This is a genomic window from Ruegeria spongiae (assembly GCF_023502395.1).
Classification (GTDB): Bacteria; Pseudomonadota; Alphaproteobacteria; order Rhodobacterales; family Rhodobacteraceae; genus Ruegeria_C; species Ruegeria_C spongiae.
Genome location: NZ_JAMFMB010000002.1, coordinates 168,378 through 224,727 on the forward strand (window position 1 = coordinate 168,378; position 56,350 = coordinate 224,727).

Genomic DNA, 56,350 nt, shown 5'->3' on the forward strand with positions numbered 1-56,350 from the left:
TCGCGCCATGTATCCCGGCCACCACGCGGCCCAGCGTGGACTTGCCGCAGCCCGATTCACCCACAAGCCCCAGCACCTCGCCCGGCGCGATGCTGAGATCGACGGCATCGACCGCATGCACGGTCTCTTCCCTGATCTTCGAGCCGAGGTGTTGGGCGATTTTGCCCGCCACGTCCAGCCGTTTGGTGAACCGTTTCGACACGCCCCGGATTTCAAGCAAGGGCGCGGTCACGGTGCGGCCCCCTGCACCTGCGGGTAATGGCAGCGCAGCCGCCGCCCATCGACCTCGGTGATCGGTGGCGCGGTTTGGCAGTCCGGCGTGGCAGCGCGGCAGCGGGGCGCAAAGGCGCATCCTTTCGGCATCGCCAACATGTTCGGCGTCATCCCTTCGATCTGATAGAGCCGCTGGCCACGCTTGTTGGCCGATGGGACCGAGCCCAGCAGGCCCACCGTGTAGGGGTGCAGCGGTCGGTCAATTACGTCATCGGTCGCGCCCTGTTCGACGATCCGCCCGGCATACATTACCGAGATATGATCAGCGAGCCCCGCGACCACAGCCAAATCATGGGTGATCCAGATCATCGCCGTGCCGGTCTGGCGGGTCAGCTTCTGCGCCTCGTGAATGATCTGCGCTTGAATTGTGACGTCCAGCGCGGTGGTCGGTTCATCCGCGATGATCAGATCGGGGCGGTTGAGGAAGGCCGTGGCGATCGCCACGCGTTGCCGCATGCCGCCGGAGAGCTGATGCGGGTAGGCCCGCAGCCGTTCCTCGGGCGAGGGGATGCCCACCAGCCCCAGCGCGTCGCGGCTGCGTTCCCAGGCGGTCTGGCGGGGGACGCTTTCATGCGCCTGGATCGCCTCGATCATCTGGGTATCAATGCGCAGGACCGGGTTCAGTGTCATCATTGGGTCCTGAAAGATCATCGCGATCCGGTTGCCGCGCAGTTTCTGCAACGCGGGTTCCGGGGCGTTGGCGATCTCGGCCCCGTTGAAGCGGATCGATCCGTCAACGATCCGTCCCGGCGGGTCGATCAGGCCCAGGATCGAAAACCCCGTGATCGACTTGCCCGAACCGGATTCGCCCACCAGCCCCATCACCTCGCCCTTGCGCACGGTGAAATCGACGCCATCGACGGCCTTGACCACCCCGGCATGGGTAAAGAAATGGGTGCGCAGCGCGCTGACCTGCAGCACGTCTCTCATTTCTTCAGCCTCGGGTTCAGCACATCGCGCAGCTGGTCGCCGACAAGGTTGATCGACACCACGGTCAGCAGCAGAGCCAGACCGGGAAAGACCGATATCCAATAGCGCCCCGACAGCATGTATTCGAACCCGTTGGCGATCAGCACGCCCAGCGACGGCTCTGTCTGCGGCAGGCCGACGCCGAGAAATGACAGCGTCGCCTCAAGCGAGATCGCATGGGCGGTCTGCACCGTGCCCACCACGATCAGCGGTGCCAGGCAATTGGGCAGGATATGGCGGAATACGACACGCAGGCGCGACAGGCCAAGGCATTGGGCGGCCTCGACATATTCCTTGTTGCGCTCGACCAGAGCGGTGCCGCGCACGGTGCGCGCGTAGTAGGCCCATTGTGCCACCACCAGCGCCAGAATGATCTTGTCGACCCCCTTGCCCATGATCGCCACCAGCATCAGCGCCACCAGGGCGGCCGGAAACGAGAGTTGCAGATCGACCACCCGCATGATGATGTTTTCTGTGCGCCCGCCCGCATAAGCCGCGAGCAGACCGATTGCCATGCCGATCGTCAGCGCGATGATGCCCGAGGCGACCCCCACCGATAGCGAGATACGCAACCCGTAGAGGATCGCCGAATAGAGATCGCGCCCCGACCCGTCCGATCCCAGCCACATTGTGTATCCGGCAAACGCCTCGGACCCCGGCGGCAGGCGACCGTCCATCACATCGACCTGCGCCAGATCATAGGGGTTCTGTGGCGTGATCCAGGGTGCCAGAACGGCAAGCACGATGATCAGGCCCAGCAGGCAGAGTGCCACAGTCGCGATACGGCTTTCAAAAAACTCCGAGGCGAAGCGGCGAAACGGGGTTTCGACCTTTGTGGCCGGGGTCGACGTCTCGGGCGCGATCGTATCACTCATGCGCCCTGATCCCGCAGACGCACCCTCGGGTCGAGGATGGAATAGAGGATGTCCACGATCAGGTTGATGAGGACAAAGAACAGCACGATGATCATCAGATAGGCCACCACAACAGGCCGGTCGAGCTGCAGGATCGCGTCAATCAGCAGCTTTCCCATGCCGGGCCAGGCAAAGATCGATTCCGTCACCACCGAAAAGCCGATCAGGCTGCCGAACTCCAGCCCCATCACTGTAACCACCGGGATCATGATGTTCTTGAGCACATGCACAAAGACGATGCGCCGGGTCGACAGCCCCTTGGCGCGGGCGTATTTGACGTAGTCCTGGCCCATCGCCTCGCGCACGCCGGCGCGGGTCAGTCGAATAGCAAGTGAGATTTTCAGCAGCGCCAGGTTCATCGCGGGCAGCAGCACATGCGACAGCCCGTCCCGGGTCGCCAGGCTGGTCTCGATCCCAAGGATATGCCCGGTATCACCGCGTCCGGTCGAGGGCAGCCAGCCCAGCTCGACCGCAAAGAGCATGATCAGCATCAGCCCGACCCAGAAGGTGGGCAACGAAAACCCCAGGATCGACCCCGCCATGATGCCCTTGGACAGCAGGCTGTCCGGGTAGAGCCCGGCATAGAGCCCCAGCGGCACGCCCACAGCCACCGCCAGAAACAGCGCGCTGAAGGCCAGTTCCAGTGTGGCAGGCATATGATGCAGGATCAGCTTGAGCGCCGGTTCCCCGAAGATGAAGGAATTGCCCAGATTGCCCTGCGCCGCGCCGCTGACAAACAGCAAGTACTGCTCCCAGATGGGCCGGTCCAGACCAAGGCGGCGGATCGTCGCCTCGATATCGGCCTGATCGGCGTCGGGGCTGACCAGCATATGTACCGGATCGCCAATGACGTTGACGCCGAAGAACACGATCACCGACATCAGAAACACCACAAGAAGGGCCTGCATCAGGCGTCTTATGATGAAAACTGTCATGGGATTTCGCCTTGGTGGTCAAGGGGCCGGGCCACAGGTCGCGGCCCGGCCCGTGTGGTCACTGTTTCACGACGCCGGTGGCGAAAGTGTATTCATCGGTGCGCGGGATATATTCCAGACCCTTCTTGGCGGCCCAGGTATTGACCTGGAAATGGGTCGGGATGATCGCCACATTCTCGATCGCCATCTCGGTGGCCTGCGCGAGCAGCTCCTGCCGCTTGGCGTCATCCACGGTGCGCAGCGCCTCTTCGATCACCGCGTCGATCTCGGCGCTGGAATGGCGGCCACGGTTGGACGAGCCGAACCCCTTGTCCTTGTCATAGCTGTGGATCAACGACTTCAGCGGGGACGAGGCCTCGCCCGAGCCCGCGCCCCAGCCAACCAAGATGAAGCTGAATTCCGGCAGACCCTCAGGGCTGCCTTTCGAGGCGCGTCCGAAATAGACCGAACGTGGCATCGTCTCGACCGAAGTTTTGATCCCGACCCGTGTCAGCATCTGCCCGATCGCCTCGGCGATCTTGGCGTCGTTGATATAGCGGTCGTTGGGGCCATGAATGGTCAGCTGGAACCCGTCCGGATAACCCGCCTCGGCCAGCAGTGCCTTGGCGCCCTCGGGGTCATAGGCCACCGGCTGCAGGTTCTCGGACACCCCAAAGAATCCATCGGGCAGCAATTGCCCGGCGGGCAGCGCGACCCCTTCCATCACCCGATCCACGATGGCGTCGCGGTTGATTGCCTTGGATATCGCGGTGCGCACTTTCGGGTCCATCAGCGGGTTCTTGATTTCTGCCCCGTCATTGCCCTTCACGAAAGGCGAGTTCTCGCGGAACTGATCCAGATGCAGATAGATCACCCGGTTCGATACTCCCTGGCTGAGCTGGATGTCTTCGTTGGCCTCGAGCGTGGCGATATCGGTGGTCGGCACCCCCGCGATCATGTCCACGTCGCCCGCCAGAAGCGCGGCAACCCGGCTGGGGCCGGATTTGATCGGGCGGAATTCCACTTCGGTCCAGGCCGGCGCGTCGCCCCAATAGGCGTCGTTGCGCAGCATTGTGATGCTCTCGCCGGGCTTGTAGTTGCCGAACTTGAACGGGCCAGTGCCCACGGCGGCGGTGCCTGCGTTGAACTCTTCGGTGGTGGCGGCGCATCCGGCGCTGTCCGAGACGATCGGGATCGTCGAGATGTCATTGGCCATCAGCGGATAAGGCTCGGCAGTCTTGATATGGACCGTATAGTCGTCGATCTTTTCGGCGGTCTTGCCCTTGAGATAAGCACCAAAACTGGAGGGCGAGTTCGGCACATCCGGCGCGCGGGCAATGGTGCAGAGCACGTCATCGGCGTTGAAGTCGCTGCCATCATGGAAGGTCACACCTTCGCGCAGCTTGAATTCCCATGTCAGATCGTCGATCGGTTGCCACGAAACGGCCAGTCCGGGGGTCAGGTTCTGCTTCTCGTCCTGCGCGACCAGCCGGTCATAGATGTGGAACGCCATGGCGTTGTTGGGGCCGAGATTGTGGAAATGCGGGTCCATCGCGGTTGGTTCCGAGGCCAGACCGATGGTCAGTTTCTCAGCAGATGCGGATGTCGCGGCAAGCGCAATTATGCTGGTTGCGACGGCGAGTGCCGTTGTCACTTTCGTCATGAATTCGTTCTCCCTGGGTGTGCGGTATGTGCTGTGCCGGTGGCCGACACGATCCCCGCTTCACTCAGGCGATGCTACCCGAGTGGTGACTCATTGCAATGGTGAAACCGGGATGCGTGTGTGCGCTGAGCTTTGCTAGCGGAGTACAGCCCGCGCCCGGACCCACGCTGGTGGAGTCAATCATGTGTAATCGGGGGCCGCACCGCTTATGGCGCCGGGTGCATGCAATCAGGGGTATGTGGGGGAAACGTTCCTCGGCGCTGCGTTCAGGGTGGGGGCTGTTACACGCGGCGCCGAGGGAAGCTTTATGCAGCTACAGGAATTGTATCGCCTGCGTTTGCGGCGGGACTGCGGAACGAATGGGACTTTATTGTGACACGCTGGCGTTGTGTTCGGGCAGGTCGAAGCGCAGGCTCAGGTGGTTGCAGCCAGCGCGTCTTTCATACGCGACTTGATCTGCAAGCGTTCGGATCAGGTGCCAGCCGAACCCGCCTTCGGGAAGGTCGTCGGGGTTGGGCGGCGGCAGGGTGCGGGCAGACAGGTTCCGCGTCGGTAGCGGTGTACCAAAGTCGGATAATTCAACCTCGACCGCCTCGGGTGTTGCGGTGACGCTGACCCGGATACGGCCCGGTGCGCGGGGGCTATAGGCATGCTCGACAATATTGTTGAGCACCTCTGCAAGCACAATGCGGATATCCTCCATCCGCGCGGGCGCCACGCCCGGTTTCGCGACATGGCTGCATATGTCGATCACCGCCTGACGCGCGGCCAGCGGTGTCGCGATCACGCTCAGGCGCAATCGATCAGAGGTGCGGTCCGGTTCCACCCGCCCGTCTCACCGTCTGTCCGCCGACAGCGCCGCGTCGAGGGTGGGAAACAGATCGAAGATCGTGTCCATCCGGGTCAGGCGAAAGACTTTCTCGACGATCGGGGTCAGCCCGGCCAGGTCTAGCTTTCGCCCCTCGCCAAGTTGCTTCATCGACGCCACGATTGCACCCAAGCCGCTGGAATCGATGAACTCGACCTCTGACAGGTCAAGAATGACGCGCCCGGTGGCGTCGGCGGTCTGGGTGCGCATGTCTTCCTTGAACTGGATCGCCATTGCGGCGTCGATCCGGTCGGTGCCGACCGTGATGATGCGCGCATCACCGGCCACGGTGCTGCTCAGGCTCATATCCGAAAAACTCCCGTTTTGAGTGCGATAGGTAGAAATACGCTAGACGCCAATTCTTACCATTCGGTATTCAAGTTACGACAAATTTGGAGGAATGCCATGAAAGAGGTGGTGATAGCAGGGGCGGCCCGTACGCCCATGGGCGGGTTTCAGGGTGCGTTCGAACCGATGACCGCCGCCGCGCTGGGCGGTGTCGCCATCCGCGCGGCCCTTGACGGCGCGGGGCTGGCCTCGGTTGACGAGGTGCTGATGGGTTGCGTTCTGCCCGCCGGTCAGGGCCAGGCCCCGGCGCGACAGGCGGGATTTGCCGCCGGTCTGGGCGAAGAGGTGCCCGCCACCACGCTCAACAAGATGTGCGGCTCGGGCATGAAGGCCGCGATGATGGCCTATGACCAGATTGCACTGGGCCATGCCGATACCATGATCGCGGGGGGGATGGAGAGCATGACCAACGCGCCATACCTGCTGCCCAAGATGCGGGGCGGCGCACGGATCGGCCACGGTCAGGTGATCGACCACATGTTCCTCGACGGGCTCGAGGACGCCTATGACAAAGGTCGACTGATGGGCACATTCGCCGAGGATTGTGCCGAGAAATATCAGTTCACCCGCGAAGCGCAGGACGACTATGCGCTGCAGTCGCTGTCCAACGCGCTGTCGGCGCAGGAAAGCGGGGCATTCGACGCCGAGATCGCGGCAGTGACCGTCAGAACCCGCAAGGGCGAGGCCGTCATCGCCGATGACGAACAGCCCAAAACCGCACGTCCCGACAAGATCCCGACCCTGAAACCGGCCTTCCGCCCCGAGGGGACGGTGACGGCGGCAAATGCCTCCTCGATCTCGGACGGGGCCGCAGCACTGGTGCTGACCTCTGCCGAAGCCGCTGTGGCAAACGGTCTGAAGCCCCGTGCGCGGGTGCTGGGCCATGCGAGCCATGCGCAGGCACCGGGCTGGTTCACAACCGCGCCTGTTCCGGCGGCGCAGACGCTGCTCGACCGTCTGGGCTGGAGCACGGAAGACGTCGATCTGTGGGAGGTAAACGAGGCTTTTGCCGTGGTGCCCATGGCCTTCATGCGCGAAATGGGGCTGTCTCGCGACAAGGTGAACGTGAATGGCGGCGCCTGTGCGCTGGGTCACCCGATCGGCGCCTCGGGGGCGCGAATCATCGTCACGCTGCTGAACGCGCTGGAAACACGCGGCCTGCAGCGCGGGATTGCCGCGATCTGCATCGGCGGTGGCGAAGGAACCGCCATCGCGATCGAGCGTATCTAGGCCCGCACGCATCGTGACGCCGCGTAGCACTTGTCGCTGGGTAGTCGATTGTCGCAGCCTGCCGCCGAGGCAGGGAGATTATGCGATATGCGTAAGGTGAGAATCTTGTTCGGGTTCATCAAACTGCTGATGCCCGAACCACTGGTGGCGCTGATCTATACCGGTCGGCGCGCGACGGTTGCAGGCCGCGTGATTGACGCCAAAGCGCAGGCGGTGGGTGATCTTGTGGCGCTGCTGCGCGACCCCGATGAACTGCCGCCGGTCGAGGAAAGCCGACGCCAACTTGCGGCGATGGCCGAAAAACTTGGCAAGCCCTGTCCCGTGGGTGTTGCGACATCCGACATCCTGCTGCCGGGTGCTGCGGGCGACCGGCCAGCGCGGGTTTATGTTCCCGCGGGAGGTGATGTGAATGCTTCGCAGCCCACACTGTTCTACCTGCATGGCGGTGGCTGGATACAGGGTGGGATCGACACCCATGACGGTCTGTGCGGCGCATTGGCACGTCAAGCGGGGGTGCGCGTGATCTCTTATGAGTATCGCCTCGCGCCCGAAGACCGCTTTCCGGCGGCCCCTGACGATGTTTTGGCCGCCTACCGCGCGCTGATTGCTGGCGATACGGACCTTAGCGTCGCACCCGAGCAGCTTGTGGTTGGCGGCGACAGTGCGGGTGGCAATCTGACTGCCAGCCTGATGCATGATCTGGTTACGGCCGGCATCGCACTGCCCCGCGCGCAGATGCTGATCTATCCCGGCCTGGATGCACGGTTGGAGACGCCCTCGATTCGGGATTTGCGGGACCAGCCGCTGCTGCCCGCCACGCGGATCGACTGGTACATTAACCTCTACCTGCCCGAGGAACAGGACCGGTTGGACCCGCGCGTTTCGCCGACCTTTTCCGAAACGCTTGCCAGCCAACCCGAGGCGTTGATCATCGCCGGTGGGCATGACCCGCTTTGGGATGACGCGCAGATCTATGCGGCCAAACTGACCGAAAACGGGGTCAAGGTTGAGTTGTTGAATTATCCCGGTCAGATCCATGCCTTTATGTCCTTGACCAAGGTGATCCCGCAGGGCAACGACGCGGTGGACAAAACCGCCGATTGGCTGCGGCGCGTGCTGAAAGGCTGAGCGCCGCGCGACAAGGGACACCGGATCATGCGCGTGGATTATGCAACCCTGGCCCAGACCATCGCCGCCCTGACCGAGGGCGAAAGCGACACGGTCGCGCTGATGGCGACAATTGCCTGCGAAGTGCATCATTCCGATGATCGGTTCGACTGGACCGGGTTCTACCGCGTGACCGAGCCCGAATTGCTCAAGATCGGCCCTTATCAGGGTGGGCATGGCTGTCTTGCCATCCCCTTCGCGCGCGGCGTCTGCGGCGCGGCAGCCCGGACTGGCGAGGTGCAGCTTGTCGCCGATGTCGACGCGTTCGACGGTCACATCGCCTGCGCCAGTTCGACCCGGTCGGAACTGGTTTTGCCGGTGCGCAACACGGCGGGCGAGATCATCGCGGTATTCGATATCGACAGCGATCAGCCCGAGGCCTTCAGCGAAACGGATGCAGAGGCGCTGTCGCAAATCCTGTCCGGGGTTTTTGGCCGTCCGTGACGGCTTCGCATGGTTAGATACGGTGTCCCGGCAGCAGGCCCGCCGTCTTCAATAGGGGCAGGTAACTGCGGCTGACCGGGATTTCGGTGCCATCGGTCAGCGTCACGATGGCCCGACCCTTGCTGTGGCGCACGGTTGCGATGCCGCTGCGCGATACCCAGTGCGAACGGTGAACCCGGTAGCCCTCGACCGGGGCGGCCTCTTTCACAGCGTCCGAAAAGCGTATCAGGATCAGTTCCTGCCCCTTGCTGGTGCGCACATTGGTGTAGTGATCTTCGGCGGAGAGGGCCAGCAGTCTGCCGCGCTTGTCAAAGGACAGGCGATCCAGGATCGCGGGTGCCCGGTCCGGTTCCGATCCAAGATGGTGAATGCGTTGCAGCGTCACCGTAATGACCATCGCGGCTCCGATCACGCTTAGCGCAAAAGACGCCAAGTTGCTTGATGGGACCGACCCAAAGGCCAACAGGTTGAGGCCAAGCACTGCGGCGAGAATGAAAACACCAGCGACCGCGCCCTGCACCAGCCAACCGGTGAGGCCCCTGATCCGGCTGTTCGAAAGCCGGGTGCCGATTGTCTGTGCCACAAGGAACCCGATCGCATAGGTCACCCAGACCATGACAAGCATGTAGATCAGACGCGGCGCGACGCTCATCACGTCCTTCAGTCCAAACGCGTCGATGATCGCCAGAACGAGTGCCACCCCGCACAGGATCGTTGCCGTGGTCGGGTGTTTCAGATGCTGCTGCAGCTCGCGCAGCGCGAATGCCGCTCGGGTAGAATTGGCGCAATTGTCTCGTATCTGGCGCATCTGACCTTGTCGCATGTGGCCGGGTATCGATCAGAGTAGTCGCGTTTCAACCAACGCGAAAGACCCTGCGGTGACACTAGACCCGATCCTGAATGCCCCGATTGCGATCCAGCTTCACGTTCTCGCCGCGATACCGGCGACACTGCTGGGGCCGATTGCGATCTATCGCAGCAAACGTGACCTGCTGCACAAATGCACGGGCTATGCCTGGATCAGCGCGATGGCGGTGATGGCGCTGTTATCGTTCTTCATTTCCGGCTGGAAGGTCATCGGCCCGTTCGGACCCATCCACCTGATCTCGATCTTCGTTTTGCAGGGGCTGATCACGGGTCTGCGCGATGCGCGCGCTGCACGGTTCACCGCCCATAAGGCCACCATGCAGAGCATCTACTGGTGGGGGATCGGCCTTGCGGGGCTTCTGACGTTGACGCCGGGCCGCCGGTTGAACGATGCCCTCTTTGGCAGCCACCCCGAAACCGGCTATTGGGTCATGGCGGCAGGCCTCATGCTGTTGGCCGCACGCTGGTGGTCTGCGCGGCGGGGTGGGTGGCTGTCGGTCTGAGTGCGAGTCAGATCAGACCGTTGGACAGGGCAAGGGCGCCAATCCCCGCCTGACACATCACGATCCCCCACAACCAGCGCGAAAACGGCTGCTTGCGGGTTTTGTGGTGGAAGATCCAGCGACTCAGCAGGGCCGCCGGGCTACCGCCCAGGGCCGCACACCAGAGCAATCTGCGTTCGGGCACGCGCAGCCGCCTGCGCCGGGCACAGAGCTTGTCCCAGCCAAACAGCGCGATTGTCAGACCGTTTATGGCCCACAGGAAAAACACCACATTCCACATGATCGGGTGATACCGTCAGCGAAAATCCGAGTGCAATGAAAAAACGCTTGGTAATTTCACGGAATCAGCGCTACATGAAAAACAGAGCAAAAATTTCACGAAGTTGACGGAGGGACACGTGAACGATCAGGCCCCGCAGCGAGCGACATTGGGGGTCGACATCCGCGCCTTGCGCAAGGCGCGTGGTCTGACGCTGTCCGACATTGCCACCAAGCTTGACCGGTCTGTCGGCTGGCTCAGCCAGGTTGAACGCGACATGTCTGAGCCGACCATTTCCGATCTGCGCCAGATCGCTGAATGCCTGGGCGTGCCGATGTCCATGCTCTTTGCCCATTCCGCCGCACCTGCCGACGAACAGGGCTTTGTCGTGCGCGCCGGGTCGCGCAGGCCGATGGGTTCGGGCGAAGAAGGGCTGATCGAAGAGCTGCTCTCGCCCGATCTGACCGATGACTTCGAGATGGTGCATTCCACGTTCCAGCCCCGCTCGCGGATGCAGAAACCCGCCAGCCGACCGACACAAGAGATGGGCTATATGGTCTCGGGGCGTCTGGATCTGACCATTGGGACGCAGACCTTCACCGTAGGTCCGGGCGACAGTTTCCGGATCAAGCAGGAGACCTATCACTGGGCCAACCCCTATGACACGCCTGCCGTGGCCGTCTGGGTCATCGCCCCGCCGGTGTATTGAATGAGCGTCGAGGCCTGGGCCATATTCGCGCTGTTCTGGATGGTCTTCGTGACGACGCCGGGACCGAATGCGGTCAACTGCATCTCGAACGGGATGAGCCTGCCTTTGCCGAAAGCGATGATCGGTGTGCTGGCGATCCTGACGCAGGCCAGCGCGTTCCTGATCCTGTCGGCGCTGGGCGTCACCGCGCTGATCGCCACCTCTCCTACCGGCTTCCTTGTCGCCAAGCTGATCGGGGCCGGATTTCTGATCTGGCTCGGCATCCGGGGCTGGATGAATGCCTCCCGGCCGGTGCCCGCAACGGAACGGCCCGCGCGCCATGTCTATCTGCATGCGCTGGCCATCGCCACGATCAACCCCAAAAGCGTTGCGGGTTATCTTGCGGCGTTTTCCCAGTTTGTGCAGCCCGAGGTGCCGATCTGGCAGCAGATGGGGGTCATCATGCCCACCGCGCTGGTCATCACCACGCTCAGCTACACCGGTTTCACCTTGCTGGGGGCCATCATGGGCCGGGCGGCGATGGGGGCGGTGTTCAACATCCGGGTGCGCCGGGTCATGGCCGGTTGCTTCATCATCTACGGGCTTTTGCTGGGCACCAGCAGCACGCCCGCAACACGAGGGTAGCGCCATGCACAAAGGATCATGTCTGTGCGGCCAGGTCGCATTCACCGTCGACGGAGCGCTCGCGCCGCCCTCTGCCTGCCACTGCGGACAATGCCGCAAGCAGTCGGGCCATCACTGGGCCTCGACCGAGACCCATCAGGACAATCTGAGCGTTGTCGCCAGCCATACGCTTGGCTGGTTCCGCGCGTCTGATACCGCGAAACGCGGGTTTTGCAGGCAGTGCGGGTCGTTCCTCTTCTGGCAGCACAATGACGAGGACACGATCTCGATCTCCATGGCGGCGTTCGACACGCCCACCGGACTGGCCCTGAGCCGCCACATCTTCGTGGCGGACAAGGGCGACTATTATGACATCAAGGACGAGCTGCCCCAACGGGCACAGTAAATGGGAACCAAGACAATGGCTGATATTCCAAACAAGGCCCGCGTGGTGATCATCGGTGGCGGTGTGGTGGGGACCTCCTCGCTGTACCACCTGGCCAAGAAGGGCTGGACCGACTGCGTGTTGCTGGAAAAGAACGAACTGACCGCCGGTTCGACCTGGCACGCTGCGGGCAACGTGCCGACCTTCTCGAATTCCTGGGCGATCATGAATATGCAGCGCTATTCGACCGAACTGTATTCGCGTCTTGCAGACGAGGTCGACTATCCGATGAACTACCACGTGTCGGGTTCGATCCGTCTGGCGCACAGCAAGGAACGGATGCAGGAATTCGAACACGCCATGGCCATGGGCCGCTATCAGGGTATCCCGATGGAGATGTGGACCCCGGAAGAGGCGAAAGAGCATTATCCCTTCCTTGAGACCCACGACCTAGAGGGCGTTCTCTATGACCCGACCGATGGCGACATCGACCCGGCGCAGCTGACGCAGGCGCTGGCCAAGGGGGCGCGGGACATGGGGCAGAAGATCATTCGGTACTGCCCGGCGACCGGCGTGACGCAACATGACGACGGCACATGGACCGTGCACACCGACAAGGGGGACATCACTTGCGACTATGTTGTGAACGCCGCAGGCTATTATGCGCAGCGTGTGGGCGAGATGTTCAAGCCATTTGGCGGCCGCACCGTGCCCGCAATGGTGATGAGCCACCAGTACCTGCTGACTGACGAAGTGCCCGAGGTCGAGGCGTGGTCCAAGGAAAACGGGGGCAAGAAACTGCCGCTGCTGCGCGACGTGGATATCTCTTACTACCTGCGGCAGGAAAAGAACGGCTTCAACCTTGGTCCCTACGAGCCTAACTGCAAGGGCCACTGGATGACCGAGGACGATCCGATGCCGCAGGATTTCTCGTTCCAGCTGTGGAATGACGATCTGGACCGGATCGAGGATATCGTCACCGACGCGATGGAGCGGGTGCCGCTGATGGCGACGTCCGGTGTTGGCCGTGTCATCAACGGTCCGATCCCCTACGCGCCGGACGGCCTGCCACTGATCGGGCCGATGCCGGGAGTCAAAAATGCCTTTGAAGCACACACATTCACCTTCGGCATCGCGCAGGGTGGCGGGGCCGGCAAGGTGCTGGCGGAATGGATCGTCGATGGTGCGACCGAATGGGACATGTGGGCGGTCGATCCGCGCCGTTACACCGACTACACCGATCAGGATTACTGCAACCAGAAAGGCATGGAGGTCTATGGCAACGAATATGCCATGCACTTCCCCCACCACGAATGGCCCGCCGCGCGCGACAAGAAACTCTCGCCGGTGCACGACAAGGTCAAGGCACAGGGCGGTGTCATGGGGGCCTATAACGGTTGGGAACGTGCCAACTGGTTCGCGCAGCCGGGCGATGACACCTCGCTTGAGGCGACCCATACCTGGGGCCGGTCTGGCCCGTGGGAGCAGCGCATCAAGGAAGAATGCGAGGCGGTGCGCGACCATTGCGGCGTGCTCGATCTGCCCGGCTTCTCGCGCTTCATGGTCAAGGGCGAGGGCGCAGCCGAGACGTTGCGCGGGCTGGTCACCGGCGGCTTGCCAAAAGTGGGCCGGATGAATCTGGTCTATGTCTCGGATGACCGGGGCCGCATCCTGACGGAAATGTCCTGTGTCCGGATGGGCGAGGACGATTTCATGATGATCACGGCGGCCACGGCGCAGTGGCACGACCGCGATTTGCTGCGGGGCGCGATGCCCGCAAGCGTCACCGTCGAAGACGTGACCACCACCCGCGACACGCTGATCGTGACCGGTCCGAAATCGCGTGAGATTCTGTCGGGTCTGACCGATGCCGATCTGTCCACCGGCTGGCTGACCCATCAATCGACGACAGTTGCCGGGCAACCCGCCTACCTGATCCGGGTGTCCTTTGCCGGAGAGCTGGGTTGGGAAGTGCACGCGCTGAATGCAGACATGCCCGCGATCTATGACGCGATCATCGGTGCCGGTGCCAAACCTTTTGGCATGTATGCGCTGAACTCCCTGCGCATCGAAAAGGGCTACCGCGCGTGGAAGGGCGATCTGTCGACCGACTACTCGCTGCTCGAAGGCGGGCTGGGCCGCTTCGTCAAGCTCGACAAGCCGCAAGACTTCCCCGGCAAGGCCGCGATCCTGAACGAAAAGCAGCAAGGCGTGAAAAAGTCCTTTGTCACCATGACGCTTGAGGCGGGGGATTGCGACGCGCCCTACATGTCCTGCATCTGGCAGAATGGCGAGATCGTGGGCGAGACCACCTCGGGCGCCTGGGGGTACCGGGTTGGCAAGTCCATCGCGTTGGGCATGATCCGGGCCGAGCTTGCAAATCCGGGCACCGAGCTGGAAGTAGAAATCTACGGCCAGAAATGCCGGGCCGTGGTACAGGAGGATCAACCGCTCTGGGATCCCGAAAACGAACGGCTGCGCGCATGACACGACCCGCGACCATGTCCGGCGCTTACCTGACCCGCCACGGCGGGCCAGAGGCGCTGGAATGGCGCGACGACATTCCTGTCCCGATCCCCGGACCGGGGCAGGTTCTGGTGCGGGTGGCCGCCGCTGGCGTCAACAACACCGATATCAACACGCGGGTCGGTTGGTATTCTGCGGATGTCACCTCGGCCACCGATGCGGTCGACCAGGAGGTCGAGGCAGGCGGCTGGGGTGGTGCGCTTGCTTTCCCGCGCATTCAGGGCGGTGATCTGTGCGGCATCGTCGAACAGGTCGGGCCGGGCGCCGGTTTCGAACCCGGCCATCGCGTGACCTGCCCGATCAACCTGCCACGCCCGCGCCCCGGCGCGCCGCAGGGGTTCATCGCGCTGGGTTCCGAGATTGACGGGGCCTTCGCGCAATATTGTCTGGTCGATGCGGATGACCTTTATGACGTCACCGCCTCGCCGCTGTCGGATATCGAGATCGCCGCCATCCCCTGCGCTTTCGGCACCGCCGAGAACCTGCTGACCCGTGCCGGCGTCACCGCTGGCCACGAGGTGCTGATCACAGGGGCCTCGGGCGGTGTCGGCCTGGCCGCCGTGCAACTTGCCGCCCTGTGCGGCGCACGTGTTTCGGGGGTGACCGCACCGGCCAAGGCAGAGGTGGTCACGGCGCAGGGCGCGGCGGGTACGTTTGACCGCGATGCCCCGCTGCCCACGGGCAGTTTCGACGTGGTCATCGACGTGGTGGGCGGCCCGGCCTGGTCGGGGCTGATCCGGGCGCTGAAACCGGGGGGGCACTATGCCGTCTCGGGCGCGATCGCGGGGCCGATGGTCGAGGCCGACCTGCGCGAGATCTACCTGCGCGACATCACCATCCACGGCTGCACCCATCAGCCGCCCGAGGTGTTCGGGCGCCTCGCGGCCCTGATGAACGCAGGCCGGATCAGGCCGCTGGTCTCGAAAACCTACCCGCTGCGTGAAATCGCCCGCGCGCAGGAGGATTTCCAGACCAAGATACATCCCGGCAAACTGGTGCTGATCCCATGACGGATATTACGCTTCTGGATGGTTCGATCGGTCAGGAACTGGTCAAACGCAGTGGTGATCGGGCGACGCCGCTCTGGTCGACGCAGGTGATGATCGACCACCCGGACCTCGTGGGCGACGTGCATGCCGACTATTTTCGCGCGGGTGCCACGATTGCCTCTACCAACAGCTACGCGCTGCACCGGAACCGGCTGGAGCGTGTCGGGCTTGAGGCGGAGCTGCTGCATCTGGTCGATACGGCGCTTGCCCAGGCAAAAGCGGCACGTGATGCCCATGGGTCGGGCCGGATCGCAGGCGTACTGGGGCCACTGCTGGCCTCCTACCGCCCCGACCTGCAGCCGCCCGTAGATCTGGCAAAAGCGCGCTACGGCGAGTTGGTGGCGCGGATGCGCGATCATGTGGACCTGTTTCTGATCGAAACCGTTTCGTCGCTGCTCGAAGCAGAAGGCGCGCTGGCGGGCACCGAAGGCTGTGGCAGACCGGTCTGGCTGGCGCTGAGTGTGATGGACGAGGATGGCAACCGCTTTCGTTCGGGCGAGGCGGTCGCTGACATCGCCCCGCTGGTTGCGCGGTTTGATCCTGACGCCCTGCTGATCAACTGTTCCCGCCCCGAGGCAATCCCTGCCGCGCTCGACCGGATCAAGGGTTTCGGAAAACCGTTTGGCGCGTATGCCAACGGGTTCACCCGGATTACCGAGGCGTTTCTGGCGGATGCGCCCACGGTTGATGCGCTGGAGCAGCGGCAGGATCTGGGACCCGTCGTTTATGCCGATCACGCCATGGGCTGGCTCGACCAAGGGGCCACGATCGTCGGCGGCTGTTGCGAGGTTGGCCCCGCCCATATCGCCGAACTGGCGCGCAGGTTGCGCGCCGCGGGCCATAACGTCGTCTAGGGTGGCAGGGGATGGCGGGCAAATCCGAACCACAGCCGCGTAACATCCATTTCGACGTGATCGTCGCGGATGGGTTTGTACTGACCGAGGTTGCCGGTGTGGTTGATGTGATCCGTACGGCGAACCGGGTGTTTCCCAAGACCCAGTTCTCGTGGCGGTACCGGTCGCGCGGTGGCGGGCCGGTGGCCTGCCGGGCGGGCGCCACGGTCGAGACTCTGAAGCTCGACCGCAATGCCGATGCCGACTATGTCTTCGTGATCGGCAATGCCGACCCGGATCACCCGGACATGTCGCTGGGCCGCATGGTGCAGGACTATACCTATCGCGGCGCGCAGGTGTTCCTGCTGGCCGAGGCCGCGACCCGCTACATTCGCGATTTCGGTGGCCAGTCAGGCCAGCATACGACCCATTGGGAAAACTCTTTCATCCTGCGCGAACGGATGGAACCGCTTGATGCCCGCCATGCGCTGGCCTCGCAGGTCGGGCAGGTGGTGACCTGCGCCGGCATGGGATCGACCATCGACGTGACGCTGGAATTGATCGGGCGGCACATGTCGAGTGCGGCGATGATGACGGTGTCCGACATCTTTCTGCACGAACGCGTCCGCGACTATGCTTCGCCGCAGCCCTATTCCGGCATCAAATCCACCACCACCGGGGACGAGAAGCTGGACCAGTGCATCAAGATCATGCAGGCCAATATCGAAGAGCCGGTCGCGATCCATGAACTGGTGGGCACGCTGGGCCTGTCCAACCGCTCGCTGGAGCGTAAGTTCAAGACGTTTCTGGGCACCACGCCCAATGGCTTCTACCGCGAGATGCGCCTGACCAAGGCCAACAACCTGCTGCTCAACACCACGATGAGTATCGGCGAGGTCGGTCTGGCCTGTGGTTTCCCGAATGGGTTCTCGGGCATCTACAAAAGCTTCTTTGGCGTCACGCCTTTTGCGGTCCGCCGCCGCAGGCGGGTGCCGGATCATCCCTGATTTCCGGCACGGCCTGACGCTTTTGGCAGATTTCCCGCCGCATACCCGTGGCAATACAGAAGCAACGGCAGATTCGGAGATAAAACCATGGCAGATCTTCCCAGCAAGGCGCGGGTTGTCATCATCGGGGGGGGCGTGATCGGATGTTCGGTCGCCTATCACCTGACCAAGAAGGGCTGGAGCGATGTTGTGCTGCTGGAACGCAAGCAGCTCACGTCCGGCACCACGTGGCACGCCGCCGGTCTGATCGCGCAGCTGCGCGCCACCGCCAACATGACCAGGCTGGCGAAATACAGCCAGGAACTCTATGGCTCGCTTGAGGAGGAAACCGGCGTTGCCACCGGGTTCAAGCGCTGTGGTTCGATCACCGTTGCGCTGACCGAAGAGCGCCGCGAAGAGATCTATCGTCAGGCCGCCATGGCCCGCGCCTTTGGGGTTGAAGTCGAAGAGATTTCCAACGAGCGGGTGCAGGAGCTGTATCCGCATATCAATCTGGAAGGTGTCAAAGGCGCGGTTTATCTGCCGCTGGACGGGCAGGGCGATCCGGCCAACATCGCGCTGGCATTGGCCAAGGGCGCGCGTCAGCGTGGCGGGGTGGTCAAGGAGCGCATCAAGGTCACCGAGATCGTCAAGCAGGGCCGCAAGGTCACCGGGGTCGATTGGGTCTCGGATGATGGCAAGGATTCGGGCCATATCGAATGTGACATGGTGGTGAACTGCGCGGGCATGTGGGGTCATGAAGTGGGTCGCATGGCGGGTGTGAACGTACCGCTGCATGCCTGCGAGCATTTCTACATCGTCACCGAGAATATCGATGGCATGACCCGGTTGCCGGTGCTGCGGGTGCCGGACGAATGCGCCTATTACAAGGAAGACGCAGGGAAATTCCTGCTGGGCGCGTTTGAACCCAACGCCAAGCCCTGGGCCATGAACGGCATCCCCGACACGTTCGAATTTGACCAGCTACCCGAGGATTTCGACCATTTCGAGCCGATCCTCGAGGCCGCCTGCAACCGCGTGCCATTGCTGGCTGAGGCTGGGATTCATACGTTTTTCAACGGCCCTGAAAGCTTCACGCCCGACGATGCCTATCACCTTGGCCTTGCGCCTGAGATGGACAATGTCTGGGTTGCGGCAGGGTTCAACTCGATCGGTATCCAGTCGGCAGGTGGCGCGGGCATGGCGCTGGCCGAATGGATGGATAGCGGCGAGAAACCTTTCGATCTGGGCGATGTCGATATCAGCCGGATGCAGCCGTTCCAGGGCAACAAGCAGTATCTGTTCGAGCGTTCAAAAGAAACGCTGGGCCTGCTGTATGCCGACCACTATCCCTATCGCCAGAAAGCCACCGCGCGTGGCGTGCGCCGGACACCGTTCCATCACCACCTGCTGGAACAAGGCGCGGTGATGGGTGAGCTGGCGGGTTGGGAACGCGCCAACTGGTTCGCAAATCCGGGACAGGAGCGGGAATACCAGTATAGCTGGAAGCGTCAGAACTGGTTCGAAAATTCCGCCGCTGAACATCGCGCCATTCGCGAGAATGTGGGCATGTATGACATGTCCACCTTCGGCAAGATCCGCGTCGAGGGGCCCGATGCCGAGGCTTTCATGAACTATGTCGGCGGTGGGGATTATTCGGGGCCGGTGGGCAAGATCGTCTATACCCAGTTCCTCAACCGCGCTGGCGGGATCGAGGCGGATGTGACCGTCACGCGGCTGAGCGAGCTGGCCTATCTGGTTGTCACCCCGGCGGCAACGCGGCTGGCTGACCAGACCTGGATGGAACGCCACAAAGGCGATTTCAACGTGATCATCACCGACGTGACTGCGGGCGAAGGCGTGCTGGCCGTGATGGGCCCGAACGCGCGCGCGCTGCTGCAAAAGGTCTCGCCCGCCGATTTCTCGAACGCGGTGAACCCGTTTGGCACCGCGCAGGAGATCGAGATCGGCATGGGTCTGGCCCGTGTCCACCGCGTGACTTACGTGGGCGAGCTGGGCTGGGAGGTCTACGTGGCCTCCGACATGGCTGGACATGTGTTTGAAACCTTGCATGACGCCGGGCAGGATATGGGCCTGAAGCTGTGCGGAATGCACATGATGGACAGCGCCCGGATCGAAAAGGGCTTCCGCCATTTCGGCCATGACATCACCTGCGAGGATCACGTGGTTGATGCCGGTTTGGGGTTTGCGGTCAAAGCAGGCAAGCCCGGCGATTTCATCGGCAAGCAGGCGGTGATCGAGCGCAAGGAGACCGGCCCCAGGAACCGGCTGGTCCAATTCAGGCTGACCGATGCCGAGCCGCTCTTGTTCCACAACGAACCCATCCTGCGCGATGGCGAATATGTGGGCTATCTGAGCTCGGGCAATTACGGCCACACGCTGGGGGCCGCCATTGGTCTGGGTTATGTGCCCTGCGAAGGTGAAAAGGCGGCGGACGTTCTGGCCTCGACCTACGAGATTGACATCTGCGGCGTGAGGGTAAAGGCCGAAGCCTCACTCAAACCGATGTACGATCCCAAATCGGAGCGGGTAAAGGTCTGAATGGTGAAGGTCGGGGCACTGCCCCGGCATCAACAGGGATATTTGGAGCCGGATGGATGCAGGATCCCTTGTTCATCTGGCCGAAAATATCCCGGAGCGCGAGGCGCCGCCTCGCAATTGCGCGGATGGCGCCAACTGCGCCCCTGGAGGGCATAACAATACGTATCGCCGCCGATGTGCTGTGGGGGTTTCTGCCGCTTACATGAAGTTCTTGGCGCATATCCCCCGGTTGAGTTCGTTGCCCATCGCATCATCTGGTCGGCGCTGTCACTGTATTCGGTGTCTCTGTTCCGTCAGTTGCGCGCTCGGGCCTGATCCCGGATGATCTGCACAATCTGATTGGCCCAGAGGTCATAAAGCCGAGAGCTGGGGTGATAGCCGTCGGGCGCTGCCATCCCCGGTTCATCCGGCAGTTCTGTTGACAGGTGGTGCGCCTGCGGAAATCCCTCTGCGACCCTCTGCAACCCCGCATCCAGTCGGGCCGCCTGTTGGCCCAGCACCCAGGCGAGGGGTTGCGGCAGGGCGGGGAGCCGCTCCATTTGCGGAACGCCCGACACCACGACGCAGCGCGCCTGCAACGGGCCGGTCAGATGCGCCAGAAGCGCGTGCTGCTGCGCCGTAAATTTCCCGCAGCTGCGCCCGCGCGTGACGTCATTGACACCCAGAGCCGTGACAGCCACGTCGAACCGGTCCTCGAGCCGGAGCAGGCGGTCCAGGGCGTCGCGCGTGGTGTGGCCGGTGGTGGCCTCCAGACGCCAGTCGACGGTGAAATCATGCGCAAGCCCTGCGACGATCCGCCCTGACAGCGCCTGATCCTGTGTCGCCACGCCCACCCCTGCAGCCGAGCTGTCGCCGGCAATCAGCACCCGCAGCAGCGGGCCGGACCCGGCGCGTCCCGCGCGCGGGCCTTGCGGTTCCGGCAACAATTGCGCCTTGCGCCGCACCATGAGCCCCTGCCCAAGAAGCACGGGCAGCAGCGGCAGACGCAGTATCTGATCTGGCGCGATCAGGACAGCGCCTCGCGGAATTTCAGGAACCGCGCGTCTGTGCTCACCCGGGCATTCATCGCCTCGCGCAGGGCACCGATGGTCTTGTAGGGGCGCATGACCACCTCAAACTCCTGCACAAGCCCATCATCGTTCAACGTGATGAGGTCGACGCCGATCGCGTCCATTTCTCCGACTTTGCACTGGAACTCCAGCGCCCAGTCTTTGCCCTCGCCCATGATGCGGCGGTACCGAAAGTCGGAAAATATCTGGCCGACATGCCCCAGTATTGCCGCCACAGGCGCGCGACCGGTCCAGATCTTGTAGTAGGTCGGCGGCTGAAAGCGAACATCTTCGGCAAGTACTTCGGCAATCAGGGTATCGTCGCCCTTGGCGATGATCTCCTGCATTCTGGTGATGGTTGGGTGCATGATCTTTCCTCTCTGTTGCTGCAAAAATCGCGGATGCGGTCTTGATGGGCAAGCACGACGTTGCGTGAGGGTTGGGGCTGCGATAGGCAGGCCCGCATGTCCGAGAGCTATGATCCTCCGCAAACCCCGCTTGATGTGCTGCACGAAGACGCGCAACTGATTGTCGTCAACAAACCACCCGGCCTGCTTTCGGTGCCGGGCAAGGGCGCGCATCTGGCCGATTGCCTGCTGACGCGGGTGCAGGCGGCATTTCCGCAGGCGCTGCTGGTGCATCGGCTCGACCGGGACACCTCGGGGGTCATGGTTTTTGCCCAGACCCCCCATGCGCAGCGTCATCTGGGCCTGCAATTCGAGAAGCGGCAGACGCGCAAGACCTATGTGGCGCGGGTCTGGGGCGTGGTGCAACCCAAGACCGGCACTGTGGATCTGCCGCTGATCGTCGACTGGCCCAACCGCCCGAAACAGATGGTCTGTCACGAGACCGGAAAACCCGCCGTGACCGACTGGCGCGTGCTGCGTCATGACGGTGAAACTACGCGCCTGCGGCTGATGCCCAAAACCGGGCGCTCGCACCAGCTTAGGGTGCATATGCAGGCGCTGGGCCACCCGATACTGGGCGATCCGTTCTACGCCACGGGCGCGGCGCGCGAGCATGGGCGGCTGATGCTGCATTCCGAAGAGTTGCGCCTGAAGAACCCCGAAGGCGGCGTGTCGATGAAGTTCCGCGCCAAGCCGGATTTCTGAACGCTGTTTCTGTTCCCAGCTTTCGCGCGCAGCCAGAACCGTCTCACGCCGTTTCGATGCCCTGTGGACCAGCGGCGTGTCGTGTTCAACAAATTCCGCCCCCAATTCCGTCAGATCATAATGCACTTCGATCGGGGGCCGGGGATGACGGTGCGGGTCAGAGAGCCATCGCGCCCCAACGCGCACTGGTCCCGGTCAGCACGCGCCGGGTGATATCGCCCACGCCGCGCTTGATCTCGGAAAACCGCAAGGCCCCCCATGGACCTCGTACTGCAATCCGTGTCAGCGCTACTCAGCCGTCCAGCCGCTGACCGCCTTGACCTCCAGGAAATCCTCGATCCCGTAAACGCCGCCCTCGCGGCCGTTGCCGGACATCTTCATGCCGCCAAAGGGTGAGCCCGCCGCGCGGGACTGGCCATTCATCTCGACCATGCCTGAACGCAGCTGACGTGCCATCCGGTTGGCCCGTGCTGGATCGGTGGTCTGCACATAGTTGGTCAGGCCGTAAGGGGTGTCATTTGCGATCGCGACTGCCTCTTCTTCGGTGTCGAAGGGGATCATGGTCAGGACCGGGCCAAATATCTCTTCTCGGGCGATGGTCATCTGGTTGTTGGCATCGGCGAACACGGTGGGCTTGACGTAATACCCCTTGTTGAACCCGTCGGGCCGCCCGGTGCCGCCCGCAACCATGCGGGCGCCCTCGTCGATACCGGTCTGGATCAGATCCTGGATCTTGCTCCATTGCAGCTGATTGACCACGGGGCCGATATGGCGTCCGTCGTCCTGCGCGCTGCCGACGGTGACCTTTGCCGCCACTTTGACCGCGGTTTCGACCGCCCTGTCATAGACCCCGCGCTGGACCAGCATCCGGCTTGGCGCGTTGCAGCTTTGACCGGTGTTGTTCATCATGTGCAGCACGCCGCGTTTCACGGCCTTTTCATCGGCATCGTCGAAGACCAGGTTCGCACCTTTGCCGCCCAGTTCCAGGTGCACTTTCTTGAGTGTATCCGCCGCGTTTTTCGAGATAGCCGCACCAGCTCGCGCCGATCCGGTAAACGACACCATATCCACATCCGGATGCCCCGAGAGTTGCGTCCCAACTCCGGGCCCGTCGCCGTTCACCAGATTGAACACACCGGGGGGGAACCCGGCCTCGTCCATCATCTCGGCAAAAATCATCGCATTGAGCGGGCTTTCTTCCGAGGGTTTCAGCACCATGGTGCACCCCGCAACCGCTGCGGCGCCAACCTTGAGCGTCACCTGGTTCATCGGCCAGTTCCAGGGCGTGATCAGGGCCGCGACGCCCACCGCTTCGTGGATGATCCGGTCATTGGGCGCGTGATCGCCCAGCGGATGATCGAATTGAAACGCCTTGGCTGCGTGCAGGAAATTCTTCAGATGCCAGATGCCCGCGCCGACTTGCTGCGTGCGGGACATGTCAATCGGCGCGCCCATCTCCAGCGACATGGCCTGCGCCAGATCTTCGCTGCGGCTCTGGTAGATTTCGACCAGTTTTTCCACCAGGGCAATCCGTTCGGCCGGGGGCGTGGCCATCCAGCCGGGAAGCGCTGCCTTGGCCGCGGCCACCGCCGCATCCGTGTCTGCCAGGGTGCCCAGCGAAATCACCGCGCAGGGCTCCTCGGTCGAGGGATTGACAACAAGATGATCCTGGGGCCGGGCCGGGGTCACCCAGCCGCCGTTGATATAGAAATCGCGTTTTTCGATCATGGGCTCTCTCCTCGAAGTAAAATTCGACCAATCGGTCGGATTTTGGTCACTCTTGCATTGCGTTTTCGATTCCACAAGCCGGGGGATGCAACGAAGCCGTCAAAGTTCTAGTCTCGCGGACATATTGAGTCGTTTCAAAATCAGAGGAGACCGACCATGGGGTTGCGCATCAACGATACTGTTCCGAATTTCACCGCCGAGACCGACCAGGGCACCGTCAAGTTCCATGACTGGATCGGCGACAGCTGGGCGATCCTGTTCTCGCATCCCAAGGATTTCACGCCGGTCTGCACCACAGAGTTTTCCGCCGTGGCCCAATTGACCGATGAATGGGCCAGCCGCAACACCAAGGTGATGGGCGTATCCGTCGACGGGGTCGAGGACCACAAGAAATGGAAGCAGGACATCGAAAGCTATGGCGGGGCAAACCCGGGTTTTCCGATCATTGCCGATGACGGTCTGGCTGTATCCAAAGCCTTCGACATGCTGCCCGCCGAGGCTTATCTGCCCGATGGCCGCACGCCCGCTGACAGCGCCACGGTGCGGTCGGTCTTCATCATCGGGCCGGACAAGCAGCTGAAACTGTCGATGACCTATCCGATGACCGTGGGTCGGAACTTTGCCGAGATTCTGCGCGCGCTGGACGGGTTGCAGATGACCGCCAAGGGGGTGGCCACCCCGGCCAACTGGGTGCCGGGCGAAGATGTCATCATCCCGCCAGCGGTCAGCAATGACGAGGCCAAAGAGAAGTTCGGCGAGTTCGAAACGATCTTCCCGTACCTGCGCAAGACCAAGGCGCCGCAATAAGGCGTCCGGGCAGGGGGGGTGCCTGCCCCCCTTGTTCTCTGCGGCGCGTCAGAATGATGCGAGTTCATCACTCGCGTGGATGGTGACACCCGTGCCTTTTTGCAATGCGATTGCAGACATCGCCTTGGCAACCTGCTCGGCGCGGATAGGGCGAAATTTGCGCAGCGGCCCGATCATCAAGAAATCGAACAGCGGCAAGATGCGCCCGCCCCATTCCTCGGCCAGACGACTTTCGTCACGCTTGCCCAGCAGCAGCGAGGGCCGCAGAATGTCCAGCGTTTCGAAACCGATCGCTTGCAGGTCCCGCTCGATTTCGCCCTTGACGTGCAGGTAATAACTCGGCGATCCCAACCTTGCGCCATGCGATGAAATCAGGACGAAATTCTTTGCTCCGTTCTGATGCGCGATCTCTGCCAAGCGGATGACGTAATCATGATCGATCTTGCGAAAACTCTCGCGCCCGCCAGCGTTCTTTTGCGTGGTCCCGATGCAGCAAAATACGGTATCGGCAACGATCCTGGCCGCGATATCTTCCACTGTGTCGGCCCCTCCCATCACCTCGGTCACTTTTTCTGACCCGGTATCAAGGCTTCGACGGGTCACGGCAATAACGCGATCCCAGTGATTTTCCGCGATCAATCGCTCCAGGACATGCCGGCCGACAAGACCGGTTCCGCCCAGGATCAGAGCTATGTTGGGCATGGCAACCTCATATTTGTTTGCGTGGCAAGCTATGCTTGAGTGACCAGAGGAGGCCAAGCCGGAATATCTCGTTGGAAGTGCGATTTATTACAGGCGGCGAGGTTTTTTGCCAGCGCTGATGCCTGTGGCATCGGAGTATTTCTCGAGCACACGGTTGGCGGTGTTCAGCCGGATCGCACAACGGGCCGTTGCGGATGCAGGTGCAGTTTTGCGCGATAGACGGCACGCTTGATTTCGCGGGCGAATTTTTCGCCTGTCGGGACCGATTTCTGGATTGTCGATCCGCCGATCTGCGCGGCGACCTCCTGATTTCCGGTTCCCATCAGCGCATGAACCGGCTGCCCGGTGATCCAATGCATCTGCAGGAAGGTATCGACGGGGCGGTCGATCTCGTTTGTGGCGTCCAGCAGCCGTTTGGCGGCGTTGAGGCCGACATATTGGCACTGGCACTGCAGGGCGATCACCTTGGGCAGGATCAGGCGCAGCCCGTCGCGTTCGACCAGCGTCCGGGCGGGCACTTCGCGTTGTTTGACCGGCAGGCGGATATAGTGATCAGGCGTTGCGGCCTCGGTAAGCATCTCCAGCGCCGTGGCGAATCGCTTGGGGTCGATCTGCAGGTCGTCTTCGACGGTGATGGCCCCGTCGATCCCCTCATCGACCATCTTCCGCCAGATGCGCCGATGGCTTTCGAAGACGCCAATCTCGGTCGGCAGCAGCGCAAACGGATACTGGGGTCGGTGCAGGTTGCCCGGATACGGCGTCACATGGGCGATCTGTGCGGCATCGCGACCATTGACCGCTTCGATCCATTCCGCGTGGGGCAATTGGTCGCGCAGCCGCTCTGCGTTGGGCCGACGCGCCGTGCTGGACGACATATGGATGATGAAACTGCGCATGCCTGACCGCTTTCCGGAACACAGCGTTTGCGCCGAACCGGCCTGATCCGGGCTGCGCAGCTTTGGTCCGGGGGACCTCGATTATTCTGTGCATCCGGTATAGGCAGAACCGGCACGGCGCGCAATTCCCGGCCCGCATGCCTGATCCGGAAGAGGTTGTTTTTCGCCGTTTACGGGAATTGTTCCAAAATGAGATCGACACATGGCGGTCCGGATGCAACATTGTGAGAGAGAACTTGTTCTCTCCCGGTGCCGAGTCATCGGGGCCTTCACTATTGATAATCAAGAGGATTCACAGATGAACCTGAAAGTTGCTTTGCTCGGCTCGTTCGTTTTTGCCCTGGCGGCGTGCTCGCAGCCCGAGCCGGAACCGGTTTATGTCCAACCCACCTATGACAAGGTTGGCAACCCAAGCTGCCCGGGTGGCTATCAGGTTGCGACGACCGAAGCGGGTGCCACGGTCTGCTCGCCGATTACACAGTAATTACCCTTGCAGGTGACCCGCTCGGGTCACCTGTGTCCGCCCGGCTCCCGACCCGACCTCTGAGCCCGGCGCGCCGCGTGCCCCCTCGCGCCTATGTCGAAGCTGCGATAAGACGGGCGCATGTCACAGATTGAATCGCTCTTCGTCACCCGCCTCTATCGCGCTGCCTTGTCCGAATTCGCCCCCGGGATTGATGCGGGCGAGCTGGAAACCTCCTGCCTTGTCATCGCCGAGGATGACGAGGCAGGGCAGGCCTGGTGCGAGGAAAACGGCTATCCCGGCTATACCTCTTATGCGTCGCTGAGTGATCTGCCCTGGCGGTTTCCGATCTTCGCCGATCTGGTCAAGGTGCTGGATGCCCATGTGGCGGCATTTGCCCAGGATCTGGAATTTGATCTTGATGACCGGGCGCTGACGCTGGAGGACCTGTGGATCAACATCCTGCCCGAGGGCGGGATGCATGCCAGCCATATCCACCCGCACAGCGTGATTTCCGGCACCACCTATGTGGCGATGCCCAAGGGGGCCAGCGCGCTGAAGCTGGAAGACCCGCGCTCGGCCCGGATGATGGCCGCCCCGGTGCGCCGCAAAGATGCGCGGCGCGAGTTGCAGCCGTTCATATATGTGAAACCGGAAGTGGGCGATGTGCTGCTCTGGGAAAGCTGGCTGCGCCATGAGGTGCCGATGAACATGGCCGAAGAAGAGCGGATCAGCATCAGCTTCAATTACCGATGGGATTGAACGCGGCAGCGGCCGATTTTTTCAGACCGGAATAAGGTCTGTGGGATCTATGATGCGCGTTTGCGATATTGCAGCGGACTTATGCCTTCGGTTCGTTTGAACGCGCGGACAAACGCGCTTGTTTCCGAATACCCCAGACTTTCTGCAATTTCGGAAACGGATGCGTCCGAAAAATCCAGCGCTTCTTTTGCCGCCGCCTCGATTACCTGATTGCGCAATTCCCGGAACGACGTGTCTTCGCGGCTTAAATCGCGGTGGAGCTTTCGAACGGATGTATTCAGCTTGTCGGCAACGGACTCGGCGGTCAAATTCGACTGGCTGAGCTGAGATGTCAGGATCAGTTTCACTTTGCGCACGATATTCTGAAACGCGTAGGGTTGATTGATCAACAGATCAGCCTGCTGACGCAGGACGGTCAAAAGGTCTGAATCAACCCCCGAAATGGGCACCTGCAGAATTTTCTGATCGAAAATGATCTGGTTCACGGGCGCGTTGAATTTCAGTTCGGTGCCAAAAACGTCGTGATGCACCGACAGGTGCTTGGGTTTCGAATAGGTGAAATAGCAGAATTTCGGTGTCCAGCGCATGTCACCGATTTTCTTTCTCATGGTTTCGACCAGAAACCCCAAAGTGAAATCGATGTCCTGTCGGCAATCGCTTCCCGGCAGCAATTCTTCGCTGTAGGTTACTTTGCACAGACCCCCCGACCGGTTGAACTCAATTCCGAAATGTGGGGTGAAAATGTCGAAGTAGTGATCCACAAAAACGCAGAAATCCCGAATACTGGTGGCATTATCCGCGATATAACCAAGCAATCCGAAGTGATTGGGGTTAGCGGATTTGGCGATATTCAAGCCAAGAGATGGATCACCCAGATCGATAGCCGCCTGTTCGAACAGACGCAGATACCGGTCCGGTGTGGTTTCCAGAACGTAGGAACCGATGTCGTCGTCACGGCACTTCAGCGCCTTGCAGAGGTCTGCTCGCGACACGCCACGCTCAAGCAAGGCGGTTACAAACCAGTGGACTGGCACATCGGGCTCTAGCGGCTTCTTTTTAGGCGCGGACATGTGGGCAGAGCACGAAATTTCTTCATGTCCTAAATTGTCAATTAGTTGGCGGAACGTGTCAAGCCTCGGGTAGACGCAAAAGCTATAGTCTCAAAATCTGCCAAAGGAGTCGCGTCGCTGCGATCCAAATAGCGTGCCGCGCGGAAGGGAATTACCAATGAACAATAAATCCAACTATTTGCGTGCAGCCGTTTCTAGCATTGCCGTGGCGGGGGCCACAATCCTACCCGGTCTGGCGGCAGCCTCGGGCGCCGATCTGTACGAGGAGAATTGCTCGGCCTGCCATCTGGAAAACGGGGCAGGGGACGTCGATCTGATGTCGCCTTCGATCGCCGGGTTGGATCAAGAGTATATTCTGCGTCAATACAGCAACGTTACCACCGGCATCCGCGTCTTCACCGAAGATGAGGCGATGGCGCAGGGCATGGTCGAGATCATGGCGGAACTCTCCGCGGACGACATGAACGAAATCAGCGCCTATGTCGCGGCAATGCCAATCGTGGCGATCGAGCAGGAAGTCGGGCCGATCGGATTCCCGGATCGCGGTCTTTATAACAACTGCTCCAGCTGTCACGGGGCCAAAGGCCAGGGCGCATCCGGTCTTGGCGCGCCGCGTCTGGCGGCGCAGCATAGCTGGTATCTCAAAGACCAGCTCATGAAGTTCCGCGACGGCACGCGTGGCTCGCACCCGGATGACACGCATGGCATTCAGATGCGTGATATGGCTGTTGCCATCGCCAGTGACGAAGATGTCGATACCATCGTCAACTACATCGCAAACTTCGAACCACCGTCGAAAGATTCGAACGCAAATGCGCACTAAAATACTTGCTCTGACATTGCTCGGCGGGATCGCCTTTCCCGCCGTGTCCGACGCGTGGCAGCTCAGCGATAGTTGCCCAGCCAGTCACCAGAAACTGGCTGATGGCACCTGCGAGTTGGTCACGCTCTATGATTTCTATGCGTCGCCGGACCAACATGGCGGGGTGCAGGCCGAACTTCCCGAATTGCTTTCGGGACGCTTCACGCCGCAGCAGATCGACCTTGGCCGGATCCTGTTTTTCGACCCGATCCTGTCCGCCGAAAAGGATATGTCCTGTGCCTCCTGCCACCAGCCGGAACGCGGGCTGAGCGATGGCCGGAAGAGATCGCTTGGCGCGACCACCGGTGCGGCGCGCACTGAATTGCCCCGGTCGACACCAAGCCTCTGGAACGTCGGGTTCCAGCCCAGGTTCATGTGGGATGGGCGGGCCGAGACGCTGGAAGAACAGGCACTGCTGCCGCTCTTTTCAGAGGTCGAGATGGGCAACACCAAGGAGGGCGTGGAAACCGCCCTGCTGGACAACCCGGCCTATGTGCAACTGTTCGACGACGCCTTTGAGGCCCCGCCCTCGGTCGAACGTGTCGGTACGGCGCTGGCGGCGTTTCAGGCCAGTCTGGTGAGCTTCAACAGCCGCTATGACCGCTATGCCCATGGCGACGCCTCCGCGTTGAGTCCGCAGGAAGTGCTGGGTATGAACGCGTTTCGTGGATTTGTGGGCCGGTGCTCGCAATGCCACATTCCGCCGCTGTTCACCGATAGCGAGCTTTCGGTGGTCGGAGCGCCGGAAAACGATCTGGGGCATGCCGATCTCGGTGCCGGCGCGCTGAACACGGACGAGCCCGCCCTGCTGGGTGCCTTCAAGGTTCCGACGCTGCGTAACATCACGCGCACGGCGCCTTATTTCCATAGCGGCCAGTTCGAAACGCTGGACGAAGTGGTGGATTTCTACAACAATGACCGTGGTCATATGGCCCCCGAAGGCCAGGACCTCAAGATTCACTGGCACGTACACATGACCAAGGGTCCGCAGCTTTCGAAAGAGGATATGGTGAATATCGTCGCCTTTCTGTCCGCGCTCGAAGACGAGACCCTGATGCCAACGGTACCCGAAAAACTCCCATCGGGCCTGACACCCGTACCGGGACTATAACTTTATTGGAGGAACACATGTCACGATCACCACGGCACCTGAAGGGCACGCTGCTCTCGACGGCCCTTACCTGTTTGATCAGCCTTCCCGCTTTTGCCCAGACCGGCTCCGTTCTGTCCGATCTGGAAAACCCCGAGTTTCTGGCCAAGAAACGTGCCGAGGCAGCGGAATTTATCAAATGCGACCCAATCGATGGATTTGACGCCAGGATGGCGGCCTATGAGGCCGGAGCCACGGCCAAGTGGGATCGCGCCTCCATGGGCTGTGCCGTTCAGGCCGGCAGCCAGGCGCTGGATGAGATGTCGCTGCCGACCAACCTGATCTGGGCCTTCGTGACCTTCCGCGTCGACAATATCGAAAAGCATCTCGAAGTGCTGGGCGCGAATCTGGAATATTTCGACGTTCTCGCCAATTCCTACGCGGACCACTACGAAGGCATCGAAAAATCCAGCGAGCTTTATGTGCGCTGGCAGGATACCCGCGCCCAATCCGAAGCCATCCTGGCCAAGATCGACCCGATCATCCCCAAGGTGACCGAGGCGCGGATTCTGCGCGCGGCCTACAACCTGGCCTCGACTGTCAAGGAAACCCCCCCCGAAGAGGCGAACGCGGCAATGAAATCGGCCATCGAGGATCTTGAGATCGCGATCGCCGAAAAGCCCGAGGCACTGGATGGTCTGTCTCAGTTGATGCTGGGTCAGGTTCTTGTGGCCCTGCCGCCCTTCCTTGGTGGCGATGCGCTTCGCGGGATCGAGCTGCTTGAGCAGGCCAACGAGTTGAACCCGAATGATCTGACAGTGCACCGCGCCCTGGTCGAGGCATATATGGGCGAGCGTGAAGACGAAAAAGCCATCGCGCTCCTGCAAGCGGCACTGGAGGTCGACCCCGCGCTGGAAAACGGCCAGGACTACGTTGATGACACCAAACATCTGGGCGGGCTGGCCTTGCGGCTGGACCAGGGTGATATGGCGACTCAATTCAACGACAAGAGAAACGAACGCTTGGCCAGCAATCCCGAATTGCTGACCCGCAAAGCGATCGCATCTTTTGGCCATGGCGAGGAAAACCCGTTCACTGGCAAAGACTCCAGCGACCTGAACTAATAATATAGGGAGACCCATCCAATGACTACAAAACTTGCCCTCAGCAGCATTTTGTGCACGACCATTCTGGGGTCGGCAGCATATGCAGCGGACATCACCGTGCCGTCCGGCGACGAAATCCAGAAATATGTCGATCAGGCGCAGCCGGGCGATACCATTCTGGTCGAGCCGGGCGTTTACAAGCAATCGGTTTACATCGACAAGCCCAACATCACCATTCGCGGGTTGCGTGACGGTGACAACTGGGCCGTGATGGATGGTGAACTTATCCGGAATGACGGGATCATCACCTCGGGCCACTCCTCGACAATCGACGGGTTCTTTGTCAAAGCCTACAAGGGCAACGGCATCATGACCCAGGGTGCCAACAACTTTACCATCTCCAACAATTATGTCGAAGGTGCGTTTTACGGGATTTTTCCGCAATACGGCATCAACGGTCTGATCACTGGCAATACCGTCTCTGGCGCTGAGGATGCGGGCGTCTATGTTGGTATGTCCGACAATGTGGATGTGTTTGAAAACATCGCCTTTGGCAACGTCATGGGGCTGGAATTCGAAAACACCCGCAACGGTCTGATGGCAAACAACCATGTCTATGGCAATTCGGCTGGCATTACCCTGACCCTGATCCCCGGCTTGCCGGTGAAAGACGCCAACAACCTTGTCATCCGCGACAACCTGATCGAAGACAACAACATCGAGAACTTTGCCCCGGCCAGTTCGATCGCCTCGCAGGTGCCCAGAGGCATCGGCATCGGGATTGTCGGCCCGGACAAGACCACCATCGAAAACAACGAGATCAAGAATAACGGGACTGCTGGTATTTTGGTGGCGGATCAGACGCTGTTTGGCATGTCCACCGACCCCAAGAACGATCCTTATTCCGACGAAGCCATCATCATGGCCAACACCTTCAGCGGCAATGGCGAGGATATGACCGGTATCCTGGGCGACTTGATCAAACAGGCCGGTGCTTCGGGTCTCGATGTAGTTGCGCTCGGCAAGGGTCGCGGCAGCTGTCTTGCCAATCCGGACGAGGTTGCATCCCTGGGCACCGATCGCTGGGAGACCTGTGATCCGTCGCTGAGCGCGGCCGAGATGAAGACCGCCATGATTCCCGGTGGCGCGGAAGAGCCCGTCTACACCGCCGAGCAGAAGGGTCGTCTGACCTATCTGGCCGTCTGCACCGGTTGCCACACGTATGACTCGGTTCTGCACGGGCCGTCCATGCAGTCGATCCAGGCGCTGTACAAGGACAATGCCGATGGCATGATCGAGTATATCTCGGAACCGGTTCGCAAGCGTGAGGATTTCCCGGAAATGCCCCCGCAGGCCTATCTGGGTGAAGAAAACCTGAACGCAATTGCCGACTACATCCTGAACGAACTGGGTGGCTAACGGATCCAGGGGTGGTGGGCAATCGCCCACCACCTTTTTTGATCTTCGCGGAACTGCCGGTATTCATTTCGACGCTGGAGAGCCGCTGTTTTGACGCCATTTGTCTTCGAAAAACAGAGGACTATGACAGCCCCCGGGCTGACGGGGTGCAAGCCTCATCCTACTGAGTACCAAGCAGGCGAAACCGCCCTGCTTGCTGCAATTACGGGCTGCATTGGCCGCCCGGTCTGTGAGATGTCCCGCACGTCCACATCGAAATTCCTGCTGCCAGCGTGACCGAAGCCCCTGAAATCAAGGTCACCATCCAACAGCGCCAATACGGAGGAGAAACCACAATGAAACACTGGGTAAAAACATACGACCCCGGCGTCCCCGAAGAGATCAACCCGGATCAGTATTCCTCGATCGTGGCTTTGTTCGAAGAGACCGCCGAGAAATATGCTGGCAACGTCGCCTATGATTGCTTCGGCCAGCAGATGACCTATGCGCAGATCGAGGCGCAGTCGCGTGCCGTTGCCGCCTATCTGCAGAACAAGCTGGGCGTTGAACGCGGTGACCGCGTCGCGCTGATGTGCCCCAATATCTTCGCGTTCCCGATTGCGATGCTTGGCATCCTGCGGGCTGGCGGCGTTCAGGTTAACGTCAATCCGCTCTACACCCCGCGCGAGCTTGAGCATCAGCTCAACGATGCGGGTGCCAAGAAGATCGTGATCTTTGGCGGTTCGACCCAGGTTCTGGCCGAAATTATCGGCAACACGCCGATCGAAACCGTGATCACCATCGATCTGGGTGATGGTCCCGGGCTGCCGATCCCGACCCCGCCGGTCGATGCGCGTCTGAGCAACACCATCAAGCTGGCCGATGTGCTGGCCGAGGGCGCGCAGCTGGAATACCGCCCCGTTGGCCTGACCGGTGATGACAATCTGTTCTTCCAGTATACGGGCGGCACGACCGGACTGTCCAAAGGCGCGGTTCTGACCCATCGCAACGTGGTGGCCAACCTTGAACAACTCAAGGCGTTCCTGCCGCAGGCAGCAGTCCCGGAAGAAGAGGTCGTGGTCGCGGCTCTGCCGCTCTACCATATCTTTGGTCTGACCGTATCACTGGCCTATCTGTCGCTGGGCTGCCGGATCATCCTGATCCCTAACCCGCGCGATATTGATGCGTTCCATGCTGCAATCAAGACTGCTGGCGTCACGGTGTTCCCTGGTGTGAACACTCTGTTTGCTGGCCTGGCCATGCATCCGGGCACGAAAGAAGTCGACTTCTCGAAGCTGAAAGCGTCCATCGGAGGCGGTGCCGCCGTGATCGAGACCACATCGGACAACTGGAAGGCTCTGACCGGCACCCATATCACCGAAGGGTATGGTCTGTCCGAGACATCGCCGCTCTTGTCGGTGGTGCCGATGAGCGTCAGTGAATTCACCGGGTCCTGCGGCCTGCCGGTGCCCTCGACTGATATCAAGCTGCTGGACGACAGCGATCAGGAAGCAGCCCTGGGAGAGCGCGGCGAGATTTGCGCCAAAGGCCCACAGGTGATGACGGGCTACTGGAACAATGACGAGGCCAACAGCAGTTCTTTCACAAGCGACGGGTACTTCCGCACCGGTGATATCGGGGTGTTTGACGAGGCCGGCTATTTGCGCATTGTTGACCGCAAGAAAGACATGATCATCGTGTCCGGCTTCAACGTGTTCCCCAATGAGATCGAAGGGGTAGTCACGGCTTGCGACGGTGTGGCCGAATGCGCCTGTATTGGCGAGCCGGATGAGAAAACCGGCGAGCTGGTCAGCGTTTTTGTGGTCAAAGAGGCTGGATCCGACGTGACCGAAGAGCAAATCGTCGCGCATTGCCGGCACGAGATGACCGCCTACAAGACCCCGCGCAAGATCACCTTCCTTGATGAGTTGCCGAAATCCAATGTCGGAAAGATCCTGCGCCGAGAGCTGCGCGGCTGACGCATTGGAATATCGTTCCGAAACCAATTGGTCGCGCCCGCCTCTGAAAGGCGGCGGGCGCGGGTTTTCAACCCGTTTTCCGAAAATCGGTAACGGGTTCGGGCATAGCTCAGGATTTGCTGCCGCCGGTAAACGCGCTCATCAGGCCGCGCAGAAGGTCGGCATTTCCAGACGCCCCGGCAACCCAGCTGTTCAGAATATTCTCGGGCGAAAAGTTCTCGGCATCGCCAAGGATTCTGGCTTCGACTTTCTTGAGCCACTCTTCCTGAATCTTCTGAATGTTCGGCAGGCCCAGAAGCTCGCGCGCTTCGGCCGGAGTGAGATCGACGGTAATATTGACTTGCATGTAGGGTCCCTGTCGTTGTTCGCTTGGAATCCAAAGATTCAATTGACCGAATTGGCCATGAAACCATCATGCAATGAATTCCCTGGCAGACCAAAGGCGTATCCGCGGCAGATTGTCTCAATCAGGTCGATTGCAGGGCTGTTCCGTAGCGGCAGAGGTAAATATGCTCTGACGTCACAAGTTAACATGCCAAGCGGTTCCGGAATAGTGTTCCCATGAGCGTCGAGGTTAAGCAGGGCGGACGCCAACCACCCCACACAGGCACAACCCAAACTCGAAAATATCAGGAGTTATCCACATGACTGCACCTGCGAACTTTACAACAAAGACCCTTGCCGATGCGGTTGGTCACGATTTTGGTGTTTCGGACCCGATCGAGGTCACCCAGGAGATGATCAACGCTTTCGCCGATGTCACCGGCGATCATCAGTGGATCCATGTCGACATTGAAAAAGCGACCAAGTTCGGGCCCTTTGGGGGTACCATCGCGCATGGGTTCCTGACTCTGTCGCTGTTGGCTGCCGCGACGGAAAGCTCGGGGGCGGTACCGCCCGACGCAAAAGCCGTGTTAAATTATGGGTTGGGCAAGGTCCGGTTCCTGGCTCCGGTTCTTGCCGGAACGTCGGTGCAATCGAACTTCAAACTGGTTGGTGTCGAGGACAAGGGAGACGGCAAACAGCTCATCAAGATGGAAGCAACACTGCAGGATGTCGGGTCAGAGGCTCCGGCCGTGGTCGCCGAACTGCTGGCCATGGTAATCGGATAGGAGAGGCGAGATGCCCAAGAAAACAATGGAAACATCCTCGGACCTGTTCAAGGCGCTGGGTGAATTTTACAAAGCCTCCCTGGCCCGTCCGGATCAGCTGATCGAGACCTATTTCGGCATGATGCAGGAAACCTTCGCCAGCGTGACCGGCTCCGCAGAGATCGCGCCCGAGCGTGGCGACAAGCGCTTCCTGGACCCGATCTGGTCGTCCAATCCTGTCTACAAGGCGATGATGCAGTCCTATCTGACATGGTCGCGCGGCCTGACCGAATGGGTCGATGACCTTGAGATGGAAGAGCGCAACAAACTGCGCGCAAAGCTGCTGATCTCGATGGTCACTGACAGCCTGGCGCCGACCAACGCGTTGCTTGGCAATCCGACGGCCATGAAGACGACGCTGGAAAAGGGCGGCAAGAACCTTGTCGATGGCGCCAAGCACCTGATCGACGACATGGTCAACAACAATGGCCTGCCTTCGATGGTCGATACCTCGAAATTCGAGGTTGGTGGAAACCTGGGCATCAGCGAAGGCCAGGTCATCTATCGCGAAGAGCATATGGAGTTGATCCAGTACACGCCGAAGACCGAGAAAGTGTTCAAGCGGCCGGTCTTCATCATCCCGCCGCAGATCAACAAATTCTATGTCTGGGACCTGGCGCCGGGCCGCTCGGTCATCGAATATCTGCTGGAAAAGGGTCACACGATCTTCATCGTGAGCTGGCGCAACCCGTCGGTTGAACACTCGGAATGGGGCATGGACACCTATGTCGAGGCGCTGGACCGTGCCTCTGAGGTGGCCTGCACCATCAGCAAGTCCAAGGATCTGAACTTCATCGGGGCCTGCTCGGGTGGAATCACTGCTTCGCTGCTGATGTCCTATTGGGCCTCCAAAGGTATCAAGCGCGCGAATTCCTTCACTTTGCTGGTGGCGGTCCTGCATTCGGAAGGCGCGGCCAACACGACCATGGGTCTGTTCGCGAACTTCGAAACCCTCGAAATTGCGCGCATGTTCTCGCGCTCGCAGGGCGTGCTGTCCGGCAAGGACCTGCAAAAGGCCTTTGCCTGGTTGCGTCCGAACGATCTGATCTGGGCCTATTGGGTCAACAACTATCTGCTGGGCAACGAGCCGCCGGTCTTCGACGTTCTGTACTGGAACAACGACACCACGAATCTGCCGGGAAAACTGCACGGCGATCTGCTTGAGATGATGGCCAAGGGTGGTGCCGTACAAGGCGCCGATGTCGAGGTTCTGGGCACCAAGGTCGATCTGAGCAAAGTGACCTGCGACAAGTTCGTCGTGGGCGGCACCACCGACCACATCACCCCATGGGAAGGCTGCTATACCTCGATGCAGTCCTTTGGTGGCGACAACGAGTTCCTTCTCAGCCAGTCAGGCCACATTCAGGCAATCGTTAACCCTCCGGGCAACAAGCGGTCTAAATTCTTTACCAACAAGGGCAAGCATACGACCCCGGAAGAATATCAAGCAGGCGCGGAACCCCATGAGGGTACCTGGTGGGATTACTGGGCAGTGTGGATGGCTGAACGGTCCGGCACCAAAGTGGCCGCCCCGAAGGCTTTGGGCTCGGACGCGTATCCGCCGCTGGCGGCAGCGCCCGGAACCTATGTCCACGAATCGGTCTAACTAGAACAACAAAGAGAGCAATTGCATGGAAATAAAGTCGCAGATCATGACGGTGGCAGGGCAGGACTGGAATGTTGCAGTCGTTGGCCCTGAGGATGCGGACCGGACTTTGTTGCTATGCAACGGCATCGGGGCCAGTCTTGATACGATTGGCCCCATTGCAGACCATTTCAGCCGCACCAGGCTGATCGCGTTTGATGTTCCGGGGGTTGGCGGTTCGCCAACGCCCTGGTCGCCCTATCGGCTGTCGAATCTGACCCGGATGCTGAACGAAATCCTTGATCGACTGGGTGTCGGCATGGTGGATGTGTTCGGCGTGTCCTGGGGCGGTGCGCTGGCCCAGCAATTCGCGCATGACTTCCAGAAACGTTGCCATACGCTCACGCTGGCGGCGACGGGGGCGGGTCTTGTCATGGTTCCGGGCAATATCAATGTGCTCAGAAAGATGGTGACCCACAAACGCTACACCGATCCGGATTACATGCTGAATGTGGCGACCGAGCTTTATGGTGGCGAAGTCGAGTTCAACCAGGAAATGCTCAAGAACCACACCCGTGCGATGAAGGCGGGCGACAAGCGTGGCTATCTCTATCAGCTGCTGGCCGGGCTGGGCTGGACCAGTTACCTGTGGCTGCCCCGCATCAAGATTCCCACCCTTGTCCTGATGGGGACGGACGACCCGATCGTTCCACCGGTCAATGGAAAGATCCTGACCTCTCGCTTGCCAAATGCAAAGCTTGAAATGGTCGAGTGCGGCCATATGTTCGTGTTGACCCAGGCCGAGGCTGTGGCCGACCGGATCGAGGCGTTCATCCACGAAGAGGCAATGGCAGAAGCCTGATCCGTCACCATGATCAATGCCGGAAACACGATCGACGCCGAAAAAGCTGCGGCGATCCGAAAGGTTCGGCGCACCGCGACTGGTATTCTTGGGTTTCTGACGCTGGTTTTTGCGGTCAGCTTCGCGATTTCGGAACCGCCGACCTGGCTCTTGCTGGTCCGCGCCATGGCCGAGGCCGGTATGGTCGGCGGTCTGGCAGACTGGTTCGCGGTCGAGGCACTGTTCAGGCATCCGTTGGGCCTGCCCATCCCGCACACCGCGCTGTTGCCCAACAATCAAAAGCGCGCCGCAGGCAACATCGCCCGCTTCATTGATGAGTATTTTCTGGCCCCCGAGCAATTGCTGCGTCAGTTGCAACGGGCCAACCCTGCGCTCAAAGCCGCAAACTGGCTGGAAAAACCTGACAATGCTGCTGCGCTGAGCCGGACATTGTCTCAGCTTCTGCATGACATCCTGCATAGCCAGTTGCGCGGCGGCATCGGCCCCGCCCCCACCAAATACCTGCGCGAGTTGATGACCAGGATCGTCGATACCCCCACCTTGTCGCGGCAGATCACCGAGCTTCTGAAAGGAAGCGTGCACAGCCAGTTGCTGAACGACATTCTGCTGCAGGTGCGTGATGTGCTGGACGAGAATCGCGACACGGTCATGGCGGTGGTGCAAGACCGCAGTCGCTGGTGGGTCGCCACATCGGTTGATAAGCGGATCACCGAAGTTCTGGTGGATGGCGTTCTGTCGATCATTGACGAGCTTTCGAACCCGAAATCTGAACTGCGGCAGGACTTCGAGAAATCCATCACGATACTGATCGACCGTTTTCAGGAAACCGGCAAGATTGCCGAGAATATCGACCAGGGGTTCAAGGCATTCACCGACTCACCGAAATTCGCCAGATCGCTGGAACAGGTCATCACGGCGGTTCTGCACGAGGTGGACAAGGGTTTGGTTGAACAGCCCGACCGTGTGGCCGACCTGATGGCGCGGGCGTTGCAGGATTTTGCCCAGACGGTCCAGCAATCTGACGACCTGCAGGACCAGTTGAATGCCCGTTTCGCGAAAGGGTTCGAAGCGATTCTGAAAGAAATGCGGCCCGCCATCGTCGACTATATCGCCGAAAGCATCGCAGGCTGGGACAGTGATCAGCTTGTCGCAAGGATGGAATCAGAGGTTGGACGCGACCTTCAGTTCATTCGGATCAACGGGGCCGTCTTGGGGGCTCTTGTTGGTGGTGCCTTGTTTTTATTGACTCATTTCGCTTTCGGCGCCTAGCCAGAATAAAGTGACGCCGCGTTGCGGCATAAAAATGTTGCGCTGCAGCATGACTGTCCCTATCTTCGGCTCATCACGATAATCTGGAGAGATACAATGGCTACCAAAGCAACCGCACCCAAGACCAACGCTGCTGACACCGTTTCGAAAGCAACCAACTCGATCGCAAACGTGTCGAACACTGTTTCGTCGCTGTTCGGCGCATACATCACGTCTGGCCGCAAACTGGTCGAAGGCGTCATCGAAGTTGACAAAACCCTGCTGGGCTATGCCAAGAACTCGTTCGACGGCTACGTCGCCCTGGGCAAAGACACCATGCAGGCAAAATGCCTGAACGACGTCATCGACCTGCAGGCCGCACACGCCCACGCGTCGATCGAAAACGGTGCCGCAAACGCACGTGAAGTGGTCGAACTGAGCCGCACCCGCGCGAAAGAAGCTTATGCACCGCTGAAAGAAGTTATCGACACCTACCGTTCGAGCAAAGCTGCCTGAATATTGGTGTCAGGCAACTGACAGCATTTGGGTCGGCCTCGCCTATCACGGCGATGGTCGGCCCTTTTCTTTTGATTCTCCTCAAAGTCCCGAACCGGGCGTCGCTAAGGCGCGGCCATCCTGCGGTGTTTCAGCGGGCTGACCCCTTCTTCGCGTTTGAAGGCCCTGACAAACGCGCTTGTTTCCGAGAACCCCAACCGTGTCGCAATTTCCGAAACGGACGCATCGGTGAACTCCAACGCGCTACGGGCGGCCGACTGGATCACGTCCTTGCGCAATTCACGGAACGTCGTGCCCTCGGAACTAAGGCACCGATGAAGCTTGCGCACCGATATGTTCAGATCGCTCGAGATTTCTGTCGCGGTCAGTTGTGTGTGCCCTACGCGTGACGACAGCAGCAACCGGACACGCCGTTCAACGCTCTCGCCCATTCGGGCCCGCTCTAGCAGCGTGTCCGCCTGCTGGCGTACAATGGCCAGCAGACCGGGGTCGGCGTCGCTGATCTTCATGCGCAGGATCTTGCGGTCGAAAATCAGTTGGTTCTTGTCCTGACCGAACCTGACATCCGGTCCGAAAATCTTGCGGTGGGTGGTGAGATCGGGGGGGCGCGGAAAGGTGAACCGGGTTGTTGTGGGGTGCCAGTCGGTGCCGATCTTGCGACGCATGACCTCCACCAGAACAGCAAGCGAAAAGTCTATGTCTTGTCGACCATCGCTGCCGGGCAACGGATTCTCTGAATAATCGAATATACAGATGCCCTGCGCCTGGGTGAATTTCATGCCGAAGCTCCGGGTAAACACTTCGTAATAATGATCTAGAAACACGCAGAGATCGCGCACCGAACTTGCATTGTCGACAATGTAACCCAGAACCCCGAATTGCCGCGCTCTGGCTGTCTGCCCAATGCTCAAACCGAGGTCGGGATCGCCTAGTTTCGCTGCGCCCCAATCGATCAGCCTCAGGTAGCTCTCGACCGGGATTGCAAATTCGGGATCATTGAGCTCTGTCGGGGTGCAATCAATCTGTGTGCAAAGGTCTTTGTCAGCAATGCCACGATCAAGCAACGCAAAGATCAGCCAGTGGATCGGGACCAGATCATTTATACGGTAGGCAACAGGGTCGGTGATCATGCTTAAAATTCTTACCTCGCCGTCCGAAAATGTCAATAACGTGCCGAATATGTCAATCCCATCGACTGCATTCGCCCTTAGAATACGGCAGGCACCCGCTTTTTTTAAGGCGCCGGGTCGCCCTCCACGCGCTGACCGGATCGGTCAGTTTGATGCGTTGGCCCAAACAGGAAAGGCACAAGAACATGGATGTTTCGGAAGCTCTTAAAGCGATGGCAAACTACTCCAAGCAGATGGAAGACAAATTCAACGAATGGCAATCGCAGGCGGCCGAGTGGAACAAGAAGACGGATGAAGAGTTCAAATCCTGGGCCGCAGATGCCGATGCGCGCATGACCGCGGCCAGCGAACAGATTCAATCCTTTATGGCGGATGCCTCGGAAACCGCTAAAAGCGAATGGGCCAAGGCGGATGCCAGTTGGACCGAACAGGTTGATACGATGAAGAAACAGGTCGCAGAGGCCCAGAAGACATGGACCGAGAAGTCGGCAGAGGGACAGGCAGAAGCCGCAGAGGTCTTTGCCGCTTCGCTGAGCAAATTTGCCCTGGCGGTCCAGAATGAGGCCGAAAAAGCTGCGGCATACGCGACCGAAGCTAAGGCAAAGTCAAAAGGCTGAGATTGACGCGCTGCGTGCATCCACGTCAGGGGCCTGCGGATCTCGGGCGGTATGCACCCGGTTCGCAGGCGCAAATTGCCGCCTTCATTGACATTTATGTCCGAAATTGTCAAAATTTCGACCGAGTTCGTCAAGCCACGGTGGGGTTGGTTCTGGCATTAGCATACCATCCAGAGATTCAGCCGGGAATGCCAGCTAACACGCAGAGTGATTGTTCCAAACACCTATGCGGCGGGCATTTCCAGCTCATTTAGCTGCCGTATGACAAGAAATAGACGGCCGAGAAAGGCACTCACAATGAACGAAAAAATGCGTGACGTATCCGTCGAACTGGCCACAGTGCTTGAAAAGCAAAAAGCCGCCCAACGCAAAGAGGGGCTCCCGTCGCTTGAGGTCCGCGCCGACCGTATCAGCCGTGCGATCGACGTGCTGCTAAGCAATCAGACCGCTTTTCAGGACGCGCTGATCTCGGATTTCGGACATCGTTCGCGGGACCTGACCGATTTTGCGGATGTTGCCGCGTCGGTCAAGGAACTGCGCCACTCTCGCAAACACATGAAATCCTGGTCGCGCCCCAGCCGCCGGTCTCTGGAATTCCCGCTGGGGCTGATCGGTGCCTCGGGCAAGGTGCAATTCCAGCCCAAAGGCGTGGTCGGCATCATGTCGCCCTGGAACTTCCCGATCAACCTGACCTTCGCACCGCTGGCAGGTGTTTTGGCCGCCGGTAACCGGGCGATGATCAAACCGTCCGAGTTCACCCCGGCCACCTCGGAACTGATGGCCAAAACGATTGCCGAGCAGTTCGACGAAGATGAAATTTACGTCATCACCGGCGAGGCCGATGTTGCTGCGGCCTTCTCGTCGCTGCCTTTCGATCATCTGGTTTTCACCGGCTCCACTGCCGTTGGCCGTCATGTGATGCGCGCCGCTGCGGCCAATCTGGTGCCGCTTACGCTGGAACTGGGCGGGAAATCCCCGGTCATCGTGGGCGATTCCGCCGATATCACCAAGGCGGCGACCGGCATCATGCACGGCAAGACCTTCAATGCGGGTCAGGTCTGCATCAGTCCTGATTACGTGCTTCTGAAAGAAGAGCAGAAGGGCAGCTTCGTAGAAGCTGCGCAAGCCGCCGTGACCAAGATGTTCCCCGAGGGCCTCAAGGACAACGACGACTATACCTCGGTTCTGGGTCAGCGCCATTTCGACCGGATGCGCAACCATGTCGAGGATGCCCGCACCAAGGGCGCCGAGATCATCGAGTTGAACCCCAAGAACGAGGATTTCTCGCAGCAGCAACACCATAAGCTGCCGCCGACGCTGGTCATGGGCGTCAACGACGACATGACCATCATGCAGGAAGAGATCTTTGGCCCGCTGCTGCCGGTGCGTTACACCAGTGGGACCGAAGATGCGGTGGGCTATGTGAACGCCAACCCGCGCCCGCTGGCGCTGTATTTCTTTGGCAGCTCTTCCCAGGAAGAATCCTATGTGATGGACAACACCATTTCGGGTGGCGTGACTTTGGGTGACACGATCATGCATATCGCGCAAGAAAACCTGCCCTTCGGCGGCGTTGGCCCGTCGGGCATGGGGCACTACCATGGCAAGGACGGCTTCTTGGAATTCAGCCATCACAAGGCGATCTACAAGCAGACCTCGTTCGATATGCTTAAATTCCTGCGCCCGCCCTATGGCGGCATGTTCCGCAAGTTCGTCAAGCACAATTTGAAGAGCTGATCGGCGCGAAAGAACCCGCGCCCCGGTCAAGACCCGCCAGAGGAATCCGAACGGCTTTCGGAAGATCCTCGGGCGGGTTGCCTGGCCGCATACGAATGCCGGTCGGCCAGATTGGGCCGGCCCGGGCGCGCCCGCCAGACCTTTGGACGCCACGTCACCATAACTGCGTTCCACAGAACGGTTTAAGCAGGCGCAAAGCTGTTCTGAACCGCGCGCCTGTTCGTGCGGCCAGAGAAACAAACTGAAAACCAAGGGACTGGTGTAAATGAAAACCGCAATTACTGAACTCTTTGGCATTGAACACCCGATCATTCAGGGCGGCATGCATTATGTCGGCTTTGCCGAAATGGCAGCCGCCGTGTCCAACGCCGGTGGTCTGGGTACGATCACGGCGCTGACGCAGAAGACGCCTGAGGATCTGGCAAATGAGATCGCGCGCTGCAAAGACATGACCGACAAGCCTTTTGCGGTCAATATCACCTTCCTGCCGACCGTGAACGCACCGGATTACCCCGCCATCGTCAAGACGATCATCGAAGGCGGCGTGCGCGTTGTTGAGACCGCCGGTCGCAACCCGACGCAGGTGATGCCGTTCCTCAAGGACGCAGGCATCAAGGTGATCCACAAATGTACTTCGGTCCGCCACTCGCTGAAGGCACAGGAAATCGGCTGTGACGCGGTTTCGGTCGACGGCTTTGAATGTGGTGGTCACCCGGGCGAGGACGATGTGCCCAATATGATCCTGCTGCCGCGCGCTGCGGATGAGCTTGAGATTCCCTTTGTCTCGTCCGGTGGTCAGGCTGATGGCCGGTCGCTGGTTGCCTCGATGGCCATGGGTGCCTCGGGCATGAATATGGGTACCCGCTTTATCGCCACAAAAGAGGCGCCGGTGCACCAGAACGTCAAGGACGCCATCGTCGCCGCGAGCGAGCTTGACACCCGTCTGGTGATGCGCCCGCTGCGCAATACCGAACGTGTGATGACCAATGACGCGGTCGAAGAGCTGCTGAAGAAAGAGCGCGAGCTGGGCGACAAGCTGAAATTCGAAGACATCATCGAGCAGGTTGCCGGTGTCTATCCGCGCATCATGAAGGACGGCGACATGGATGCCGGTGCATGGTCCTGCGGGATGGTTGTTGGCCTGATCAACGACATTCCGAGCTGCCAGGAACTGGTCGACCGGATCATGGGCGAAGCCAACGAGATCATCACCTCGCGCCTTTCGGGCTCTCTGGCGTAAACGCCTCACCTGAGCTGCTGCCCGTTGGCTCTGGTGACCTGTTTCGGCAGGCTTCACCAATCCGGCGGGCAGTTGTACGGTGTCAGGCAGGAAACAAGGATAAATCCATGACCACTGGAAACGCAGAAGTCATCACCGAAAAGTCCGGCGCGGTCCTGCGTCTGACCATGTCTGCGCCGCAGACCAAGAACGCCCTCACAAACGAGATGTACCGCACCATGATCGCGGCGCTCGAGGATGCTGCCCAGGACAGCGCGATCCGGGTCGTGCTGCTGCGCGGTGCGGGCGGTATCTTTACCAGCGGCAACGATGTGAACTCTTTTGCCAAAGCCATTAAAACCGGCGATTTGGCTGCTGCGAATTTTCTTAAGGCGATCATCGCCTTTCCCAAGCCGATCGTCGCGCAGGTCGAAGCGCTGGCCATCGGGATCGGCACCACGATGCTGCTGCATTGCGACCTGATCTACGCGGCTGAAGGAACAAGATTCCAGATGCCTTTCGTCAATCTCGGTCTGGTGCCCGAGGCCGGTGCTTCTTATCTGGTGCCGCAGATGGTCGGGCAGGCCAAGGCCGCCGAACTGATCCTGCTGGGCCGCATGTTCGACGCGGGCGAAGCGCAGGAAATGGGCTTTATCAACACGGTGGTGCCTGCCGGTGACGTGGCGCAGGCGGCGGAAGCGGCGGTTGAGGCGCTGTCCAAACGGGCCCCCGTTGCAATGGCCAAATCCAAGGCGCTGCTGCGCGCCTCGTTGACCGGCACCCTGATGGACCGGGTCGACGAAGAACTGGTGGAATTTTCCGCCGGCGTCAGATCTCCGGAATTCGCCGAGGCCTATACCGCCTTCGCGGAAAAGCGGGAACCCAAGTTCTGAGCGTCGCCCGTTCGTAAGATCACGCTGCCTCCGGCGATGAAACCCGGGGGCGGTCTCAGAAAGCCAGCTGCACCTTGATCGCCTGGCTTCGGTCGGAGGCCAGATCAAAGGCGGATACGGCGTCTGCCATCGCGACGGTATGGGTGATCAGCGGTGCCACAGACAGGCGACCGGTGCGCATCATCTCGACGGCCATGAAGAATTCCGCATGAAAGCGGAACGAGCCCTTGAGCGTGATCTCCTTGGCGGTCATTGCCTGCATGGGCAGCGTCATGTCGCCGCCAAGCCCCAGTTGCACGATGGTTGCGCCCGGGCGCAGGACCGGCACGGCCGAGGATAGCGCCGCCGCCACCCCGCTGCATTCAAACAGCACGTCGAAATGCCCCTTGTCGGTGGCAAACGCATCCAGCGCATCCGGTGTTTCGACAACGTTGATGGCAAGATCGGTACCCGTCTTGCGGGCCATGTCGAGGGTGAAGGGCATAATGTCCGTGGCCGCGATCTCGACCGCGCCGGCGCTGCGGGCCACCAGAACGGCAAGCAGGCCGATCGGGCCGCAACCGGTGACCAGCACCCGCTTGCCCATCAGATCGCCCGCCTGGCTGGCAGCGTGCAGCACCACCGACAACGGTTCGGCCATCGCCGCCTCGCCCGTGCTCAGCCCGTCGGCCACGGCGCATTGGCTGGCGTCGGCGACAAGATATTCACAGAACGCGCCCTGAATGTGGGGGAAGGGCATGGCCGACCCGTAAAACCGCATGTTCAGACAATGGTTCTGCTTGCCGTCCAGACAGAATTTGCAGGTGCCACAGGGCCGTGAGGGTGAAATGGCCACAAGCTGGCCTTCGCTCAGGTCGGTGACACCGTCTCCGATTGCCGTCACATGGCCTGCAACCTCGTGCCCGAGGATCATCGGCTCTTTCAGCCGAATGGGCCCAAAACCGCCGTGATTGTAGTAATGCAGGTCAGAGCCGCAGATGCCGCCGCTTGCCATGCGGATCAGAACCTGACCCGGTCCGGGGTCGGGCCTTTCGCGGGTTTCGATGCGAAGGTCTTTTGCGGCATGCGCAACGATGGTTTTCATATCGGCCTCAAAATACAGGTGTCAGAAGGTCTTGCCCGGCGAAATGGGCACTCAGATTATCCCGGACAAGCTTGCCCATCGCCTTGCGCGTCTCGATGGTGCCCGAGGCGTGATGCGGTTGCAGCAGCACATTGTCGAGGTCCAGAAATCGGGGGTCGAGTGCCGGTTCCCCCTCGAACACATCCAGCGCGGCGGCGCCCAGCGTGCCATTCTGCAAAGCAGTAATCAGCGCCTCTTCGTCGATATTGGAGGCGCGTGAGATGTTGATGATCATGCCTTCGGGGCCGACGCAAGCGATCAGGTCACCATTCACCACATGCCGGGTTTGTGCCGAGGCGGCGAGTGTGACGAACAGGAAGTCGGCATGCCGCGCCAGATCCAGCGGGTCGGGCAGGAAGGTCCAGCCCGGCGCATACTCCTTTGCGGCGATGTCGGTATAGGCGATGTCCATACCGAAACCGGCCAATCGCTTGCCAACCTCGAACCCGATCCGGCCCAGTCCCAGGATGCCAGCCTTGCGCCCGAAGACCCGCCGCTTGAGCGGGTAAAGCCCCTTGCTGGCCCAGGATCCGTCGCGCACCCAGCGTTCCGCACCGATCATGCCGCGCGACTGGCACAGCATCATTGCGACGCCCAGATCGGCCACGTCTTGCGTCAAAACGTCGGGCGTATTGGTCACGCGGATGCCCCGTTCGCGGCAGGCGTCCAGATCGACGGCGTCAAAGCCGACGCCATAGACCGAGATCAGCTCAAGCGCCGAGCAGGCTTCGATCATGGCGCGATCCGCCCCCAACTCGCCCCGTGTTGCAATGGCGCGGATGGTCGGGCCATGCTCGGCCAGAAAGCCGGGTTGGTCTTGGGCCTCAAAATATTTCTTGACTTCAAAGGCGCTATCAAGAGGGGTCTGATCCCATTCAGGATAGGGGCCAACTTGCAGGATGATCGGTTTCGACACAGGTTGCGACACGGAGAGAATCCTTGCTTGACAAGTATTGTTATCGGTAACATGTTATCGGTACCAAATGGCGCGAGTCAATGCGTGTCTGCGCAGCAGGGGAATCCACATGACCAATCTCTTTTCTCTTTCGGGCCGACGCGCCCTGATCACCGGTTCGTCGCAGGGCATCGGCTATGCTCTGGCGCGCGGGCTGGCCGCCGCCGGGGGTGAGATCGTGCTGAACGGGCGCGACACCGCAAAGCTGAGCGCTGCAGCAGAAAACCTGCGTGCCGAGGGTGCTACCGTGACCGAACTGGCCTTTGATGCGACCGACCACGATGGGGTGCGCGCCGCGGTGGACGGTTACGAGAGTGACACCGGACCGATCGACATCCTGGTCAACAATGCCGGGATGCAGCACCGGACAGAGTTGGAGAACTTTCCGGCCGATGCGTTCGAAAAACTGCTGCAGACCAATATCGCCAGTGTCTTTCATGTCGGTCAGGCTGTGGCCCGGCACATGATCGGGCGTGGAACTGGCAAGATCATCAATATTGCATCGGTGCAGACTGCGCTCGCCCGGCCCGGTATCGCGCCCTATACCGCGACCAAGGGCGCTGTGGGCAATTTGACCAAGGGCATGGCCACGGATTGGGCCAAACACGGGCTGCAATGCAACGCTATTGCGCCGGGCTATTTCGACACGCCGCTCAATGCCGCGTTGGTCGCCGATCCCGAGTTCTCGGCCTGGCTGCAGAAACGCACACCCGCAGGCCGTTGGGGGCAGGTCGAGGAACTGGTGGGTGCCTGCGTGTTCCTGTCGTCTGAGGCGTCGAGCTTCGTGAACGGCCATACGCTCTATGTTGATGGCGGCATCACCGCGTCGCTTTGATATGTGGTCCGCGCACCAAGGAAGGGAGAGTTTGATATGAGCGAAAAGATTGCCCTGATCGGGGCTGGCGCCATGGGAGGCGCCATCGGCACAAGACTGCTGGAGACCGGCAATGCGCTGAACGTCTTCGATCTGGACGCCGAAAAGGTGGCCGTTCTGGTCGCCAAGGGTGGCGTCGCTGCCGACTCGGCGGCCGAGGCGAGCCGGGGTGTGGATTTCGTCATCACCAGCCTGAACGCGTCGCGTATCGTGGAACTGGCGGCCTTCGGCAAGGACGGCATCGCTGACGGCGCTGCCGAGGGCACCGTGATCATCGACATGTCCTCGATCGAGCCGGGTGCGACGCGCAAATTCGCTGCAATGGCGGCGGAACGTGGTCTGGCCTGGGTCGACAGCCCGCTGTCTGGCGGCGCGCCCAAGGCCCTGATCGGCGAGCTGACGCTGATGGCGGGCGGCGCGGCTGCGGATGTGGAACGCGCCCATCAGGCGCTGCGTCATGTGGCCTCGAACTATACCCATATGGGGCCGTCCGGGGCCGGGCAGACGACAAAGCTGATCAATCAGGTTCTCTGCGGAATCGGGTTTCTGGCCGTCGCTGAAGCGACGCAACTGGCGCTGGATGCAGGTGTGGACGCCGAGAAGATCCCGCAGGCCCTGAAAGGCGGTCGCGCGGATAGTGCGTTGCTGCAGGAATATCTGCCGCGATTTGCGACCAAGGATTATCGACGCACCGGTCGGATCGACAATATGGTCAAGGATTTGAATGCGGTGAACGATCTGTCGCGTCAGACCGGGACCTCGATGCCGATGACGGCCATTTGCACGGAGATTCACCGCATGCTGACCGCCGCCGGGCTTGGGGGCGAGGATGAGGCGGCGGTGATGGAGTTCTTCAAGGGTGCCAAAGAGGAGATCCCGGGGTGACCGCTCGGGTCACGATGCGGGATGTGGCGCGCGCGGTCGGGGTCTCGCCGATGACGGTATCGCGTGCCCTGCGTGACGATGAGACAGTCAACGAAAAGACCCGGCACAAGATCCGGCAGGTCGCCAATGATCTGGGCTATGTCTACGATACCACCGCGCAGGCGTTTCGAACCCAGAAAAGTGGCTTCGTTGCCGTCACATTGCCGTCGATCAACAACGCCAATTTCGCCGAAACCTTTCGCGGCCTCTCTGATGGCCTTGGTGCGAGCGGCATGCAGTTGTTGCTGGGCAGCACCAATTACCGGGTCGAGAAGGAAGAAGAACTGGTACGCCAGCTTCTGACCCGCAACCCCGAAGCAATTGTTTTGACCGGGGGACATCACACGGATGAAACCCGCGCGCTGCTCCGCGCCCGAAATCTGCCGGTTGTCGAGATGTGGGACCTGCCCACAGAGCCCTTGGGCCATGTTATCGGGTTTTCCAACGCAGAGGCGATGGCCAAGCTGGTCACGCATCTGGCTGAAAGCGGCAGGCGCAGGTTGGGCTATATCGGGGCCTCCGACCTGACTGACTTGCGCGGGGCCGAGCGTCGCGACGGGGTGATCGCCAAAGCGGCTGAACTTGGCTTGCCCGAGGTTGAGTTCCTTGATGCCGGGCCCGCGCCGGTGTCGATGCGGCACGGCGCACAGGCGGTATCGGCGCTGGGCGCCAACCTGCGGTCGTTCGACGCTTTGGTCTGCGTCTCGGACCCGGTGGCTTTCGGGGTGCTGAGCGAATGCAGGCGGATGGGTCTTGATGTGCCCGGCGATATTGCCATCACAGGGTTTGGCAACTTCGAGGTGGCCTCTGTCTCGGACCCAAGGATCACCACAATCGGCGTCACGGCCCGAGAGATCGGGGAACAGGTGGCGCTGCTGCTTGAGGACGTGTTTGCTGGCAATCAGCGAGACGGGCCGCGCGTGGTTGATGTCGGTTCGCGCCTTGTGCGGGGCGAGACCAGCTAGGCGTTGCGCACCGTCGTTCCGGGGATCAGGCGAAAGCCGATATCCCGGCAGGGTTCGACCGGTTCATCGCTGAGCCGCCCGATCATCATCTCTGCCGCGGCCTGCCCAAGTTTCAGATGTGGCACATGCATCGAAGTCAGCCGCCGTGCAATCACCGAGGCAATCGGCAGATCGCCCCAGCCTGCAATGCCGATATCCTGCGGCACCTGCATTCCCTTCGTCCCGCAATATTGCAGCCCGCCAAAGGCCATCGCGTCGTTCTGATAAAAGATGCATTCGACGCCACTGCCCGAGGCCAGCAACTGCTCGGTGCCATAAAAGCCGGGATAATAGGTCGCCGTGTCATGCAGGCAGAGCTGCTTGACCACCTGCCCACCGCCACCCTCAACCGCCTTGCAGAACCCGTCCAGCCGCGTGGTCGCGGCGTTTGCGGTGTCATGCGAGGTGCCGACATATCCGATATTGGAATAGCCGCAGCTCATCAGATAGCGGCCCATGTCGAAGCCGCTATCGAAGTGGTTGATGCCCACCGACATATCCAGTGGGCTGCTGTTCAGATCCCAGATTTCAACAATGGGAATACCGGCATTGCGCAGCATCTCGGCGGCGCGCGGGGAATGGTAGCGACCGGTCAGGATCAGGCCCGCAGGCTGCCAGGACAGAACGGTGCGAATCCAGTTCTCTTCTTCCTGCTGGGTGTGCTGGGTCAGGCCCAGAACGGTCTGACGGCCAAACGAGCCAAGCTTGCGGTCGATGCCTTCGAGAACCTGTGCAAAGACCTCGTTTCCAAGGTCAGGGATCGACACGCCGACAAAGGTCGAGCTCTGGTCGCCGGCAAAAACCGTGGCAAGACGATTCGGCAGGTAACCCAATTGGTCCACCTTCTCCATCACCTTGTCGCGGGTTTTTTCCGAGTACCCGCCCTCGCCACGTAAAACACGGCTGGCGGTCATCTTCGACACCCCTGCGGCACGGGCGACCTCAGAGAGGCTTATTCGACTGTTTTTATTGCTTTTTTCTTTCATCTCGATGCGCTTACGTTACGGGTAACTTAAAGCTTGACAGATTGGGCTGCCACGCGAAACACTAGCGTAATGTTACGGGTAACTCAACGGAAGGGTTGAGGCTCGGATCAAGGAGGAGCCCGCATGCAGAACCTGGCCTCAGGTCTGTTTTTTGACGGAATAGACAAGCATTTCGGCGGCACATATGCGCTGAAGGATGTGTCTCTGACCGTTGAGCGTGGCGAAATTCTTGCGCTGCTGGGCGAAAATGGGGCTGGCAAATCGACATTGATCAAAGTGCTTGGTGGCATTCATCACCCCGATGCGGGGCGGGTGTTGATCGATGGTGAGCCTTACGCGCACCGGCCCGCCGGATTTGGCGAACGCCAAAAGGTCGCCTTCATCCATCAGGATCTGGGATTGATCGAGTGGATGACCGTGGCCGAGAACATCGCGCTTGCCCTCGGCTTTTCCCGCAAGAACGGGCTGATCCGGTGGAACGATGTCGAAAGCTTCGCCGCTGAGGCGCTGCGCAAGGTTGCTTGCGAATTTGATCCGACCACGCGGGTCGAGAACCTTTCGCGCACTGAAAAATCGCTGGTTGCGATTGCCCGTGCGCTGGCGGTGGACAGCGAGTTTCTGGTTCTGGACGAACCCACGGCTTCGCTTCCGGCGGATGAGGTCGAGCGTCTGTTCGACGCGCTGCGGCCTTTGCGCGAACGCGGGGTGGGAATGATCTACGTCAGTCATCGGCTTGATGAGATTTTCCAGATCGCCGACCGCGTGGCGGTTCTGCGCGATGGTGAAATGGTCGGAGTGCGCAGCATCGACCACACCACGCCCGAGGAGCTGGTGCAAAAGATCGTCGGGCGCAAAACCCGCGAAACCGTCAAAAGCAGTGATGCGCCCGGCGCGGCGGTGCTGACGCTGGACGGGTTCCGCGTGGCTGGCGTCGGGCCGCTGAATTTTGAACTGCGCAAGAATGAAATCGTCGGGTTGGTCGGGCTGCGCGGGGCGGGTCATGAGGCAATCTCGCGCGCGCTCTTTGGTCTGGAACCCTATGACGGGCAGGTCACGCTTGCGGGGCGTGCACCGGACCTGTCGACCCCGCAGCGGGCGCTTGCGGCGGGGGTCGGATTGGTGGCCAAGGACCGGACCGAAGAGTCGGTGGCGATGAGCCTGACCATTCGCGAGAACACGTTCCTGAACCCCGAGGGGATCGGTCGGAAACTGCTGGACCTCCTGTCTCCCAAGGTCGAGGCCGATCAGGCCGCGATCATTGGCGCTGAGCTTGGGTTGTCCCCGAACGACCCCAGCTTGGCGATCGAGGCGCTTTCGGGCGGCAATCAGCAAAAAGTGGTGATCGGTCGCTGGCTGGCCACCAAGCGCAGCCTGCTGATCTGCGAGGACCCGACGGCAGGGGTGGATGTGGGCGCGAAATCCGAGATCTACGCGCTGCTTAACCGGGCTTTGGCGGACGGGCTGGGCATCCTCGTGGTCTCCACCGATTTCGAAGAGATTTCGACGATCTGCCATCGCGCCATCGTGTTCAGCCAGGGTGCCATCGTGGATGAGTTGCAGGGGACACGCCTGACCACCGAAAACCTGATCCAGTCGGCCTCGGCCGGGAATATCGAGACACGAGAGGACAGCCAGAATGCAATCGCTTGAATCGGGTGCATTGGAACCGACCAAGGCCGAGTTGAAGGGGCTGAGCTTTGGCCAGCGACTGGCAAGACTGTTGCCGGTTTATGGCTTGGTGATCCTGACGGTGTTCCTGATCGGACTGTTTTCTGTTCTGCTGCCGAACACCTTCCCGACGATGCTGAACCTGCGTGCGATCGTGTCGGACAAAGCGATCATTGCGCTCTTGTCGCTTGGGGCGATGATTCCGATGGCGGCGGGGCGCATTGACCTGACCGTGGGCTATGGGATCGTGCTGTGGCACATTCTGGCGATCAGCTTTCAGACCCTGCTGGGCCTGCCCTGGCCGGTGGCCGTGGCGCTGGTGCTGGTGCTGGGCGCTGTCACCGGGTTCCTGAACGGCTTGCTTGTCGAGGTCGCAAAGATCGACAGTTTCATCGCGACGCTGGGGACCGGCACGGTGCTTTATGCGCTGGCTTTGTGGCATACCGGCGGGCGGCAGATGGTGGGCGTGCTACCGGACGGGTTTTATGCGCTCAACACCACTTTTGTATTCGGGTTGCCGATCACCGGATATTACCTGCTCGCGATTACGGTGGTTATGTGGATCGTGCTCGAATACACGCCTGTGGGCCGCTATCTTTATGCAATTGGTGCCAACCAGCGCGCGGCGCAACTGAACGGCATTCCCACCCGCAAATACGTGATCGGGGCCTTTGTCGCCTCGGGCACGATGACCGCTCTGGCCGGGGTGCTGTTGGCCTCGAAGCTACGGATCGGTCAGGCCTCGGTCGGGCTGGAGTTTCTGCTGCCCGCGCTTGTGGGGGCCTTTCTGGGGTCGACCACCATCAAACCGGGCCGGGTCAATGTCTGGGGCACCATTGTTGGTGTCGCCATTCTGGCGGTCGGCATTTCGGGCATTCAACAATTCGGCGGATCGTTCTGGGTCGAACCGCTGTTCAACGGGGTGACCCTGCTGATTGCCATCGGCATCGCGGGATATGCGCAGCGCAGAAAAGGCGCGGAAAAGCGCTGAGCAAACAAGTACAAAGGGAGGAAGCCATGAAGAAGAGAACATTTCTGAACGCCATGCTGGCAACCACGATGCTGGCCGGGTTCGGCACAGCCACAATCGCGGAAACCGCCTGGGACGGGCCAACCACGGGACCAACAGCGGCCGAGGGAAAATCCATCGTTGTCGTCGCCGGTGACCTCAAGAACGGCGGCATCCTCGGGGTGACCACCGGGGTCGAAGAAGCGGCCGGAAAGATCGGTTGGGACGTGCGGGTTCTGGACGGCGCGGGCTCGATTCAGGGGCGGACGGCGGCGATCGGTCAGGCCATGGCACTCAAGCCCGATGGCGTGATCATCAACGGGTTCGATGCGGTTGAACAGCAGGCCGCGCTTGAGGGCGTTGTCGGTGCGAATATCCCGATGGTGGCCTGGCATTCCGGCCCCAAGATCGGCTGCGATGCACCCGGCGGCATCTTTGCCAATGTCTCGACCGATGCGATGACCGTGTCCGAAGTGGCTGCTGAATGGGCGATGGAGGATGGCGGTGACTCTGTGGGTGCGGTGATCTTCACCGATTCCACTTATCAGATCGCGATCGACAAGGCGGATCGGATCAAGGAAACCATCGAAGCCGCGGGCGGCAAGGTTCTGGAATATGTCGATACGCCGATTGCCGACACCTCCAGCCGGATGGGGCCATTGACCACATCGCTGCTGCAGAAACACGGCGATAGCTGGACCCATGCGCTGGCGATCAACGACCTCTATTTCGACTTCATGGGACCGGCACTTGCGGCGGCGGGCATTCCCGGAGACGGTTCTCCGAAAGCCGGGTCGGCGGGCGATGGGTCCGAGGCGGCGTTCCAGCGCATCCGCGGCGGTCAGTACCAGACGATCACTGTGGCCGAGCCGCTGAACCTGCAGGGCTGGCAACTGGTGGATGAGCTGAACCGCGCCATTCAGGGCGAGGCCTGCTCCGGCTACGTGACCTCACCCGCGCTGGTGACGCAGGACGGGCTGGCCAAGCTGGGTGACAGCAATCAGTTCGACCCGGATTCGCCCTATCGCGAGGCCTATTCAAGCATCTGGGGCAAATAACCACTCTCCCCCCGGGTCCTCGGGCCGGCAACGGTTCGGGGGCCCAAAAAAGGCCATGTGCCGACCTCGTAACAGATTGCGACCCGGATCGGCGGTCCTTGTGACCCGCAGACCGGAACGCTGCATCCAAATGACGGAGTACCCCATGCCCGACGCCCCACTTGTGAAAATGCGCGGCATCAGCAAACGCTTTGGCGGCGTCACGGCCTTGTCGAATGTCGATCTTGACGCCTACGCCGGAGAGGTGCTGGCCATCGTCGGCGACAACGGTGCCGGAAAGTCGACCCTGATCAAGGTCCTGACCGGTGTCTACCAGCCAACCAGGGGCGAGATCTTTCTGGCTGGCGAAAAGGTCGATTTCGCAAGCCATGCCGACGCGATCGAATTGGGCATCGACGCGGTTTATCAGACGCTGGCGCTGGCCGATCACCTTGATCCCGCGGCGAACATGTTTCTGGGCAATGAACTGACGCGCAAGGTGTTCGGCATCACCATGCTGGACAACAAGCGGATGCGGTCCGAGACCGAGCGCGTGCTGATGGAGCGTCTGGGCGTGCGGCTGAGGTCGCTGGACGCACCGACCGAAAGCCTGTCGGGCGGTCAGCGGCAGGCGGTTGCCATCGCCCGCGCCGTGTACCACGAGGGGCTGCGCGTTCTGGTGATGGACGAACCGACGGCAGCACTTGGCCCGCAGG

At 60.7% G+C, this 56,350-nt stretch carries 57 protein-coding genes (2 of these 57 only partly in view); 37 read left to right on the forward strand and 20 right to left on the reverse strand.

All coding sequences use genetic code 11. The features are described 5' to 3' along the window. The 7 genes from M3P21_RS02685 to M3P21_RS02715 all read right to left on the reverse strand — a co-directional run. Positions 1-232: the 5' portion of an ABC transporter ATP-binding protein gene (locus M3P21_RS02685; protein WP_249706586.1), read on the reverse strand. Its footprint begins 767 nt before the window's first position; 232 of the gene's 999 nt are visible here — the first part of the coding sequence; it begins with the start codon at positions 230-232; its stop codon lies off the left edge, out of view. Further along, the gene (locus tag M3P21_RS02690) at positions 229-1,203 is read right to left on the reverse strand and encodes an ABC transporter ATP-binding protein (protein ID WP_249706587.1); all 975 of its coding nucleotides are present in this window, start codon (positions 1,201-1,203) and stop codon (positions 229-231) included. The genes M3P21_RS02685 and M3P21_RS02690 overlap by 4 nt, the downstream gene beginning before the upstream one ends. Then, positions 1,200-2,117 (reverse strand): ABC transporter permease, encoded by a 918-nt coding sequence (locus M3P21_RS02695; RefSeq protein WP_249706588.1) that lies wholly within the window; start codon positions 2,115-2,117, stop codon positions 1,200-1,202. Before M3P21_RS02695 ends, M3P21_RS02690 begins: the two co-directional genes overlap by 4 nt. Further along, positions 2,114-3,091 carry an ABC transporter permease gene (locus tag M3P21_RS02700; RefSeq protein WP_249706589.1) on the reverse strand — a complete coding sequence of 326 codons (978 nt, stop codon included), beginning with the start codon at positions 3,089-3,091 and terminating at the stop codon, positions 2,114-2,116. Before M3P21_RS02700 ends, M3P21_RS02695 begins: the two co-directional genes overlap by 4 nt. A gap of 58 nt (positions 3,092-3,149) precedes the next feature. Next, complete coding sequence (locus M3P21_RS02705) at positions 3,150-4,733, reverse strand: ABC transporter substrate-binding protein (protein WP_249706591.1); 1,584 nt, start codon at positions 4,731-4,733, stop codon at positions 3,150-3,152. A 367-nt stretch (positions 4,734-5,100) separates the two neighbouring features. Then, the gene (locus tag M3P21_RS02710) at positions 5,101-5,559 is read right to left on the reverse strand and encodes an ATP-binding protein (RefSeq protein WP_249706593.1); all 459 of its coding nucleotides are present in this window, start codon (positions 5,557-5,559) and stop codon (positions 5,101-5,103) included. A 9-nt stretch (positions 5,560-5,568) separates the two neighbouring features. Further along, complete coding sequence (locus M3P21_RS02715; protein WP_249706594.1) at positions 5,569-5,907, reverse strand: STAS domain-containing protein; 339 nt, start codon at positions 5,905-5,907, stop codon at positions 5,569-5,571. Positions 5,908-6,006: 99 nt separating this feature from the next. Between M3P21_RS02715 and M3P21_RS02720 the strand changes: the two genes are divergently transcribed. The 3 genes from M3P21_RS02720 to msrC all read left to right on the forward strand — a co-directional run bounded on the left by M3P21_RS02720 (position 6,007) and on the right by msrC (position 8,790). Then, on the forward strand, positions 6,007-7,179 hold the full coding sequence (locus M3P21_RS02720) for an acetyl-CoA C-acyltransferase (protein WP_249706595.1): 1,173 nt from the start codon (positions 6,007-6,009) through the stop codon (positions 7,177-7,179). Positions 7,180-7,266: 87 nt separating this feature from the next. Continuing rightward, positions 7,267-8,307, forward strand: coding sequence for an alpha/beta hydrolase (locus M3P21_RS02725; protein ID WP_249706596.1), 1,041 nt, complete (start codon positions 7,267-7,269; stop codon positions 8,305-8,307). Between the two features lie 27 nt (positions 8,308-8,334). After that, positions 8,335-8,790, forward strand: coding sequence for a free L-methionine (R)-S-oxide reductase MsrC (gene msrC / locus M3P21_RS02730; RefSeq protein ID WP_249706597.1), 456 nt, complete (start codon positions 8,335-8,337; stop codon positions 8,788-8,790). Positions 8,791-8,803: 13 nt separating this feature from the next. Here the strand turns inward: msrC and M3P21_RS02735 are convergent, their stop codons facing one another. Beyond that, complete coding sequence (locus M3P21_RS02735; RefSeq protein WP_249706598.1) at positions 8,804-9,598, reverse strand: LytTR family DNA-binding domain-containing protein; 795 nt, start codon at positions 9,596-9,598, stop codon at positions 8,804-8,806. Positions 9,599-9,668: 70 nt separating this feature from the next. Between M3P21_RS02735 and M3P21_RS02740 the strand changes: the two genes are divergently transcribed. Beyond that, a complete protein-coding gene (locus M3P21_RS02740) occupies positions 9,669-10,160 on the forward strand; it encodes a DUF2306 domain-containing protein (protein WP_249706599.1) in 492 nt (163 codons plus the stop codon). Positions 10,161-10,167: 7 nt separating this feature from the next. Here M3P21_RS02740 and M3P21_RS02745 read toward each other — a convergent pair whose 3' ends face one another. Further along, a complete protein-coding gene (locus tag M3P21_RS02745; protein ID WP_249706600.1) occupies positions 10,168-10,440 on the reverse strand; it encodes a DUF1294 domain-containing protein in 273 nt (90 codons plus the stop codon). Between the two features lie 118 nt (positions 10,441-10,558). On the opposite strand from M3P21_RS02745, the gene M3P21_RS02750 reads away from it, so the two are divergent. The 8 genes from M3P21_RS02750 (at position 10,559) to M3P21_RS02785 (ending at position 20,072) form a co-directional block, all read left to right on the forward strand. After that, a complete protein-coding gene (locus M3P21_RS02750) occupies positions 10,559-11,128 on the forward strand; it encodes a helix-turn-helix domain-containing protein (RefSeq protein WP_249706601.1) in 570 nt (189 codons plus the stop codon). Further along, positions 11,129-11,752 carry a LysE family translocator gene (locus M3P21_RS02755; RefSeq protein ID WP_249706603.1) on the forward strand — a complete coding sequence of 208 codons (624 nt, stop codon included), beginning with the start codon at positions 11,129-11,131 and terminating at the stop codon, positions 11,750-11,752. Positions 11,753-11,756: 4 nt separating this feature from the next. Continuing rightward, positions 11,757-12,137 carry a GFA family protein gene (locus M3P21_RS02760; RefSeq protein WP_249706605.1) on the forward strand — a complete coding sequence of 127 codons (381 nt, stop codon included), beginning with the start codon at positions 11,757-11,759 and terminating at the stop codon, positions 12,135-12,137. Positions 12,138-12,152: 15 nt separating this feature from the next. Further along, entirely contained in the window at positions 12,153-14,603 is a 2,451-nt protein-coding gene (locus tag M3P21_RS02765; protein ID WP_249706606.1) for a GcvT family protein, read from the forward strand. Beyond that, a complete protein-coding gene (locus M3P21_RS02770) occupies positions 14,600-15,652 on the forward strand; it encodes a zinc-binding dehydrogenase (RefSeq protein WP_249706608.1) in 1,053 nt (350 codons plus the stop codon). The genes M3P21_RS02765 and M3P21_RS02770 overlap by 4 nt, the downstream gene beginning before the upstream one ends. Next, a complete protein-coding gene (locus M3P21_RS02775; protein WP_249706609.1) occupies positions 15,649-16,545 on the forward strand; it encodes a homocysteine S-methyltransferase family protein in 897 nt (298 codons plus the stop codon). The genes M3P21_RS02770 and M3P21_RS02775 overlap by 4 nt, the downstream gene beginning before the upstream one ends. Positions 16,546-16,556: 11 nt before the next feature. After that, positions 16,557-17,531: a GlxA family transcriptional regulator gene (locus M3P21_RS02780; protein WP_249706611.1), complete on the forward strand. Its 975-nt coding sequence runs from the start codon at positions 16,557-16,559 to the stop codon at positions 17,529-17,531. An 87-nt stretch (positions 17,532-17,618) separates the two neighbouring features. Further along, a complete protein-coding gene (locus tag M3P21_RS02785; protein ID WP_249706612.1) occupies positions 17,619-20,072 on the forward strand; it encodes a GcvT family protein in 2,454 nt (817 codons plus the stop codon). 293 nt (positions 20,073-20,365) lie between these two features. Here M3P21_RS02785 and M3P21_RS02790 read toward each other — a convergent pair whose 3' ends face one another. Further along, positions 20,366-21,019, reverse strand: coding sequence for an SGNH/GDSL hydrolase family protein (locus tag M3P21_RS02790; protein WP_249706613.1), 654 nt, complete (start codon positions 21,017-21,019; stop codon positions 20,366-20,368). 59 nt (positions 21,020-21,078) lie between these two features. Then, complete coding sequence (locus M3P21_RS02795; RefSeq protein WP_249706614.1) at positions 21,079-21,489, reverse strand: nuclear transport factor 2 family protein; 411 nt, start codon at positions 21,487-21,489, stop codon at positions 21,079-21,081. A 96-nt stretch (positions 21,490-21,585) separates the two neighbouring features. Here M3P21_RS02795 and M3P21_RS02800 point away from each other — a divergent pair, with 96 nt between their 5' ends. Beyond that, on the forward strand, positions 21,586-22,233 hold the full coding sequence (locus tag M3P21_RS02800) for an RluA family pseudouridine synthase (protein ID WP_249706615.1): 648 nt from the start codon (positions 21,586-21,588) through the stop codon (positions 22,231-22,233). Between the two features lie 288 nt (positions 22,234-22,521). On the opposite strand, the gene M3P21_RS02805 is transcribed toward M3P21_RS02800, so the two are convergent. Further along, on the reverse strand, positions 22,522-23,961 hold the full coding sequence (locus M3P21_RS02805) for an aldehyde dehydrogenase family protein (protein WP_249706616.1): 1,440 nt from the start codon (positions 23,959-23,961) through the stop codon (positions 22,522-22,524). Between the two features lie 156 nt (positions 23,962-24,117). Here M3P21_RS02805 and M3P21_RS02810 point away from each other — a divergent pair, with 156 nt between their 5' ends. Then, the gene (locus M3P21_RS02810) at positions 24,118-24,768 is read left to right on the forward strand and encodes a peroxiredoxin (RefSeq protein ID WP_249706617.1); all 651 of its coding nucleotides are present in this window, start codon (positions 24,118-24,120) and stop codon (positions 24,766-24,768) included. A 48-nt stretch (positions 24,769-24,816) separates the two neighbouring features. On the opposite strand, the gene M3P21_RS02815 is transcribed toward M3P21_RS02810, so the two are convergent. After that, positions 24,817-25,470 carry an NAD-dependent epimerase/dehydratase family protein gene (locus M3P21_RS02815; RefSeq protein ID WP_249706618.1) on the reverse strand — a complete coding sequence of 218 codons (654 nt, stop codon included), beginning with the start codon at positions 25,468-25,470 and terminating at the stop codon, positions 24,817-24,819. Positions 25,471-25,634: 164 nt separating this feature from the next. Next, positions 25,635-26,366, reverse strand: a complete 732-nt coding sequence (locus tag M3P21_RS02820; protein ID WP_249706619.1) for a glycosyltransferase family 25 protein — start codon at positions 26,364-26,366, stop codon at positions 25,635-25,637. A 298-nt stretch (positions 26,367-26,664) separates the two neighbouring features. On the opposite strand from M3P21_RS02820, the gene M3P21_RS02825 reads away from it, so the two are divergent. Then, entirely contained in the window at positions 26,665-26,850 is a 186-nt protein-coding gene (locus tag M3P21_RS02825; protein WP_249706620.1) for a hypothetical protein, read from the forward strand. A 120-nt stretch (positions 26,851-26,970) separates the two neighbouring features. Continuing rightward, the gene (locus M3P21_RS02830; protein WP_249706622.1) at positions 26,971-27,591 is read left to right on the forward strand and encodes a 2OG-Fe(II) oxygenase family protein; all 621 of its coding nucleotides are present in this window, start codon (positions 26,971-26,973) and stop codon (positions 27,589-27,591) included. A 47-nt stretch (positions 27,592-27,638) separates the two neighbouring features. Here M3P21_RS02830 and M3P21_RS02835 read toward each other — a convergent pair whose 3' ends face one another. After that, a complete protein-coding gene (locus M3P21_RS02835) occupies positions 27,639-28,583 on the reverse strand; it encodes an AraC family transcriptional regulator (protein ID WP_249706624.1) in 945 nt (314 codons plus the stop codon). 235 nt (positions 28,584-28,818) lie between these two features. On the opposite strand from M3P21_RS02835, the gene M3P21_RS02840 reads away from it, so the two are divergent. The 5 genes from M3P21_RS02840 (at position 28,819) to M3P21_RS02860 (ending at position 35,096) form a co-directional block, all read left to right on the forward strand. Then, positions 28,819-29,484, forward strand: a complete 666-nt coding sequence (locus M3P21_RS02840) for a c-type cytochrome (RefSeq protein WP_249706626.1) — start codon at positions 28,819-28,821, stop codon at positions 29,482-29,484. After that, a complete protein-coding gene (locus M3P21_RS02845; RefSeq protein ID WP_249706628.1) occupies positions 29,474-30,634 on the forward strand; it encodes a cytochrome-c peroxidase in 1,161 nt (386 codons plus the stop codon). The genes M3P21_RS02840 and M3P21_RS02845 overlap by 11 nt, the downstream gene beginning before the upstream one ends. Before the next feature lie 17 nt (positions 30,635-30,651). Beyond that, complete coding sequence (locus M3P21_RS02850; protein WP_249706630.1) at positions 30,652-31,737, forward strand: tetratricopeptide repeat protein; 1,086 nt, start codon at positions 30,652-30,654, stop codon at positions 31,735-31,737. A gap of 21 nt (positions 31,738-31,758) precedes the next feature. Beyond that, entirely contained in the window at positions 31,759-33,138 is a 1,380-nt protein-coding gene (locus M3P21_RS02855; RefSeq protein WP_249706631.1) for a parallel beta-helix domain-containing protein, read from the forward strand. A 335-nt stretch (positions 33,139-33,473) separates the two neighbouring features. Further along, positions 33,474-35,096 (forward strand): AMP-binding protein, encoded by a 1,623-nt coding sequence (locus tag M3P21_RS02860; protein ID WP_249706633.1) that lies wholly within the window; start codon positions 33,474-33,476, stop codon positions 35,094-35,096. 109 nt (positions 35,097-35,205) lie between these two features. On the opposite strand, the gene M3P21_RS02865 is transcribed toward M3P21_RS02860, so the two are convergent. Continuing rightward, on the reverse strand, positions 35,206-35,442 hold the full coding sequence (locus tag M3P21_RS02865; protein ID WP_249706634.1) for a DUF6489 family protein: 237 nt from the start codon (positions 35,440-35,442) through the stop codon (positions 35,206-35,208). Positions 35,443-35,740: 298 nt separating this feature from the next. Between M3P21_RS02865 and M3P21_RS02870 the strand changes: the two genes are divergently transcribed. The 5 genes from M3P21_RS02870 to M3P21_RS02890 all read left to right on the forward strand — a co-directional run bounded on the left by M3P21_RS02870 (position 35,741) and on the right by M3P21_RS02890 (position 40,458). Continuing rightward, the gene (locus tag M3P21_RS02870; RefSeq protein ID WP_249706635.1) at positions 35,741-36,208 is read left to right on the forward strand and encodes a MaoC family dehydratase; all 468 of its coding nucleotides are present in this window, start codon (positions 35,741-35,743) and stop codon (positions 36,206-36,208) included. A gap of 10 nt (positions 36,209-36,218) precedes the next feature. After that, positions 36,219-37,853 carry an alpha/beta fold hydrolase gene (locus M3P21_RS02875; RefSeq protein ID WP_249706636.1) on the forward strand — a complete coding sequence of 545 codons (1,635 nt, stop codon included), beginning with the start codon at positions 36,219-36,221 and terminating at the stop codon, positions 37,851-37,853. 25 nt (positions 37,854-37,878) lie between these two features. Continuing rightward, the gene (phaZ, locus tag M3P21_RS02880) at positions 37,879-38,694 is read left to right on the forward strand and encodes a poly(3-hydroxyalkanoate) depolymerase (RefSeq protein ID WP_249706637.1); all 816 of its coding nucleotides are present in this window, start codon (positions 37,879-37,881) and stop codon (positions 38,692-38,694) included. 9 nt (positions 38,695-38,703) lie between these two features. Next, the gene (locus tag M3P21_RS02885; RefSeq protein ID WP_249706638.1) at positions 38,704-39,963 is read left to right on the forward strand and encodes a DUF445 domain-containing protein; all 1,260 of its coding nucleotides are present in this window, start codon (positions 38,704-38,706) and stop codon (positions 39,961-39,963) included. Positions 39,964-40,059: 96 nt separating this feature from the next. After that, the gene (locus tag M3P21_RS02890; protein WP_249706639.1) at positions 40,060-40,458 is read left to right on the forward strand and encodes a phasin family protein; all 399 of its coding nucleotides are present in this window, start codon (positions 40,060-40,062) and stop codon (positions 40,456-40,458) included. A gap of 104 nt (positions 40,459-40,562) precedes the next feature. Here M3P21_RS02890 and M3P21_RS02895 read toward each other — a convergent pair whose 3' ends face one another. Then, a complete protein-coding gene (locus M3P21_RS02895) occupies positions 40,563-41,588 on the reverse strand; it encodes an AraC family transcriptional regulator (protein WP_249706641.1) in 1,026 nt (341 codons plus the stop codon). A 185-nt stretch (positions 41,589-41,773) separates the two neighbouring features. On the opposite strand from M3P21_RS02895, the gene M3P21_RS02900 reads away from it, so the two are divergent. From M3P21_RS02900 to M3P21_RS02915, 4 genes are all read left to right on the forward strand, one after another. Further along, complete coding sequence (locus M3P21_RS02900; RefSeq protein WP_249706643.1) at positions 41,774-42,205, forward strand: hypothetical protein; 432 nt, start codon at positions 41,774-41,776, stop codon at positions 42,203-42,205. Between the two features lie 309 nt (positions 42,206-42,514). Continuing rightward, entirely contained in the window at positions 42,515-43,942 is a 1,428-nt protein-coding gene (locus M3P21_RS02905) for a coniferyl aldehyde dehydrogenase (RefSeq protein WP_249706644.1), read from the forward strand. A 265-nt stretch (positions 43,943-44,207) separates the two neighbouring features. Continuing rightward, entirely contained in the window at positions 44,208-45,182 is a 975-nt protein-coding gene (locus tag M3P21_RS02910; RefSeq protein ID WP_249706645.1) for an NAD(P)H-dependent flavin oxidoreductase, read from the forward strand. Between the two features lie 107 nt (positions 45,183-45,289). Beyond that, entirely contained in the window at positions 45,290-46,054 is a 765-nt protein-coding gene (locus M3P21_RS02915) for an enoyl-CoA hydratase (RefSeq protein ID WP_249706646.1), read from the forward strand. Positions 46,055-46,109: 55 nt separating this feature from the next. Here the strand turns inward: M3P21_RS02915 and M3P21_RS02920 are convergent, their stop codons facing one another. Next, on the reverse strand, positions 46,110-47,138 hold the full coding sequence (locus tag M3P21_RS02920) for an L-idonate 5-dehydrogenase (protein WP_249706647.1): 1,029 nt from the start codon (positions 47,136-47,138) through the stop codon (positions 46,110-46,112). A gap of 7 nt (positions 47,139-47,145) precedes the next feature. Continuing rightward, positions 47,146-48,105, reverse strand: coding sequence for a 2-hydroxyacid dehydrogenase (locus M3P21_RS02925; RefSeq protein ID WP_249706648.1), 960 nt, complete (start codon positions 48,103-48,105; stop codon positions 47,146-47,148). A gap of 97 nt (positions 48,106-48,202) precedes the next feature. On the opposite strand from M3P21_RS02925, the gene M3P21_RS02930 reads away from it, so the two are divergent. The 3 genes from M3P21_RS02930 to M3P21_RS02940 are packed head-to-tail and all read left to right on the forward strand — an operon-like array spanning position 48,203 to position 50,895. Continuing rightward, a complete protein-coding gene (locus tag M3P21_RS02930) occupies positions 48,203-48,967 on the forward strand; it encodes an SDR family oxidoreductase (protein ID WP_249706649.1) in 765 nt (254 codons plus the stop codon). 36 nt (positions 48,968-49,003) lie between these two features. Continuing rightward, positions 49,004-49,891, forward strand: coding sequence for an NAD(P)-dependent oxidoreductase (locus M3P21_RS02935; RefSeq protein ID WP_249706650.1), 888 nt, complete (start codon positions 49,004-49,006; stop codon positions 49,889-49,891). Continuing rightward, the gene (locus M3P21_RS02940; protein WP_249706651.1) at positions 49,888-50,895 is read left to right on the forward strand and encodes a LacI family DNA-binding transcriptional regulator; all 1,008 of its coding nucleotides are present in this window, start codon (positions 49,888-49,890) and stop codon (positions 50,893-50,895) included. Before M3P21_RS02935 ends, M3P21_RS02940 begins: the two co-directional genes overlap by 4 nt. Here the strand turns inward: M3P21_RS02940 and M3P21_RS02945 are convergent. Then, a complete protein-coding gene (locus tag M3P21_RS02945) occupies positions 50,892-51,920 on the reverse strand; it encodes a LacI family DNA-binding transcriptional regulator (protein ID WP_283780815.1) in 1,029 nt (342 codons plus the stop codon). The genes M3P21_RS02940 and M3P21_RS02945 overlap by 4 nt on opposite strands. A 123-nt stretch (positions 51,921-52,043) precedes the next feature. Between M3P21_RS02945 and M3P21_RS02950 the strand changes: the two genes are divergently transcribed. The 4 genes from M3P21_RS02950 to M3P21_RS02965 form a co-directional block, all read left to right on the forward strand. After that, positions 52,044-53,570, forward strand: coding sequence for a sugar ABC transporter ATP-binding protein (locus M3P21_RS02950; protein WP_249706656.1), 1,527 nt, complete (start codon positions 52,044-52,046; stop codon positions 53,568-53,570). Beyond that, positions 53,557-54,579: an ABC transporter permease gene (locus M3P21_RS02955; RefSeq protein WP_249706658.1), complete on the forward strand. Its 1,023-nt coding sequence runs from the start codon at positions 53,557-53,559 to the stop codon at positions 54,577-54,579. Before M3P21_RS02950 ends, M3P21_RS02955 begins: the two co-directional genes overlap by 14 nt. Positions 54,580-54,605: 26 nt before the next feature. Beyond that, on the forward strand, positions 54,606-55,655 hold the full coding sequence (locus tag M3P21_RS02960; RefSeq protein WP_249706660.1) for a substrate-binding domain-containing protein: 1,050 nt from the start codon (positions 54,606-54,608) through the stop codon (positions 55,653-55,655). A 145-nt stretch (positions 55,656-55,800) separates the two neighbouring features. Next, positions 55,801-56,350 carry the 5' portion of an ATP-binding cassette domain-containing protein gene (locus M3P21_RS02965; RefSeq protein ID WP_249706661.1) on the forward strand. Its footprint extends 209 nt past the window's final position, so 550 of the gene's 759 nt are visible here — the first part of the coding sequence; the start codon lies at positions 55,801-55,803; its stop codon lies off the right edge, out of view.

Coding starts and splice junctions, on each gene's coding strand:
- M3P21_RS02690 (WP_249706587.1), bottom strand. CDS start 1,203: ATGAGAGACGTGCTGCAGGTCAGCGCGCTGCGCACCCATTTCTTTACC.
- M3P21_RS02695 (WP_249706588.1), bottom strand. CDS start 2,117: ATGAGTGATACGATCGCGCCCGAGACGTCGACCCCGGCCACAAAGGTC.
- M3P21_RS02700 (WP_249706589.1), bottom strand. CDS start 3,091: ATGACAGTTTTCATCATAAGACGCCTGATGCAGGCCCTTCTTGTGGTG.
- M3P21_RS02705 (WP_249706591.1), bottom strand. CDS start 4,733: ATGACGAAAGTGACAACGGCACTCGCCGTCGCAACCAGCATAATTGCG.
- M3P21_RS02715 (WP_249706594.1), bottom strand. CDS start 5,907: ATGAGCCTGAGCAGCACCGTGGCCGGTGATGCGCGCATCATCACGGTC.
- M3P21_RS02720 (WP_249706595.1), top strand. CDS start 6,007: ATGAAAGAGGTGGTGATAGCAGGGGCGGCCCGTACGCCCATGGGCGGG.
- M3P21_RS02725 (WP_249706596.1), top strand. CDS start 7,267: ATGCGTAAGGTGAGAATCTTGTTCGGGTTCATCAAACTGCTGATGCCC.
- msrC (WP_249706597.1), top strand. CDS start 8,335: ATGCGCGTGGATTATGCAACCCTGGCCCAGACCATCGCCGCCCTGACC.
- M3P21_RS02735 (WP_249706598.1), bottom strand. CDS start 9,598: ATGCGCCAGATACGAGACAATTGCGCCAATTCTACCCGAGCGGCATTC.
- M3P21_RS02745 (WP_249706600.1), bottom strand. CDS start 10,440: ATGTGGAATGTGGTGTTTTTCCTGTGGGCCATAAACGGTCTGACAATC.
- M3P21_RS02755 (WP_249706603.1), top strand. CDS start 11,129: ATGAGCGTCGAGGCCTGGGCCATATTCGCGCTGTTCTGGATGGTCTTC.
- M3P21_RS02760 (WP_249706605.1), top strand. CDS start 11,757: ATGCACAAAGGATCATGTCTGTGCGGCCAGGTCGCATTCACCGTCGAC.
- M3P21_RS02765 (WP_249706606.1), top strand. CDS start 12,153: ATGGCTGATATTCCAAACAAGGCCCGCGTGGTGATCATCGGTGGCGGT.
- M3P21_RS02770 (WP_249706608.1), top strand. CDS start 14,600: ATGACACGACCCGCGACCATGTCCGGCGCTTACCTGACCCGCCACGGC.
- M3P21_RS02775 (WP_249706609.1), top strand. CDS start 15,649: ATGACGGATATTACGCTTCTGGATGGTTCGATCGGTCAGGAACTGGTC.
- M3P21_RS02780 (WP_249706611.1), top strand. CDS start 16,557: ATGGCGGGCAAATCCGAACCACAGCCGCGTAACATCCATTTCGACGTG.
- M3P21_RS02785 (WP_249706612.1), top strand. CDS start 17,619: ATGGCAGATCTTCCCAGCAAGGCGCGGGTTGTCATCATCGGGGGGGGC.
- M3P21_RS02790 (WP_249706613.1), bottom strand. CDS start 21,019: ATGGTGCGGCGCAAGGCGCAATTGTTGCCGGAACCGCAAGGCCCGCGC.
- M3P21_RS02795 (WP_249706614.1), bottom strand. CDS start 21,489: ATGCACCCAACCATCACCAGAATGCAGGAGATCATCGCCAAGGGCGAC.
- M3P21_RS02800 (WP_249706615.1), top strand. CDS start 21,586: ATGTCCGAGAGCTATGATCCTCCGCAAACCCCGCTTGATGTGCTGCAC.
- M3P21_RS02805 (WP_249706616.1), bottom strand. CDS start 23,961: ATGATCGAAAAACGCGATTTCTATATCAACGGCGGCTGGGTGACCCCG.
- M3P21_RS02810 (WP_249706617.1), top strand. CDS start 24,118: ATGGGGTTGCGCATCAACGATACTGTTCCGAATTTCACCGCCGAGACC.
- M3P21_RS02815 (WP_249706618.1), bottom strand. CDS start 25,470: ATGCCCAACATAGCTCTGATCCTGGGCGGAACCGGTCTTGTCGGCCGG.
- M3P21_RS02820 (WP_249706619.1), bottom strand. CDS start 26,366: ATGCGCAGTTTCATCATCCATATGTCGTCCAGCACGGCGCGTCGGCCC.
- M3P21_RS02825 (WP_249706620.1), top strand. CDS start 26,665: ATGAACCTGAAAGTTGCTTTGCTCGGCTCGTTCGTTTTTGCCCTGGCG.
- M3P21_RS02830 (WP_249706622.1), top strand. CDS start 26,971: ATGTCACAGATTGAATCGCTCTTCGTCACCCGCCTCTATCGCGCTGCC.
- M3P21_RS02840 (WP_249706626.1), top strand. CDS start 28,819: ATGAACAATAAATCCAACTATTTGCGTGCAGCCGTTTCTAGCATTGCC.
- M3P21_RS02845 (WP_249706628.1), top strand. CDS start 29,474: ATGCGCACTAAAATACTTGCTCTGACATTGCTCGGCGGGATCGCCTTT.
- M3P21_RS02850 (WP_249706630.1), top strand. CDS start 30,652: ATGTCACGATCACCACGGCACCTGAAGGGCACGCTGCTCTCGACGGCC.
- M3P21_RS02855 (WP_249706631.1), top strand. CDS start 31,759: ATGACTACAAAACTTGCCCTCAGCAGCATTTTGTGCACGACCATTCTG.
- M3P21_RS02860 (WP_249706633.1), top strand. CDS start 33,474: ATGAAACACTGGGTAAAAACATACGACCCCGGCGTCCCCGAAGAGATC.
- M3P21_RS02865 (WP_249706634.1), bottom strand. CDS start 35,442: ATGCAAGTCAATATTACCGTCGATCTCACTCCGGCCGAAGCGCGCGAG.
- M3P21_RS02870 (WP_249706635.1), top strand. CDS start 35,741: ATGACTGCACCTGCGAACTTTACAACAAAGACCCTTGCCGATGCGGTT.
- M3P21_RS02875 (WP_249706636.1), top strand. CDS start 36,219: ATGCCCAAGAAAACAATGGAAACATCCTCGGACCTGTTCAAGGCGCTG.
- phaZ (WP_249706637.1), top strand. CDS start 37,879: ATGGAAATAAAGTCGCAGATCATGACGGTGGCAGGGCAGGACTGGAAT.
- M3P21_RS02885 (WP_249706638.1), top strand. CDS start 38,704: ATGATCAATGCCGGAAACACGATCGACGCCGAAAAAGCTGCGGCGATC.
- M3P21_RS02890 (WP_249706639.1), top strand. CDS start 40,060: ATGGCTACCAAAGCAACCGCACCCAAGACCAACGCTGCTGACACCGTT.
- M3P21_RS02895 (WP_249706641.1), bottom strand. CDS start 41,588: ATGATCACCGACCCTGTTGCCTACCGTATAAATGATCTGGTCCCGATC.
- M3P21_RS02900 (WP_249706643.1), top strand. CDS start 41,774: ATGGATGTTTCGGAAGCTCTTAAAGCGATGGCAAACTACTCCAAGCAG.
- M3P21_RS02905 (WP_249706644.1), top strand. CDS start 42,515: ATGCGTGACGTATCCGTCGAACTGGCCACAGTGCTTGAAAAGCAAAAA.
- M3P21_RS02910 (WP_249706645.1), top strand. CDS start 44,208: ATGAAAACCGCAATTACTGAACTCTTTGGCATTGAACACCCGATCATT.
- M3P21_RS02915 (WP_249706646.1), top strand. CDS start 45,290: ATGACCACTGGAAACGCAGAAGTCATCACCGAAAAGTCCGGCGCGGTC.
- M3P21_RS02920 (WP_249706647.1), bottom strand. CDS start 47,138: ATGAAAACCATCGTTGCGCATGCCGCAAAAGACCTTCGCATCGAAACC.
- M3P21_RS02930 (WP_249706649.1), top strand. CDS start 48,203: ATGACCAATCTCTTTTCTCTTTCGGGCCGACGCGCCCTGATCACCGGT.
- M3P21_RS02935 (WP_249706650.1), top strand. CDS start 49,004: ATGAGCGAAAAGATTGCCCTGATCGGGGCTGGCGCCATGGGAGGCGCC.
- M3P21_RS02945 (WP_283780815.1), bottom strand. CDS start 51,920: ATGAAAGAAAAAAGCAATAAAAACAGTCGAATAAGCCTCTCTGAGGTC.
- M3P21_RS02950 (WP_249706656.1), top strand. CDS start 52,044: ATGCAGAACCTGGCCTCAGGTCTGTTTTTTGACGGAATAGACAAGCAT.
- M3P21_RS02955 (WP_249706658.1), top strand. CDS start 53,557: ATGCAATCGCTTGAATCGGGTGCATTGGAACCGACCAAGGCCGAGTTG.
- M3P21_RS02960 (WP_249706660.1), top strand. CDS start 54,606: ATGAAGAAGAGAACATTTCTGAACGCCATGCTGGCAACCACGATGCTG.